This window comes from Exiguobacterium sp. s78 (assembly GCF_018618985.1).
Taxonomy (GTDB): Bacteria; Bacillota; Bacilli; order Exiguobacteriales; family Exiguobacteriaceae; genus Exiguobacterium_A; species Exiguobacterium_A abrahamii.
The window spans coordinates 57,672-113,649 of the sequence record NZ_JACSNB010000005.1; the positions used below are offsets into that span (position 1 = coordinate 57,672).

Genomic DNA, 55,978 nt, shown 5'->3' on the forward strand with positions numbered 1-55,978 from the left:
CTCAGTTGCGAAGTATAAAGCTACCAAGGCATTATATGTAACGTCAAGCAACCTACTCGGGAATCCACCATGTTGGGCATCTATAGCAGTTTCCAAGTATGTTTGTTTAGGTACAATACCTTTAGAATACATATCATTGTAAATATTTTTTTCGAAATTACTATTAGAAAGGTAATGAGCTTCTCGAAAAATATTTGGGACACACGAAGTCGGACCATAATCCTCCCTCTCACCTCTATATACGAACACCTTACAATTACGTTCTTTTTGAATTTTCTTTATTTCACTAATGTATTCTTCAATACTATTTACTGTATTTGAATCCAATAATAAGACCCCTTAATTTGAATATATGTATTTTTATTGATTTTATAATAATCATAATCCTAGTATATTACATTTAATTTACATAATTCAAGTTACAATTCTTAGCTTTACATACTTACTAAGGAAGTAATGTATTAATAAATAAAGATCGTAGATCATTAACTTAAATAATCATATAGTTATAAAAAAGCCCTCGCATTGAGTATTTCTTATAACTATTGAAAGAGAGTTTTATATTCAGCTATAAGCTCTTTGAGAGTGTGACTATATTCATTTAAATAAATTACAAAATGATCATCCACATTCTCAACTAGCCCATCTAATTCCTCAAACAGCATCAAAGACGTTAATTTCTTAACGCTCGAAACAAAGTCTAGTGGTTGCGTATTCTGTACGTCTGAATATTCTTTGATAAGTTTAAATAACTTAAGAGAGTCTATGCAATCTAAATTCTTAGCAATTATATAGTCATATGCTAATTCAAAATAAATTAAATCAAAATCATTAATAGAAGACAGGGTATGTATAATTACTGAAGACGAATAGTTATTTAAAAGGGTTACATCGTTTATTACTCTACCACTATAAATAGCTAGGATACGTCTGGTTAATGATCCGCTAGAATTATTGAAGGCATGCTGACAGCGTTCAAGATAGTTTAATAAAAGATCATCATCTTGAATTTTCTTTTTTAAGCTTTCAATATTATTAGTAGTAATTTCGCCTTTTGAATACATAACGAATATTAGTGTGTCCAGAAGATCAATTTTTCTTTCGTCTATTAGAGATCTAATGCTAGTTGAGAGATCCTTAATACCAGGAATTCCATTAATAGAAAGACTAGTATCAACAGCACTGAGTGACAAACTGCCTATTTTAGATAATTGATTTGACTTTAACCCGCTTTGTTTTTTGTCGATCAAATAACCAGCTCCTTTTTAAATCGAATAGTAAAATACATATGTATAGATTTATGTAAAAAGGCTATATGATACTTAATTTAAGGAAAGAATTTTGTATTTTAATTGTAATTGATTGTTAGTTAAAACGATACTTTTATAGGGATTAGATATGAACTCTACGGTAACATACGACAGATGTGACAGTATTGGTTACAACGTCAAATCTATATGAAGTAGAATACACCTGCGATAACTGTAAGAGCTGTTCTTAAGATCATAAAAAAACTCTCATTTCTAATTTGAAGTGAGAGTTTTTGTTCAATTCAATTGTTATTAGACTCTAAAATAAAATGCTATTTTTAGAGTTCAGATTCAAGTTGAACGATAACATGGCTTAAATCCGATACATCCTCTTTTTTGTTAAACAATGCTATCGCCTCTTTATAGGTCATAAATTCTTCATCTGTATAATTTACTAAAACTTCAGCTAATAGTTCAGCATAAGAATCTAATTCGTCTTCATCATTTGAAGATTCTACTTGTTGACGTAACTCAGCGATCAATCCTTCAAGATCCTCACAACGCGTCAACCACATACGATATGCTTGGAATCGTGCATCATCGTCATTACTTTTAATTGTTTCTCGAATTTCATCCATACTAGGATAGTCCGCAAATACATCGTCGAGAGTTAACTCAACATCGTTATCTCTTTTTTCGAGATTTGTAAGAAGTTTTTCAAAAGACTCTGCTACAAAATGCGTAGTTTCATCAGAGATGTCCAAACACCATATTTCTGGATTTTGAGGATGCTCATCAAAATCAAAGTACCAAAGGTAACTTCCTTCACCTTCAGCAAATATCATTTTTTTCCCATCTACCCCCCACTCATTTAAGATGATGGTACTTTCTTCATATTTTTCAATCGTTAATGGCATGAACTCATACAACGGTAAGTAAAGTCCTGTTTCTTCGTCAGACCAAGTATTTTCAAAGTCTACAGCAACTGAATTAAATTCAATATCCCCGCCATTTTGTTCTTCCATTTTTTTGAGATAGCTTTTTGGTAAAGCACTACCTAATTGCTTTTCAATATGTTTAATATCTTCTTTTTTTAATGGTGTATTCACATTTTTCAAAGACGTTTTATCCCAAAAATTCACTTTAATCCCTCTTTCTTGTAAAAAAATGTTTGTATAATTCCATTTATTATTATACACTAATTTTTGCGTGTCACCAAAAATTATATGGAGGTAATATGATGTTAAAATTTTCAAGTAAATTTTTAATAGCTTTACTTACAGTTTTCCTTGTAGTTAGTACGTTTGAATCAACAAACGCCTTTGCTGCAACTACTTCAGCTGCTACAGAAGATGATGAGTGTAAAAAAATTGTAGATGACGAATGTATGGATGTAGAATACATAAGTGATGACCAGGTCAATAAAGAGTATGTGGAATTCTTAGACGAAGATTCTGTTCCTGACGTTCCAATCGATCGAGTTACCGCTGATAATTTTGCTACTTTAGATGAATATAGACAATGGTCTCGTGAGAACCCTACAGCTGTAAAAGCGGCAAGATTAGGTTACCTCATACCTGCAGCCAAGGCATTAGTAACAGCTTTAAGTAAGCAAAGAAAAGTAGTTGAACAAACATTAAAAAGTACAAAAAAGAAGATTAATGTAAGAAACAGTAAGTTAGCTAAAAAAACTCACCCAGTTACAGGTGTTCCTTTTAATAAAAAAGGATTCCCTGAGTTTCCTAATAAAGCTACGGTTCAACTTTCATTAAAAGAGATCAAATTATCAAGCCCACAGCAAAATAAAAGATGTAATCAAATTCTTCTTATTCAAGTCCAAACAAACGCTAAAGTTAGTTCGCGTTTCACTCATGCTCAACTCAAGCAAATTAAAAATTCTGAAACACCGTCAGGTATGACGTGGCATCATCATGAAAATACAGGTGTCATGCAATTAGTCGATAAAGAAGTTCATAGATTAACAGGACATACAGGTGGTAAATCAATTTGGGGTAAACTTTAAAAACAAGCCTTTATTTCGCTTTTAAATGCGAAGTAAAGGCTTGTTTTAATTATTATTTTATATTATCAATAGTTTTTTGTGAGGAATTACTATTAATAATTCTTTGTAAAAAACATTGGTAATACTTAAGTTAAAAGTAAATATATGTTACAGTATTCAAGTTGTAATTTTTTTTAGGAGAGGTGTAACATGATTAATATGCTTAAAAATACTAAAGTAAGCGTTTGGCAAATTATTGCTGCCATTTTACTGCTTGCGATAGGAGATTGGCTAGCCCTTTCTGGAATTCAGATATTAAGTCCTCTTTCTATCTTCTTGTACTTTATTATTTTCGGGATAATGGCTTTATTGGTTGTCCTAGGCTGGACGAACACTAAACTACTTTTTGGACGACTAACGCTTAAAAATTTAAAATGGATTCCATTTGCATTTTTTGGTTCATTCTTATGTAGTATTGCCTTTTCTCTCATCGGTTCAGCACTAAATCTTACGAGCAACGCACATAGTGACGGAGATATGCTATTGGATGATATAAGTATGTTCGAAAAGGGACTTAATCTTGTCGTTATGGGTTTTAGTCTGACAGGAGAAGAAATCTACATTGCGGCTATGTTTACAATTGTAGCAATTGTTATGTTAAAACGGATGAACAAAAAACAAGCTTTGATTGTTTCAGCAATCGTCGTGATGTCTATCTTCGGTCTAACTCACTTGTCAGTATATGAGGGTAATGTTTATCAATGCCTGTTCATCATCGGTTTAGGACATTTACCTTCTATGTATGCATTCCTCAAGTCAAAGACCCTTTGGGTCCCTATCATTGCACATATTCTGTATGATTTTGCTATCTTCTTCTTCGTTGCTTTTGCATTATCACTATAAGATAACGAGATGCCTTATATTGATCATGCCTTCAATTTACAGCATGTAGGGATTACCTTATATCTCATCTAAGTTCTTTACTAAAAATGTTAAATTATCTTCATGAATTATAAAGTAGGGGAGAGTGTGCTATTTCAGCAGCTCTCTCTTTTTCTTATCTCCTAGCTCCAGAGCTACGATTCCTCTTTCTTGTATAATTACAGAGTACTTATTTATCGAGCTTTTTTATTGCAAGATGAAAGAAGGGTATCCAAGCACCTTTCGTATAACATAATGTATAATCAATGCTTTTAAAAGACTTTTAAAAGTCTTTTAAAAGGTGTATGATGAAGTAAATAGAAGGAGGAAATGAAATGGGGATGAGAACACTCGATATTCCAACCACTTCAATATCTGATGTGAAACGGTCACCGATGGAAGCATTCCAAAGAGCAGATCGTGAAGCAGCCGGCGTTTATGTATTTAACCGTGAAAAAGTTGCAGGTGTTATGCTCACTCAGCAACAATACGAGTCACTCAATAAAGAAATTGAAGAATTGTACAGTCGATTGGACGATTTGACAGTTGAGATGCGATTATCCAATAAAAATGTCCGCACCTATACCGATTCAGAAGTCCGTGGAGAACAAGGAACTCATCCAACGACTATTGATGAAATGGATGGGTGGGAGTAATCATTGTATCAGCTTGAGTGGACACAGTATTCCAAAGAAGACTACGATAATCTCGAGGGTAGCCAAAAGATATTCGTAGACAAAGCATTGAACCGAATCATTTCTGTAGGAATGGCTGCTGGACAGCCACTCAGTGGAAACTTATCTCATTGCAATAAGTTGAAAAACAGAAAAATGGGGTTACGTGTCGTCTTTAGAGAAGTAGAAGGGAAACTCCAAATCATTCAGATTGTTGCGATTGGTAAAAGGGACAAAGATGAGATTTACAAAATCGCTGAAAAACGGTTAGATTAAATTTTTGAATAGGATTAACGTAGTAGATAATCATTTAGATGATAGTATGGGATTGTCAATTCCTGTACTATCATTTTTTTCTTTATATAAAACGGTCGTTAAAAAAACAAAAAAAGAGAACTCACGTATTTCCTCAGATGCGAGTTCTAACTGCCTTATTTATAGATATCACGACGATGTCCAATCTCAAGAATTAAAATCACGACTTTTTCATCTTGGATGTCAGCAATCAGACGATAATCACCGATGCGATAACGCCATTCACCTGAGCGATTCGAGACCAGTCCTTTACCATGACGACGCGGATCATCCGTCCCAACCAGATTCTTCTTGATCCAGGACATGATGATCCGCGCCTGTTGGGTATCCATCTTCTTGAGAGACTTTTGAGCTCCGCGCTCAAACTCTACCGTATATGCGGTCATTCTAAATCAAGTTTTTTCATCATATCGTCGAAAGAAATCGCTTCTGATTTTTTACGATGTACCGTCATGGAATCATGATAGAGTTGTAAATCGATTTCGTCTTCGATGCGATCGAGGACGGCATCACGAACGAGTGTAGAAATCGTGATGTTCTTTGCCTTCGCATATTCCTTAATGAGTCGTGTATCCTGATCATCCAGACGTACGGAAATGGTACTCATAATCATCAGCTCCTTTGTAATACATTGTAATACAAATTAACCTTTTAGTACATAGTATAGAATATGATGATTCTGAATAAGCATTCTCTTCAAGCTGAAATTCGGCTGATGAATGTAATGAATGAGTACGATTAGATGTAAAAAGTAGGTTAAATCATATTCAAATTGAAACAAAGATAGTCATTCGCTCTTATTTTTACAATCGATGATCATGATTTTTTCACCCCGATAGAGTGACACTCAAGATTTTCTTGAACGGGACGATCTCGACGACGACGTTCACTTGACGACTCCGGACAGCTACTCAGTGGAAACTTATTGATCAATTTAAGTACATAAAAGATTCGTTTTAAAAGTAAAAGCCCTCATTCAGAGGGCTTTTTTTGTGTTGGCTCATATAATTCATGATGCTCTATACATAATTGGTAAATAATATCTGAATAATGGTTTGATTTGATTGTAGGATTGCTTGCAGATACTGGGCTACCATCAGCGAGATCAAAAACTCCCATGTTCATGAACTTCTTTATGCTTGTTCTAAAATCCACGAGCATTTTTCTTCTCAAATGCGCCTGAATTCCTTTGATGTCTGACATAATTTCGAATGCCATACTTATTCTTTCTTTTGGCCTATGATCAATAAGATAAAGAGACATTTGTTCAAAATGAATTAAGTCGAAATCATTCACAGAAGAAAGTACATCAATAATCACACCGGACACCGGATCACCAGTTAGTTCAGGTGAATTAATTACCCTGGCTGCGTAAACCGCAAGAATCATCTTTGCAGCTTGACTGTTTGATTTGTCCGCCACATCTTTGCAGTGACCTATGAACAAGGTTAAAGATCTGTCGTCATGCAAAAGCCTCTTTAATTGATCAACATTTTCTTGATTAATATCGCCTTTTCGATACATGGTATCTACAAGACGTATATTGAAATCAATATTGTAATCATCGTAAGCCTCACCTGCTCTATCAAAAATTTCTTTGATATCTTTCAACCCAGGAATAACGCTTACTGCTCGACTGAAGTTTGTCTTGCTAATTACTTGCGATACGAACGCCTTAGATGCGGCTGCGTCCAAGGATGTCGGCGTATGCTCGTTTGGATCTTCTTTCATCGAATCAATCCCTTCGACTTTTTAAATAAAATAGTACATATTTTAATTGTTTATGTCAAATAGATGTGCGATAATCGATTTAGGGAATGAAATACATATTCCAATTGTAAACGATTGTAAGCTGAAACAATACTTTTATGCGAGCATAGTCCATGAATAACTATCTTAATGATCTATGAAAATGCTCAGAAGAATTTATGATTGATCGGTCTATGAATGATGCACTCAAACTTATTGAAGAACAACGTCCAGTTCTTTTCCTCGATCACGACCTGGGAGAAGGGAAAACAGCGAAATCCTTCCACACGGATACGACTTCATAAAATATTTCTGCGCTAACGGTCTTATTTTAGGTAAAATATATATACATACCGATAACGGTGTGGGAAGTGCTAACATATAGATTTTAAGAGGAGATGTTAATAATGACGTCAGTAACCGTATATATAACACCAAGCGAGTTAGAAAAGTATCGTGAGGGATACCCTGTGATTGTTAGTAAAGAGCCAAATTATTCTAAGTACAATACTCTTGTTGTTGAAGAAAATTACTTACAGAATCTAGAGGAAACCAATACATGTTCTCTTAACCCTGGGGGGAAAACAGAACAAATTGACTGAAAAATGAAAAGATGGATTTAAACCAGAAATAATCAATAATCATCTTCATAGATGGCGGCTATGGTTACAGTGGAAAGCCCAATAGCATTAGCTCTTGGGCGGCCGTCAGAAGGGTAAGTAAGTGATTGCTTATAGTAGGTATTCAAAGAGTACATGTCGAAGTATAAATCCAATAAATTAGAGCAATACATGGAGAAAGATAAGAACTAATACTTTAATAAAATCATGGCGAATTGGCGTGCTGATCAATCTGATTTTGTCTTAGAATGTATTGAACTAACAGAGTCTGAAATAAAAAGTATAACTCTAATCATATTGATGAAATGGAGATTGATTAAAGCATGTTTGGTAAAAATGGAATAAAGCAAACGGGTATATACGAGATGGATATAACTCATATTGTATTCCTGTCTCTTAGTAGTTCTTTCTTTTTATTTAGTATTATTAACACAGGGCTTTCTATCTTTAATTTGAGTTATGCTATTAATAATAAACTATTGTTATGCTTTGCTTTATATGCAATTCTTTTTTCTTTTTTTAGTAGTTCATATGTTAATTCAAAGGTTAAGTCCATTGGTTTGTTTACTCTTCCTTTATCAACCGGTGTCTTAGTTTTGCTAGCCGTACACTTTAAAGTTGATTTAAACGGCTTAAACAATGGTTTATCTTTGATTGCACTTTCAATATCAATTTCTCTTCTTCCATTCCGAACATTACAGGAATCTACTGAAAAGAAAATGAAGGGAAAAATGATTGAAGAGATATCTTATTTGAAAGGTCAAATAGCTAGATTAAATGACACCAATAAAAGAGATAGAGATGAATTAATGAAAAATTGGAAAGGTACTGTTGATCAATTAGGGGCAACAGTAGAAGATTATACAAAGTTAAGCTCTGAAACAACTCAATTGAGAAGAGAATTAGAAGAAATGACTCGGAATTTTTCTGATTTTGCTTTGCAATGTGAATATGAGAAAAAAGATATGATCGAAGAACATGAACTTTATCTATACGAGAATGGGCGCCATATTGAAGAATTAGAAAGACAGATAGAAGAATTTAAAAAGCAAAAAGAGGATGCATAAGGTATCCTCTTTTTTCGTGTCTAAGAAACGAAACGGTACTGGTCTTGATTGACGCCACCATGCTCTTTTTAACCTCGTAGAGACCGCCTCTTGCTTCGCAAGAGTATAGCGAACTCTATTCTTATAAAATCATAGTAAAGTGGTATGCTGATTAGTCTGATTTTATGCTCGAGTATATAAAACTAAATTTCTTAAAAAGTTAAAAAACAACAAAAAATTATTGATAAGTTAGATGAATAAAATAGAGCGATTGTAAGAAATTAAATCAATACGTTTATCATTAAAAAATTGTAAAAAACAATTCCCCTATAGCATTTGTATATGTTAATATAGTTTTTGTCTAAAATATACATTTAAGGGGATCGAAATGAAAAAAATAATTATTTATGTATTATCTTTACTTATTTTATTTGGTAACTTTGAGTTCTCAAATGTAGTATCTGCTCAAGAGCCTGCAGAAGATTCGACTGAATTAAGTAGCTTCTCAATTTCTTCAATTGACGACGAGGAAGAAGAAGGCCAAACTGTATTTGAACTATTACTGGAAGCAAAAGAAGCTTTAGAATTTAGAAATCAAATGAGAGCTGCTAGTAAAAAAGATGGTGATGAGGCATTTGAATTAGGGTTCATGATTTCACATGGACTTTTAAATGAACCAGTTGGATCTTGGCATGAAGGAAGTTTTGATTTTCCAGCCATGTCTATAGTGTTTCACTACAAAAAGCATGGTAAAGAAGTGAAGGCAAAAAGTGCTGCAAGCTATTTGAATAAGGCAAGAGAGTTTAGAACAACAGCAAAAAAAGGTGTTAAACCTACTAAAGTTAAAGGTGAAGTTGATGGTGTTAAAAGGTATCGTAAGAATGGAAAGTATATCGATTTAGCTCCAGATAACCGAATTGTTTCTTTTGGAACAACTAAAAAATAACTGATAGGAGAATACTATTTGAATTGGAAAGATCTTAGAATTGATCGTGTTGGAATGATTCAAAAATGTGTAGCAGAATTTGATGTAAATGCTCTGGATTTCTTTGAAGAAATGTATGAAGGAGACACAATTCATTATGGTAGCTTTAAAGTAAAGATATATGAGACTAGTTACAATAATGATGAAGCTCCTGGAGAAGCGGGTTTTACTGGATATACAAATCTTAAATTAATAGATTCCGAGGGTTACCCAGAAGGTGCCACAGGTTATGCTCTAACAATTGAAGAAACTTTGGAAAAAACAGTTTCTAATTTTTTAGATTTAGTTGAAGAGTTTAAAGAAGAAAAACCAAAGGGTCTTCAAAAAGAAGACTTCATCATAGTACCTTATGATGAGTTTTAAGTATTTTGATTAATATTTTTTATAATTTTTCTTTTTAAAAGATGATGCTTCGGTATCGTCTTTTTTGTGTTTTAAATCTCCAATAATTTTACGTGTCCTTTTAAAAAAAATAATATAAGAAAACGAATTTAAATTTAAAAATCTGTATTATTAAAAAACAAATTAAATTAATTATTAAAATTTTGGATATCTACTATTCATATTTAACAGATTATCTTTAATTTTTACTGTCTTATAAATAAATTTTATAAGAATAATTTTAACTTGTGTATATTATGATATTATTTCGAAAAAACTTTTGGCTTTTTTATTGTTTATAATTTAAGAATCTTGAAAGGTGGTTAATTGAATGAATTTGTTTCAAAAAGGTACTATGTTAAATAAGATTATTACAACTACGTTGGCAACAGGGGTTGCATTATCAATATTTGCAAATCCTACTTTTGCTGCAGACGATGATGATGATGAGAGTGAAAACCCGCGTCCAGGTTGGTATGAAGCAACATTTTCATTCATTGAAATGTTAGAGATGAAAAAAGCTCAACAAGAATCTTTTAATCGTATAGGTATTTCTAGCATTGATGATCTTTATACTTCGAGAGAAGTAATGAAACCTCAGTTCATTAATGACTTCCGAAACTATAAAGAAAACGTTAAATATTATAAATCATGGTCAAAATTCAAACGAGTTTCTGATAATATTTGGGTTGGTAAAGCTGGTGGATCAATTTCTTCTACTAAAGAAGTCTCGTTTGGAACAACTATTAGTGGAGATGTTAGAGGGCTAAACATGGGTGGAGAAGTTTCAAAAACAAGTTCTGTTGGATATACAATAAATGCAGAACCTAAAACTCGTTCTTATATGGGGTATCGAGTTCGCTATAAAGTTGAAGAAGGCGAAAACCACTACGTAGATATTGCTTTAGGAAAAATTATTTCGAAGAAGAAATATAAGAAGAAGACTCCATTACACGGTGAGTACAAATTAATTGAGGTTAAATAAAAAAGAGAAGAGCCTTAAAGGCTTTTCTCTTTTTATTTAATACGAATAGCTCTTGATAATTCGACGATTAGATAGGCTGTAATAGCAAACAAAATTGCTCTAGTTACTACAATTCCGTTTAAAGCTAAAGTATAACCACTTGGAATAAAATCTTTAATATTAATCGTAAAGTATGCAGAAACCAAGATTGCTAAAGACAATATCCAGATTGTTGCTTTTTGAATGTTATTCATAATTCTCCACCTTAAAAAAATAATAAATTTATTATATCACGCAAATATAAGGGTAAGCTTTATTTTTTTATGAATGAGTATATACGTTTATCAATTTCTTATGAAAATAACATCAGTAATGTTTTATTTCTAAAATTATTAGGTTGAAAACGATCTCTTATTAAGCCCTTAAATATTGTTGAAACCACTCAAATATTTATCTTGATTTCATTTAAATCAAATAGTATATTATTTATATGTTAGGTGGTGATGCGATGATTGAGTTGATTGGATTACAATGTCTTAGCTGCAAGAACGAAGAAATGGTAGCGAAGGACAAGTATTATGAAGGTGGTTACTTAATAGAATATACGGCTTACTGCAAGAGTTGTGGTAAGGAAGCTGGGAACCTTTCTTACGGTCAATGGGATACATATGAGGAGGGAGAATAATGACAACAATTTACGTAAAACACCCGCAAAAGGATGCTATCAAAGAAGTACATATGACAAGTGATCGACCTAAGATTGCTTTACAGAAGTTTTTAGACGCAAAAGGATACAGCGGCGATTCAAAAAACATTAAACAATTAGATTCAGGATACCAAGTACGAATTAGTGCAATGAATTACCTCGCCTATTAAATCTAATAACAGGAGGTTCGATATGAAAGAAGTTACAAAAGACTTCTACTACGAAGCACTGGAATGGATCCAAGAGTCATATAGTCAAGTCACACTCTTTGTCTCACAGGATCAGACAACATTTGAGTCACGTACTGCAGAGTTCGGTGAGCCAGTTGTACTCGCACAACGGACACTCGTTGATGGTGTTGAATCGTACTACATAAAACAAGATGCGCGAAAGAACTATCTGGACGTCACGATGGTATTCTTGCGACGAGACCTGGTACGTAAATTACATGAGATGAATGTAACCGATGAAAGTCATGTTTTATTCGCTCAGAAAGTCATGCGATACCTCGTTAAGAAACATGGTGGTTATGCGGCTTGGTATCTATTGGTTGAGAGTCCGATTCTATACATGCTTAAAGATATGCCAGTGTACGTTATTGATCGTGGAGTAGATGCTATGGCTGATGCAACCAGCGACTTCTTAGAAAATAAGGGGAAAGCCGATACTGAAGTAGTTCAATAAATCAAATAGTATGGAGGAAATAAAATGAATATTGCTGAATTATATAATCAACAGGTTCACCCTTATAAGACTGAAACAACACGAGTTAATAAGCATGGGAAAACAGTCCCAGTTAATCGTTGGTCATTCACACGAGCAGAGAAAGATGTTCGTTATAAGCATTTCAAAGAACACAAAGACGTGGACATCTTTACGAAAGAGCGTTGGGCGATTGATCTGATAAAAATGGCTTTAGGACGCGCAAAGAAACCTGTTATCTCGTGTAGTTTCGGAATTGATTCGATTATGGTGCTTTATTTAACTCGAAAAGCATTAGTTGAAATGGGTCGGGATCCTAGCGATATCGAGATCGTTTGGAACAATACGCTTAATGAATTTCCAGAAGTTCGAGAGTTCGCTACTACTCTTACAGAAGCATGGGACTTAAATCTAACAGTTACTAAGCCTAAAAAACCTTTAAAAAAAATCATCGATGACAACGGTGGTATCGATTCATCGTATTTCACAGCGCGAAAAGGGTCACGTAAAGAAGGTCAACCATTAAGCGAACGTTGCTGTAATACATTGAAGCATGAGCCTATGAAACGAGCTACAAAAGAAAACAATTGGGATCTGATCATGGTTGGCTTACGCGCAGATGAGTCTAATCAACGCAAACTAGCATCATTGCGAGACGGGGAGTATTTCTACAGTTCTGGTACTTGGAATGGGACAATGATGGCACGACCTATCCTATGGATGACAGATGATGATATCTGGGAGTATGTGAAGCATTATGATGTGCCTCACGTAGGGTTGTACAATAACAACCTGATTCAAAAGTACCCAGAAGATATGACAAAGCTGATTATGTTCAAAGACCGAATTATTGAACTGGGAATCGATTACGATAAACTGATGGATCAACAAGTTCAAACTCTAGATCGTCACCAACAGAACTTCTTGTCGAAAAAAGGATTCAAGATCTTTAACCCACGTGTAGGCTGCCAGATGTGTCCGATTCCAGTTAAATACGGATATCTACAATGGATGCGTACATATTATCCTCGCGTATATCAAGCTATGGTACATAACTTAGGATACGGTAAAGCACTACTAGGCATGATCCCTGAAGATGTTAAAGAAGAGATCAAGGTGTTCACTGGCGTTGATATTGATGCTGAAAATGCTCATGAACATTTAAAAGAAATCCTAGAAGCTAAGCCATGTGTTTTTGATATCTTTTAAATCAAATAATACAAAATATTAGGATTAAATCATGATAGTTGATATACTAACTTAGTAGCAAATACAAATTTTAAAAGTTCTAATTAAATAAAATAGTACATTAATAAAAGAGGTGATTTAGTGGACCAGGATATGATTACATATGATGGTTTTGAAGCAGCTATCGTTGGAACTGGAGTTCGATCTGGTTTTGATGACGTACTGATTTACTCATTCGACAAGATGGTTGAAGTCTTGGTTGGTCGAGATGGTATGGAAGAAGATGAAGCTGCAGAGTTTATTGACTACAACATTGTAGGAGCTCATTTAGGTGCTAACACACCAGTTATCCTAAAGTTCGATGGAGATCACTTAGTAGAGTAATACATACATAGAAATAAAAGTTGAAAGAGTGGAATTAACAGCAATGAAAGATTTAAAGGAATACGTTGAAATGATTCGGACAGTAGATACAAGCGCTCTTGATCAGTTTATTGGAGAAGTCCAGGACAGACTTGAGCGCGATACATCCGAGTTGGCCATGTTTCGTCAAACTCATTAAAGGTGGTGAGGCCGGACAATGTAATGGTAGTACAAATCTAAAGGAATGAAAGGAAGATTTTATATGATACGAGGGTTCAAGGAAGTACATAAGGATCACAAGAAAAAGGATTACCCAACGATTCTCCCAGTGCGCGGAGATGCAGGATCAGCTGGTTACGACTTCTACTCGAAAGAGACAGTAACGATTGATCCAGGTAAGCAACATTTGTTCTGGACAGACGTTAAGTCATATATGCAAGAAGATGAGTTCTTAAGTATTCATGTTCGATCATCTATCGGAGTTAAGAAAGGACTTGTCCTAGCTAACACGACAGGGATTGCAGATTCATCATATTATTCGAATCCATCGAACGACGGGAATCTTGGTATCTGCCTAAAAAATACGACGAATCAACCAGTACAGATTCTTGAAGATGAGCGCATTGCACAAGGTGTCTTTTCAAAGTACTTGGTAGCAGATGAGGATGTCACTCTTCATGCAGAGCGAAGCGGTGGGTTTGGATCTAGCGGTAAATAAAATTATACATAGAGGTGTTTGATCAAATGACAACAGTAACAAAGGACAACCGGAAACGACAACTTGATTATCAAGAAGGGCGTATTGAAAGTTATGTGAATCGGATTTTAGGAGATGACTTCAAAGATTTAGATATTGCGAGTTTAGTTGATTTGATTGAAGAAGAAGTTAAATCACGTTCGACTGTTTCTGCAGAAGAAATTTCTAAAATCATCGTTCAATCTGCTAAGGATCGTATTGGACTGATTAAAGATGTTAAACACCCGGATTATCAATACGTCGCAGGTCGCTTTTATCTCCAAAAGCTTTATAAAGAAGCAGCGACAAACCGTAACTATGATTCAGACAAAAAGTATGGTGGATTTTATGCTTTGCAAAAGGCATTGGCTTCCAAGGGTACATACTCTGCAGATATTCTCCGCGAGTACAGCAAAGAGGATATTATTGCTGCTGAAAGCATGATTGACCCTGAAAAAGACAAACTGTTTACTTTAATTGGACTCGAAACATTGAATCGTAGCTATCTTTCAAAGGACAAGAAAAGCAATCTTTACGAATTGCCTCAAGAACGTTTCATGACGGTTGTAATGACGTTAATGATCAATGAAGATAAATCGAAACGAATGAGTTTAGTGAAAGAGGGATACTGGGCGCTTTCGAACCTTTATATGACGGTTGCAACACCTACATTAGCTAATGCAGGTAAGGCTTACGGTCAGCTATCATCTTGTTTTATCGATACCGTAGAAGACTCTTTGCAAGGCATCTACGATTCAAATACTGATGTTGCTAACCTTTCAAAAGGCGGCGGCGGAATCGGCGTCTACATGGGGAACGTTCGAAGCAAAGGATCTGATATTAAAGGAATCAAAGGTATCTCAAGTGGTACAGTTCCGTGGCTCAAGCAGTTAAACAATACAGCTGTCAGTGTTGATCAACTTGGTTCACGACAAGGATCGATTGCTGCTACTCAGGATGTGTTCCATCGGGATATCTTCGATCATCTAGCAGGGAAACTTAATACTGGTGATGAGCGCTTACGATTCCATGATTTATTCTTGGCAGTATCTATTCCTGATTTGTTTATGGAGAAAGTCAAAACTCGCGGAGATTGGGCTTTATTCGATCCACATGAAGTCAAAGCGGTTAAAGGATGGAGCTTACAAGATTCATATGATGAGACTCGTGGAGCAGGTACGTTCCGAGATCGCTATGAAGAACTTCTAGCTGACGAGAATATCAGCAAGACGATTGTCCCTGCAGTTGATATTTATAAAGCAATTCAAAAAGCGCAACTCGAAACTGGATCAATGTATATGTTCTTCCGGGACGAAGTTAACCGTACAAACCCAAACAAACACGCTGGAATGATTTATTCATCTAACCTGTGCGTCGAGGTGACGCAAAATATGTCGGCTACATCGGTAGAATCTCAAACTCTTGCCGATGGTCGAATCGTCATCACTAAGACACCAGGAGATTTTGTAGTATGTAACCTATCATCAATTAACCTTGGGCGAGCTGTTAAAGCGAACGTTATTGATCGTTTAATTGCTATTCAAGTACGGATGCTTGATAACGTCATCGAATTAAATACAGATAAGATTTCGGTTCTCCAAGCAGTACACACTAATAATAAGTATCGTGCGGTTGGACTTGGGACATTTGGTTGGCATCATCTTCTTGCTCAAAATGGTCTCAAATGGGAATCACAAGAAGCGGTTGAATACGCAGATACTCTCTACGAAAAGATTGCATATCTTACTATCCTGTCCTCTATGGAGCTAGCAGAAGAAAAGGGTGCTTACCCTGCGTTCGAAGGATCGGAGTGGCATACAGGAGAATATTTCGAGCGTCGCGGATACTTTACAGACACTACGCAAGGTTTCTTGTGGAAGACACTAGCAACGCGAGTCAATCAAAGTGGTATGCGTAATGGGTATGTACTCGCTGTCGCTCCTAACTCGACTACTGCACATATCGGGGGAAGCTCACCTTCTATCGATCCACTTGTTTCTAAAACAATGATTGTAGAGAAAAAAGGAATTAAAACGGTTGTTCCAGCTCCAGAGATTAATTTCTCGAATCAATGGTTCTATAAAGGTGCGTTCGACATTGATCAGAAGTGGAGTATTCTACAAAATGCAGCACGTCAGAAGCACATTGACCAATCTCAAAGCTTCAACCTGTATATCCGTAAAGGAATGAAAGCATCTGAAATTCTTGAGCTTCACATGTTAGCTTGGGAATCCGGTATGAAGACAATCTATTACACTCGAACACCAAAGAATCAGCTAAATGAAGATGAGTGTGAAGGTTGCCACTCATAATGCATATCCATTTAATCTACGCTTCCCTCTCAGGAAATACTGAGAGGATGGCTGATTTTATAGAAGAAGCATTAGTTGAAGGTGGATGTACAGTTGATCGAATCAATATCTCATACGAGAAAGATTATCTCGATGCACTACATGGCGATTCTAATATCATTTTCGGTACATATACATGGGGTGATGGTGCATTACCAACAGAAACACGAAGCTTTCTGAAGGACTTGTTTGCAATAGACGTCAAAGGACATGTCGCTATTTTCGGTACAGGAGAAAAGCAGTTTAAACACTATTGCAGAGCAATTCGTGAATCAGCATATCATTTTGAGAAAAATGGATGGGAAGTCCATGAATGGAAACTGCAGATTGAACAGAGACCCAAGGACTCAGAAGTAAAAGATATTAAGCAATGGACAAACAATATGATTGGAGATCTATCAAATGACAAAAGTAATTGATCTAACACAGCCTATTCAAACACAGCAGCTATATGGAGGGACATATTCGGGAGTTACGAATTGGAATGATTTGAAGTACCCTCAGTTCTATCAGATTTACAAGACTATCCTTCAAAACCACTGGATCCCGGACGAAGTATCTATGGCCAATGATCGTAAGAAGTGGGATTTATTGAGTAAGCGCGAACAAGAAGCCTATAAGACGTTCAATGCGATGTTAGCAATGCTTGATTCACCTCAAGCGAAGTTCTTATATGCTGTCGCACAACAAGTCAGTGATAGTGCAGCTCACGACATTCTGATTACGATTGCTCAACAAGAAGTTGTGCATAATCAGTCTTACAGTTATACGCTTCAGACACTCTTATCTCAACAGGAACAAATCAAAGTCTTCAACGAGGCTAAGAAACTCTCAAGCGTTCGAAAACGTAGCCAGTTAATTGACAAGTATTACAACGAGTTCTTAGAAAAACCAACTCTCGAATCTCTTGCTAAGGGCTTGATGGTCTCAGGTATCACTGAAGGAATCAACTTCTATACGGCCTTTGCGTTCTTCTATAATCTTGATCGAGAGAATAAGATGATTGATACTGCTAAGATGATTCAATTTATTCAAAACGATGAGTGTACGCACAAATACTTTATTACGCATACACTACTTCCGCTATTGCTCCGAGAGAATCCTTCTCTAAACAACGAAGGCCAATTTGAAGAATGGGCTAAAGAAGTCGTTAAGCAAGGTTGCGAATTAGAAATTGAATTTGCAAAGGAAACACTAGAGGGAATCGAAGGAATTAGCCTACGACAGTTGGAGAGATATATCAAATATCTAGGCAACAAACTGTTACGAATGACAGGCTTCAGCGAAGTTTATGATGGTGCAGATGAGAACTCGATGCCTTGGATTCAAGCTTACTCCGATGAGACGGTGAATGAGTTGCTGCAGGACTTCCATGAGCGCAAAGTAACAAATTACAATGCTGTCGATGAAGATTTCGACGATCTATAAACCGAATAAATTCGTGTCAAATTCTTTCGAGAGATTGGCACTAGAAGATGGCAGCGAAGATGATCAAGAACGATACTTCCCATATCAGTATGAAATTATCGATAAGTAGTAGCTATTAGATGACAATAAAAATCATATTTTAATCGAAGCATTCAAGCAGGAGGAATGGCTTTTCAATGACTAAAGCAGATACATACTACCAAGAGACACTTAAAGAACTATTAGAAACGGGCGTACCGAACTCATACAAGGCGCGTACAACGCTCTCAGAAGGATCGACAATTAACTATCGCTCACTATCTGACGTTAAGCTCTTTACATACGATTTATCAAAGGGAGAATTCCCGCTTACAACAGTACGTCCAGTAGCTTGGAAGAGTGCAATCAAAGAGATTCTATGGATCTTCCAGGATCGCTCTAACAAGGTATCAGAACTAGATAAGAAATACGGAGTCAAGTGGTGGTGGGCTTGGGCTGACGAGCGAGGAACAATTGGTCGATCTTATGGATGGCAAATCCAGAACCGATATCGTCGGGTTAACATTGACGGTGTTATGACACCTTTAAATCAAATCGACTGGCTGATCTGGAAGCTGAAGAACACCCCAGATCGACGTATGATTATGTCGATGTTCGATCCAGAACGAGAAAACGCTAAACAACTCCAGGAATGCGCTTATGAAACAATCTGGCGTGTTGTAGGAGATCAGCTACATATGACACTCGTACAGCGCAGCAGTGACTTCGCAGTTGCGGGAACAATCAATGCTCTTCAATATTCTGCTCTCCTTATGATGGTTGCTCACGAAACAGGATATAAGATCGGTAAATTCCATCATTTCATTTCCGATCTACACCTCTATGACAACCAAGTGGAACAAGCAAAACTCATTATTTCACGTACTGCTAATAGTAATAAAGCTTTACTTCAACTGAATGCAACGGGCAAAGAATTTTATAATATCACCATTGACGACTTTGAAGTCAAGGATTACTCGCCCCAGGAACAAATTAAGTTTGGAGAATTGGCACTATGAGCCCGTATTACACGAGTAAAATCAGTAATAGTTTTCAACAAGTGGCGGAGGCACAGTGTAGAAGAAAATGTGAATATATACTCATGACGCACAACGAATATGAAGAAAAACAGAATGTACTCGACAAGGATCCTGACGCACTCGAAAAGTAGGATGTTTCTTATGACTATATCGGAGAAACATGGCACATCGAATGTCTTGAAAAGAGACCTGATAAAAGTTTGATTTCATTATGTAAAAGAAGACTATCTCAGTGGCCAATTGAGACAATCTTTTGTTTTTTAGTTAAACAATTCAATAATCATAATGATTAGTTGACTTGCTCCTATGAACACTAGAAGTTTTTCCATTGTTATCACACTCCTTTGTAAAAATTTGTTTTTTTCTCCGGGGAATGAACTAAGCATAGGGTATCGATAGAATTAAAGTCCATTTTACATTGCTCTAGCATCGGAAAAATATGTTTAAGTGTCTGAAAATGTCTTAATACCAATGTTTATAGGAGTGTTCTACTAGAACGGAAGGATGATCCGCCAAAGGACGGGGGAACTCTGATCATCATGCCGACACGTGCATCATTGAGAAACACAACGACTGGGACACCCACCAAAAGATCGATTATATTTAACGTGACCTTAAGCGACTGGCTCAAGATAATCATGGCAATCAAATGCAAGAGAATTAGGTATGGCTACTATTACTACGAGGGAGTAATTGCCAATAGATGCAAACTTCGATATGACTGTAGCCAAATGCGAAAAGCCGTAAAAGGTACGCGAAAGGCGCTAGCCACCGCAAAATATGTCGAACTACCATGATGGTGACGAGGCTGGGACGCTTTTTTAGATACATTTCGAAGCAATCAAGCGCAAACTGGAATGGGAAATCAAAATAAGATACCGTCTTCTACTTCCATCATGTTCGTAATAATTGGAGATAGAAATATGAATATATTGCGTAAGACTATAAGTAATCTGTATAGAAAATACAAAAAATGTTAAGGCTACACGGATTGCAGATGAAAAAGTGGGACGTCCTTCGAGGCGTCTTTTTGCATATAAAGAGAGGAAAGAAAGAGGGAAAGAGTAGGGAAAGCGCGTTTTATCAAAGGAGGATGATAGTGTATCTAGTTAGTTAGTTTTCTTCCTCATTGGCTGGCTCTTTACACCAACTGATAAGCGACGGATCATCCACTCCTTGCGTGACACGACGTTTATCCCTTTTCAACAGCGCATGACGCAGGCAGCCATAGACATAGCAAAGACTTCCGAGTCGTCGTACGTTTGCAGGAAGAATAAAAGCTTTATGCAAACGACAGTTACATTAGAACCCTTTATAATAATGTTAAGACATTATGAGGGGGTCTAAAAGTGCCTGATAATCATGCGTCTAAACTTAAGTGGATTAAGAAATTTAATGAACCTGTAAATATGAATTTGTTAAACAAACTAAGGCAACCTCCAAAGAAATATCATGGGGGGTTGATACGTCGTATAGACCCCATATTGGACTCTCAACGTTTTGAAGAAGAACAACGTGTGCAAAGGGGCGCAGCAATTCAGGAATTCCAAAAAGCTCAGGCTATTGCAAAAGCTGAAAAAGAAGCGGAAGACTTGAGAAGGCACGACGAACAAATTAACTATCTTTCTGAACTGCTGAAGGATAGCAAAAATGCGGTTGAACAACGAGATGCGATTATTCGATTTATGGTAGAGCAGATGGTTAACAGCGAACAATCAAAAGAAGTTAAAAAAAAGCTTTTAATAGACCTTCTTGTACCTGTAGCCACTGTATCAAGTGGTGCTGGTGATTTGATGCAATTAGTCAAAGAGGCCTTGGAGTCATTAAGTTGAAACAAAAGCATCCTTCTGAGTGCTTTTTTCATACCGTTTATTATATACAAGGGTGTCATCTCTCTAAAAAAAAATTAAATAAAATTTTACAAATAAAGAATTATAAAGAAAATCGCTCTTCGATATGTGAAATTATTGGTATAATAAAAAAATCAAAGTTAAGGAGTAATATATGCTAATAAAAACGAAAGACATCACTATTAAAGAACTACTAACAAAGAAGGAGTATGAAATACCTTCTTTCCAAAGAAATTACTCGTGGGAATCTATACATACTCAAGAATTTCTACATGATATTATCAAATACTTAAAACCAGATTACACCACTAAAACAGTCAAAACTGAAAGATATTTTTTGGGTACAATGGTTTTTGTAGGAGGTATAGATAATGAGAGTGCCACTCAAAGTGTTATTGATGGTCAACAAAGACTGACAACAATCACAATAATTTTATCCGTAATCTCAAAAATGTTTAATGATCTAAAAATGGATGCACTTAGCGATGCAACCTATAATTTCATTGTATTTAAAGACGACTTTGGAAAAGAAAAGAAGGTATTAAAAACGGAAAGTTCATTTCCTTATTTTACAGAATTAGTACAAATGAAGACAACGACAAAAACACCCATTACAGAAGAAGAAGAAACTATTGAGAAAACATATAAGTACTATTCAGATGTATTAAGCGAGGAAAAAATTTATAAAGAAATTAAAAAGGTAATAAATGATTCTAGAATTGAAGAAATTCCATATGAGGAATGGTTATTAAAAATAAGAGGACAAATATTAGATTCAATAGTAATTTCGATCAATACCAACGAAGAAGATCAAGCAAATGCAATTTTTGAAATTTTGAATGGTAAGGGTAAAAAATTATCCTCAGTAGACTTGATTAAAAATAAAATTTTCGAAGAAATTGGTAACACTCTAAATGATGAAGCTAAAGAAAAATGGCAAACAATAAACAAAACGTTAACCTCCAAAAATAAAAAAGAAAAAATGGATACATTTTTTAGGCATTACTGGGCAATGAAATATAAAAAAGTAGGTGAAAAAGCTTTATATGATGATTTCCAACAAAGAGTTATACGAGCAAGAAAAAAACCTGTCTCACCTTCAGAACTTTTGGATGATCTTGTTAAACAATCTTTAATATATACCGAAATAATGAATCCTAATTTAAGTGATTGGAAAAATAAAATAGAATATAATTTTTTAATTCAAAGTATGAAATCCTTTGAAGATGTTTTTAAAGTTGTATCAGCTAGAATAGCATTATTAGCACTTATTAATGCTAGAAGAAATGAATTAATAGATCAAAAGAAGTTTAAAGAAGCTATTCTCTTCTTAGAAGATTTTTACATGATTTTCTTTTCATTCTTGTCTAGTAGAGCTTCAAAAATCGAAAAACCAATTTCAGATTTTAGTATTGCTCTCTCTAAATCTTCTAATAAAGCTGATGGTCATAAAGTTATTCAAGAGAAATTAATTGATAAACTTTCAGACCTTATAGAAGAGGGAGACATGCTTACTGTGAAGCAACAATTTACTTCTTTAATTTATAAAAAAGGGACTCATTCAACTAATCTTTTACCTAAACTTATACTTCGGAAAATTAATTGTTATTATCGTAATAGCATTGATTATACAAATGATTCTTCCGTAGAACATATTATGAATGAGGATGATAGTAACGATCTTTCATTAAATATAGGAAACTTAATTTTATTAGAACAAACTTTAAATACTGAGGCGGGTTCAAAAGATTTTGTAGATAAATTAGATTCCTACAAAAAATCTAAATACGATGAAGTATTAGAATTTGTCAGTAAACATAGTAAATGGGATGAATTAGACATACCTCAACGAGCAAACGACATGTATGAACTATTTATTAAAGAAATCATTCACCCCAAATTACGTTTTTAATATGCTGAATTTTTATAATTTAAAAAGCATCAAATTTTAAACGTCACTTAATGTGGCGTTTTTTGTTTCAATAAATCAATAGGTTGTTAATAGTATATTCTGAAAGTTTATTAAAGGTTTTCAACCAAGCTCTACTTAAAATCACCCTATATGTATTTAAATGTAAAAAATGGTTTCAATTTAATTTTATTCGTATTTTTTCAATATTTTTTATCATTTAATTTACAATTTTGATATATGATAAACCTATTCTTTGAAAAGGTGGTTATCAAGCAATGAAAAAAGTTTTACTTACTTGTTTATCGTTAAGTGTTTTCTCATCAGGTCTTTTCGCAGGCACTACAGCATATGCTTCAGAAATTGATGAACCAGCAAATATTACGAGTGAAGAAACAGTGTTTGTTCAAAATGAAGCAGCTAGTTTTCTTACAACAAGTGCTTTAGAAGCAAGCCAAATGGAATCACGTGAAGGAAACATCACTATCCAGTCAGTTCCTACATATGTAGGGAAAAAAACTTTAAAATGGGCGATTAATAATACAACTTCTATTACCAACTGGGTAGGAAGATACTTTGGGAAAAATGCTGCTAAAGAAGTAGGTAGCGTTATGCACACTTATGTAAAACCAGTTCTCCGTAAATTAAATGCTTTAGATAAAGTAACATATGGTAGATTAGAGGAAGCAATTTATCAAGCGATTAAAGGACCATTAGGAAAACCTACTGCAAGAATTGGAGCTAAAGCTATTACAGAAGCAATTTCACTTCTCTCACCAGTTTAATAAAAAAGGAGTTTTTAAAATGTCTGTTGAACATTCAAGTAAATCAATTGAAGAATTAGAATCTCAAATCGAAAGAATGGATACTAAAGTCGCCGACTTAACATCCAAAGTAGAACTCTTACAAAGCCTATTGACTAAAATCATTAAAGATCAAGAAGTAAACCCAGATCTTTTAACGGATATTGAGTATGTCATGTTAAAAAACGATCTTTCAGCTGAGGAAAGAGCCGAGGTATCATTTTTCTTGATCCAAACTCAAAAAGAGTACAAATTTGAACAGAAAGTTCCCTCCTTATCGGAATTTCACAATGGTCTTTTAAAGACTTTAAGCATTGAAGCTGAAGAACAAAATAATTATCCTATTGAAATTTCTAAACGGTTAATTAAAGAGCATATTGAACTAGACGTGTTCCCTGTTGGGAATGAAATTTTAAATAAAAACTAATGATTTAAGATACAAGCCATTGGATGTTTGTTGAAAAACAATTGTTCAGTGGCTTGTATTATAGATATCGCCATGTTATTATTATTAAGTCAAATAATACATTTATTTAAAATTTTTATTAGAAGGTGGAAGAAATTGTAATTGGCCGAGAATTACTATGGCTTGATGAATCAGAAGAATCGATGTTTGAAGCATATCTACAATATGAATGCTTAAGCAAACCATAAAGGAGTGAAGAGCAATGAACCTAACAACTGAAGAAAAAGCAGCACGATATGACGAGATACACGACTGGATGCTCTGGCTTAAACGACGAGTGATAAAGCGTCGAATCAACCGACATCACCTCCGCGCATTCCTAGACGGTTTAGAAAAAGCTACAGACACGGAGGACATCAAGAATGGAGTGTAAAATCTCTCTTATCGCTTGTATTGATCGGAACAATGGTATTGGTCACAAGAACCAACTGTTATTTAACATTCCTGAAGACTTGCGGTTCTTCCGAGAGATCACCACTGATTCAATCGTAGTCATGGGTCGCAATACATATGAATCAATTGGTAAGCCATTAAAGAATCGTATCAACATTGTGTTATCTCGATCTTATACATCTGTAGAGAAGTTTGAGTTAGCGTTAGCTGGAATCATCGTCATGGAAGACTTACGGGAGCTCAAGAAGATTCTCAATACCTACGATATCGGAAAAGACGTCTATATCATCGGTGGCCAGTCCATCTATGAGCAATTCATCCAGTCTGCAGATCAGCTAATCATCACTCATGTAGATAAGACGAAAGAAGCCGATTCATTCTTGCCTGCTATCTCAGATGATTGGATTGAAAAGAAAAGTGTCGTATTAACAGAGAATGCCACCGTTCGGTATTACCAGTCGGTTTAAAAATATATTTTAAAACAAGGAGTACATAAAAATGATTAATTTTTCAAGGGTTAAAAGTGATGTTTTATCTGATGAATTGAAGAAGAAAGTAATCCGATCCTACATTCGCGGAGAAGATAACTACACGAACGGGATACTAAAAGGCCTCACAGAGCAGCAAGTAGGACAGATTGTAGCTCAAGCATGGAAAGAAGCAGAGAACACCGGAGAGAAGCTTGAAATATCTCTGAATCGATTCATGACTGAAAACCAGATCTTGATGATCGGTGAGTGTGCGAAATACCAGGGAGCAGGGCGTTATCGTAAAGAGTTTAAGTTGGCTGAGACAGCAATGAGAAAAGTGTTGAATCTATACGGCTACATGACGGGGAATGTCCCGGAAGTCAGACGCATTAATTTGAAAGATACGTTTGAAAAAGTACCAGGAAAGACACTCACAAACTGTCCTTGCTGTGGAAACAAAAAACTTAATCTGATTGCAACCGATGGAACTGTTGCTGAATTTGCAGCTGTATTAAAGGTTTATAAGTTAACTTCCGCTGATATTAAGAAGAATGCTTTTTGCCCTTCATGCTTCACAGAGTTTTTCGAAGTCCAACACGTAACAGACAAGTTATTAGACGGGAAGAAGGTTCGTTTTCCTGCAGATCATGAACTCAACGGAATTGTGAAACTGAACTACTGGGCAATGAAAGAAGTTTAAGAGGAGAGATTTGATGAAGAACTACATTGTCTATCACCTACATAGCGATTTTAGTAACTTCAATGCAACTGGAGCGGATTCAGTTACCAAGTTCGAAGAATACGTAGAACGAGCAAAAGAACTGGGCATGAAAGCAATCGCATTCTCTGAGCATGGAAATATCTTAAGTTGGGTTAAGAAGAAGCAGACCGTAGAGAAAGCTGGTCTTAAGTATATTCATGCTAACGAGATTTATATGACTGAAACGTTAGACGAAAAGAAGCGAGACAACTACCATATGATGTTGATTGCTAAAAACTACGATGGCGTCATGGAGATAAATGAACTCTCTTCTCGCTCTTATCAACGTGACGGACACTATTACTATGATCCTCGACTAAGTATGAAAGAGGTAATGAATACATCTGACAACATCATTGTCACTTCAGCGTGTCTAGCAAGCTTATTGTGGAAAGGTCGCGTCCAACTTGAACGGAAGGAGGCAGCCAGTCGCTTTGTTAAATGGATGACTGAGAATAAGCATCGTTGTTTCTTCGAGGTACAGTACCATGATACTGATGATCAGAGAGCATTTAACCGCTATCTGTATGACCTACATAAAGTAACAGGTGTACCGCTCATCGCTGGAACTGATACTCATGCATTGAACATGGAGCATCAGAAGGTTCGGCAGATGTTCATGAAGACAAAAGGGATCAGTTACGGAGACGAAGATTCATTTGATCTTACGTTCAAATCATATGACGAGCTCGTAGAAGCCTTTGAGAAACAAGGAGAACTAGAAGAGTCAGTATACTTACAAGCTATCGAGAATACTAATGTGATGGCTGACATGGTGGAAGAATTCAAATTAGACTACTCATACAAATATCCGAAGGTGTCAAAAGACTCTCAAAGAGACTTCAATGCTGCAATCAAAGAAGGAATCAATGAGCGCGGACTAAAGCTTCTCCCAGAAGAAGCTATCAACGTTTACAAAGCTCGTATTAAAGAAGAGAAGCAAGTCTACAAAGAAGTCGGGGCAATCGACTACATGTTACTCCAGAAGAAGATTATTGACTGGGCAAAAGAACAGAAGATTTATCCTGGTTATGGTCGAGGATCTGTATCGGGGAGTCTAGTAGCCTACTTGATGGGGATCACTGAGATGGACAGCGTAAAGCATAACTTAAACTTTGCTCGATTTATGAGTAAAGAACGAATTAGCTTGGCAGATATTGACGTGGACTGGCCACCATCACGACGACAAGAAGTTATTGATTATGTAGCATCTTTAGAGGATGAGTTAAATAACTTCTACTTCTCGGAGATTATCACTTACGGTACTTTCGGTTATAAAGGTGCTATTACTGTCATGTTCAAAGAGTTTGGACTAAGCAACGATGAAGTAAAAGCTCTCACTAAGCCAATAGATGAGAAAAAAGAAGCTCAATTTGACTCTCTTATGAAGAAATACCGAAGCCAATATCCAGAAGCCATGTGGTATGCCGAACGTCTAGTTGGAGTCATGAGTAACGTCGGATCACATGCCAGCGGATTCGTAGTATCTCCAATCGATTTACGAACTCATATGGGAACAGTGATGACATCTAAAGATTCTATTCACCCTGTATCAGCTATCAATATGAAAGAAATCGATGGACTAAATTTTGTGAAATTAGATATCCTCGGACTCAGCTCAATTGAACTTACTAATGAGACTTGTGAGATGGCTGGTCTTGATCGATTAACACCAGATACGTCTAACGCTTTAGATATGGATGTATGGAACTCGATGCTTGATACTACTCTATCTGTATTTCAGTTCGAGAGTGAGACCGCAGAAAGCTATTATCGACGACTATTTAATCCCGATACAATCACTACGCTCAAGAAATCCATTGGCGAGAACTTAGACTTGATGAATCTGTTTTCTATCGGTAACGCTGCTATCCGTCCATCAGGTAACTCTTATCGAGATGCACTAGCAAAAGGAAAAGTAGTCGATTATGGTCACGAAGCGTTAAATAACTTTTTAGCACCTACGGCTTCACGAATGATCTTCCAGGAGCAAATCATTCAATTTCTAATGGAGTTTTGTGGATACTCAGGCGGTGAGGCAGATCTCGTGCGTCGAGCCATTGGGAAAAAGCAAAAAGAGCAACTAGATATCTATGTTCCACAAATCAAAGAGCGGTTCATTGATACAATGGTTAAACAACACAATACGGACGCATCTGAAGCAGAAGAGCTCGTACAATCCTTTCTCCAGGTTATCAACGATGCATCTGACTATGGATTCTCGATTAATCACTCTCATGCCTATAGCTATATTGGATATATCAACGCTTATCTCCGTCACCATTATCCTCTGGAATTCGGAGCGGTACAGCTGCAGATTCTAGCAACAGAAGCCAAAGAAGGATACAAAGAAAAAACTGCAGCTGTTACAGCGTATCTTAAGTCACGTGGAATTACAGTCGTACCTCCTAAGTTTCGATATGCTAAGAGTAAGTACGCGGTAGATAAAGAGGAGAACAAAATCTTTAAAGACACCAAATCAATCAAAGGTGTTCAAACTACAGCAGGAGATAACATGTACTCTCTACGAGATCGACAGTATAACTCCTTTACGGAACTGCTTGTCGATGTAACTGAGGGCTCTCTAGCTAATAAAACGAGTATTTTAAACTTGATCAAACTAAACTTCTTTAGTGAATTTGGTGGAAACGCTAAGTTGCTCAAAGTTTACGAGGAGTTTGATTCAGGCAAAAACAAATACGACAAGAAGCATGTCGATAAGACGAAAGAGAAACGATTGCCTCTCTTGATTGATTTTGAAAAATCGCTAGATGATGAATCACTTCCAATTAGTAAACAGATTGCTGCCGAACTCGGTTTGCTGGAATACATTCAAACTGATTTATCGTCTCTAGATCGACAGGCAATCCTTGTAACTGCTGTTGATACTAAATACTCACCGCGACTATCGGTGATACGCCTGAGAGACGGTGAGACGACTCAGATCAAGATGACTAAGCTAAATTACTATACACGCGAAGGAAACGCTCGTTTAGTACCAGGTGATGTCGTGAAATTTACATCTACAGTTCGAAAGAATAAAACGCGCAAAACAGAGAATGGCTGGGAAAAACTCGAAGAGACAGAACTGTGGTTAAATTCATTTGAAATGGTGGCAGAACTATGACTAAGTACGGAGCAAAGAAAGCAGTAGTAGATGGGATTCGATTCGACTCAAAAGTCGAGTCCTTGTACTATGTGTATTTAAAAGATTTAAAAGCGAAAGGTGAACTCAAAGGCTTCAAGCTACAGCCAGTGTATGAGTTGCAACCTAAGTTCGAATACCAAGGGCTGAAGCGGAGAGCCATCAACTATAAAGCTGACTTTCTAGTGGTCGATAACGAAGATAAAGAGACAGTTATCGACATCAAAGGAATGCCTACTACTGAAGCTAAGCTAAAACGGAAGATGTTTGAGTACCGCTACCCAGACAAAGACCTTAAATGGATCGTCAGGAACTTAAAGCGAGGAGTTGAAACAGGTGGCTGGATTACATATGAAGATAATGAAGAGGGCAAAAAGAGATCAAGAAAATTAAAAAGATAGGGGTGAAATCTATTAGAGGAGAATTGTTATAAAATGCGACAAGACGTGACAAACGGTAACAAGAGGTGACAAACGGTGACAAAAGTGGTACTTTAATTAAACAGAGAGTAAGAAGTAAGAATTCTTACTTTGAGTTAAAAACTAAATATTATTAAAAAGGAGAGATAAAAATGACCGTTACTAAGTCAAAAAAAGTCTCTGTCTCCGTAAAGCGACAACTCGCTATCCCTAAAGAAATCTATGATGCTGCAGGCATCGGAAAAGAAATTATGATGGAACTTGAGGATGGAGTAATCAAGATCAAACCTATTCACACTAATACAGATGATTTCTCTCATGAAATTTTATCTGACATTTTAAAAGAAGGATATCAGGGCGAAGATATTTTGAAAGAATTTGATCGCCGTAAAAAAATGATTCGTCCTGCCATATCGAGTATGATCGATGAAGCTCTAGGTTCTGAGCCAGTATCTATTGAAGACATGTTCAAAGATGAAGAAAAGGACTGATTAACCTGAAGAGAGAAGTCCGCTATACCTCAAAGGCAAAAAGAGAAATCAAGAGTCTTATAAAGAACAACAAGTCTCTGAAAAGTAAGTTCAAAAAAGCAATAGAAGAACTTATTGAAGACCCGAACATTGGAGAAGCAAAAAAAGGCGATCTTGAAGGCCTATCTTGTTACGATGTTACTGATGCCGGTGTATCTTACGAAATCGCATACCGAATTGAATACGACGAAGATGGTGAACCGTTGTTGATCATCTTAGCTGGAACAAGAGAAAACTTTTATGATCAACTGAAGCGATATCTAAAATGACTACCGAGACCTTAGGGTCTCTTTTTTTGAGTAAATTAGTGAATAATCAAAATGAGGGGATCTACTACAGATGCTAAACTGGAGTAAGGGGTAGTTGAGTTATCAATATCATCCTGACAAAAATATTAAATGGATTGTCAGGAACCTTAAACCGGGATTCGAAACGGATGAATTACATATGAAGAAGGAATACGAAAAGCAATAAAACTAAAAAGCCACTCAGTAATAAGGAACTTTAAGTATGTAACTTCTTATTCATCTATAGCGTATATCTATATAAAATATCATCAAAGATAAGGAGATACATAATGGATATTAGTGAAATCGTTATAGGTGCTGGTCAACTTGGGAGCTCTGTGTTTTTAGGTGGAATGGCGTTAATGTATAGTCACCGTGTTTACAATATTGAAAAAAGTAGAGACGTACAAAGTGAGAAAGATAAACTACTGGCATTAATTTTAGAGCTATCAAAAGATAATCAAGAGTATTTTATGAAACTTTCAAATCTTAAACATGGAGTAGTCGGATCTAATGGAGAATCCATATATTCAAATGTAATTTGGAATACATTGCAATCAGAAAAGTTTGATTTTCAATCAAAATATTTTAAAAAACGATTAGAAGATAAATTTAATAAAATAAATAAACAAAAATACGAAAGCATTAGAATATCAAGATCTGAGATCATAGATGAATTCCTAGAAAGTCATCAATTGTACATTAAAAGCCTTTTGTTGTTTTATAATCGTATTACTCTTTCAAATTACAATGAAAACATCAAGTCATCTTTACTAACGTTATTAGAATCTATTTCTATTGAGTATAATAATTTTATTAAGTACTATTCTCCAGAACAGATATTCTACTATTATCATGTTGCCTATAATATCGCGAATTCTACAGACCTACTTATTCAAGAACTTAGTATACTATTGCAAGAGAAAAAATAATTTCCAGTTCACCTTTCTTCCTTTCTTCCTCTTTTGACCTCAAATTTATTAGCCCACATCTTTACATCTATCACGATAAGCGTATAATTGTGGGCATAATAAAACCGACCATATTTATAGGTCGGTTTTTGTTTTATAATAATCCTTCTCGTTTCAATGCCTCACGCAGTACTTCGTTCACAAACGTTGATTTGATGCGCCCTTTGCCCAGTGTATTGAGTCGATCTATTGCTTCAGTCACGTCTTGATCAAGATAAAAAGCCATCTGTTTTTTAGCTTTTTTCTGATCAACCAGGACATCTAAAACTGTTTTGGACTTACTGTATTTTCGTTTAGGATCGTTTACTCGAATATTATCAACTAAGCTATCTAAATCATTATCATTTTGATTATCATCTTCATGATATGAATCGTTATTATTTTTATGTTTTAATTCATGATTATTTTTGTTATCTAACTCCGTAACATTTTTATTATCATTAACGTTATTGTTAATATTACTATTAACATGTTTGTTAACATTATCATTAACATTAACGTTAATATTATCGTTAACATTATCATTTTCTACATTAATTTTTTCTTCTTTTCCTTTCATATCAAAGTTTTTATCGGGATTACTTGCTACACTTCCGAAGTTAGAAAGTAGTTTTTTCGGTTGTTTGGCCACGTCTATATCCTCCTAATAAGTTCAATTCTTTTTCTAAATCAATATAAACTTTTGCTAATCTATCTTTTGGTTTTGCTATTGTAATTGGTCTCTCTTCGTAGCCAACACTTGATGCATATTGGATAGAGTTTGGAATGTGATTTCGCGCAATCTTTATGCCATTGATTTGACCATATTCTCTAAGCATGACAATGATGTTTCGATGGATCATGGTGTTTTCTTTGACCATAGTTGGGACAATACCAATGACTTCGAGGTTGCCATTAATCTCTTCCTTGAACTCTGAAAAAACGCGAATACTTTTTAGCAGCGAACGCATGCTGTACGTTTCGGGCTGGAAGGGAATAATCAGGCCGTCGGTTGCTGCGAGAACATTACCTTGCGTAAGACCTAAGTTTGGCGGTGTATCGATGAAAATAAAATCATACAATTCACGTAATGGATCAATGATTCCTTTTAATAGAAGGAAACGTTTTTCGATACTGAATTTTTGAATGTTTTCAAGCACGGTGAATTCAAATGCAATCATGTCATCGTTAGTAGCCATAAGATCGATATTCTTGTCTACTGTTACGATAGCTGTAGTGGGTTCAATCTCTTCCTCTGCAGTTAAGAGATCAAAGATTGTATGTTTTACTTTTTCATCGAACTCATCCGGGTTAATACCGAACGTCAATGCAACGTTTGATTGTGGATCCATATCGACAATCAGGATACGTTTTCCCTTGTTGGCTAATACACCAGCTAAATTTGTTGTTACAGAAGTTTTTAATACGCCACCTTTGTTACTAGAAACAGCGATAACTCGCGCGCTCATGTGACACACTCCTCTACATTTTTGTTGTTTCCATGACTACTTTCTTCATTATAATAGTTTTATAAAAAGGATGGTAACGAAAATAGTAATGTTAACATTATTGTTATTATTAATATTATCATTAATGTTAACAAAAATAAAGATGTTAACACTAATGATAATATTAGCGTTAACATCTTTATTAATATAATTATAGTTGGTAACGAAATTTCACTTCGATTTTGAAGAAATCCCTTGGCCATTCAGGGTTTTTAGTAAACTTTATTTCACTTACTAAGTCTTTGAGAACCTCATTTTTTTGAAAGTATTTAGCATCAGATTCGAATACTTGAACCAAATTTAATATGCGCTCTCGAAGCTTACTAGCATCCTTACCTGTCAATTGTTTCATGGTCTCGATATACTCGAGCTTATCCATTACTTCTTCAGCAAATCGTTTCATCAGCTTTTTCTCAGATATCTGACCCGTCGAACAATCTTTGTTGCGACAGAAGTAAGATGCTCCGCGCGATTTCTTTCGGTGGACATATATAGATTTACCACACTCCGAACAAATCAAAATATCTTTAAAAGGGTTAGTAGACTTAATATCTAATTGTCGTTTATTATTAACACCAAGTAGGAGCTGGGCTTTCATGAATGTCTCTTGGTCGATCAATGCTTCATGAGTTCCTTCGGATTTTACAGAACGTTGTTCGTTTAAGATTTTTTTAGGTACATACTTTCCTTCTTCGTTTCGTACTGATTGAGTTTTGCCGAATACTTGGCTTCCCGTATACTTTTCTCGACGCAAGATATGGTGAATCGATACCACGTGCCAAACATTACCGCCAGAAGGGGAGGGAATTCCTCTCTCTGTTAAATCTTTGGCGATTTCTTTCGGGGTTTCTTGATCAACTACAAATCGTTCAAAAATCTCTTGTACGATATGCGCTTCCTGGTAGTTCGGTGTTAGGATCTTATTAATATCTTTGATGTACCCATACGGAGGACGAGGAGACATATCGCGTCCATCACGTGTAGAGCGCACACGTCCCATCTGGAGACGTTTTACTGTTTCGTTAAGCTCCAGGTGGCTCATATACGTTTTGAAGCCAACAGTGAATGAATCTGACTCGTTGTTCATGTCATATACTTTATGTGGAGTGATGATCAGTGTGTTCGTGTTACGGAATGAGTTCTCAATCAAGCCTTGATCCACTTTAGATCCACGGGTGAGACGATCTAAGTCTACAACAAGGACACCATGATACTTGTCTTGTTCCATCCCTTGCATCAGCTTTAACATTTCTGTCCGGTCATACAAGTGCTCACCGGAGACAACCTCCTTAAACTCATCGACGATATTCAAGCGATGATCATCAGCAAACTCTAGCAATTCTCGTCTATGCTTCTTTAGTGTATCTTCAACCTCACGAAAGACTGCATTGCGGTTTTCCATCTCACGATCTGCTCGTGATTTGCGTAAGTAAATGGCAATGTTCATATCTTTGATTTCAGGAAATCTCATGTATCCAATCCTCCCTATGCCCACGTTTACATATATCATATCATAAGACATAAAAATTTTAATAGCTTGTTCTGCCCCTAAGTGATTTGATATCAAAGGTGAGGACGTTTTCATTTGTAAATACCTATTTAGAGATAGCAAAATAGGGGATAAATGGCTTAATATCAATGATTTATCCACAGATTTACTTTTCAACACAAAAAAAGCGTTGACACTTATCCACAAATACGTGAGAATAGAGTCAACAACTAATAACTGAACAGAAAAAAGCCAACGGCTTACAGGTATGTTTGGCGACATCCTGTAAGACGATCCCGATATTCAGACTATCGGAAACGCACTTCACGTTGACCTTTACTTATATAGGTTTATACACCTATTCTATGAGAGACCATCGTGAAAGTCAACATTCTGAGACCAAAAAATTGGACTAGAATGCATGGCAGCCTGACTTATATATAAGCCAAGCGTGTTTTCCGAAGATTCTACTGACTTACCAGTAGCTTTGGGAAACGCGCTTTTTGATTGTTCTCAAAGGAGAATCGTCATGGCTAAACAGCGAATTGACGTGGTTTTGGACAACGATACGATCAAGTCCTACATCAACCACGAGTCGGTAGACCAGCTAAATGAATCGTACTGGGAGCATCTAAATCTGAATGGTGATCTACTTACCAAAACAGAGAAAGAACTCTTCTTCCGTTTGTCTCAATATGCAGTAAAGCATTATGGTGTGGCCTATATCTCAATGAACACGCTTGCGAGCAAAGTAGGGTGCAGTCGCCAAACTGTTCTCCGAGCCTACAAGAAGTTCACTAGTCTAAGCATGATCGAAGTGTTCCATGCAAAGCGTAAGTCTGACAATCGCCAAACGTCGAACATCGTTCGCTTCGTTAAAAAGCTAAAAGAGACTAAGACTGAAAATATGGTGAGTGAAATAAAGGATAATGTCGCAGAAGATGTCACACAAGAAACCGGGCAAAATGTCACACCAACAAGCTCTTCTCTTTCAAGCTCTTCCAAATCTTTAGATCTTAAAACATTCGATACGCCGAACGTTCAAATTGAAAATCCAATAATCGCTTTCGAGGGGAATGAGGACTTGCATCGTGCATTGCTTCCGCTTGCTCTATCTGAACGCAAGAAGGTCGAATTACTTAATACCGCAGGGACACGCTCTCTGCACAACACGTTAGTCAGTATGTTGATCCAGGAGTTCCCTGTGATCATGCGTAACTTTGATGTACTTAAACATTTGAAATTGGTGAAGTCTGCTGTTAGCCGGACAGTATTTGTCTCGAAACAGCGAGAAGTAAAGAATCTGTTAGGATACTTTGTGAAGACTCTGGGCAATTTGTTGCGTGAAGAGTTCAAATCTATGATCGTGGACTTTGTTTATGAGGATGTATTGCAAGCAATCGAGGAAAAAGAGTTCTGCGATATTGTGTGTGAGGAAAAGTCTACTCTTTGGACACCAGTGTGGCGTCATGAAGTGTACCATCGGGTTATGGATCTCGTTTCGGTGCAGTACAGAGCCGTTTAAGGGGGAGTAGTGTGAAGAAAATTAAAGGTTGGATTAAAACTCATTGGTTCGCAACGCTAGTCATCTCAATTTCAGCTATTTTAGTTATCTTATCAGCTTACTATGCTTTGGATTTTGCAAAAGATGCTAAGGAGATCAGTGACAAAAGGGCGATTTATCAATTAGGAGTCACAGCTATTGCTGCCTCTGTTGGTATCGGAACAATTCTCAACTCAACACGATCAGCTAGCATTGCTGCAGAATCAATGAAATTGACCAAAGATAAAGAATTAAGAGAACAGTCATCTCATTTAGTAGCCAGCTCACAGTTGAGTTCTTCTAAAATGAGTCCACCAATGTATAAGGATACTCATATTTATAGTCCTGCAAAATACCTTGCTCAGCCATTAACCGATGTTATATATCCACCTCAACAAACATTAGAGTCTTATAATGAATCAGTAGTTAACTTCAAAAAATCTTTAATGAGTATTCAAGCGGAGCAAATAAACGAAGAAAGTAAACTCAACACACTTCACTTATTAAACATCGGTAAAGGTGTATGTTTAAACTTAGAATACAATTTCAAGTTTATGAATAAAGATGAATTTGATAACTATTCAGTTCAATATGACACTGATAAGCAGGGAGAATATGATGTTGTTGCTCCAGCGACATATCCATCATATGACCTGTTTGTGGAGCAGAACAAAGAGTATTTAAGGGTAATCATTGTTGATCACACTATTTCTTATCTTGCTGATCAAGTTTTACTAGAAAGCAACGAGATAGAACATTATTCCACATTACACGTAAGCTTTGTTTATTTAGACCAAACAACTCATATTCCATTTCTTGAACCTGGAAAAGATGTTCATCTACCAATACCAAATGAATTTATGGTTCTCTGTAAACACTATTTAATTATGAGCTCATATAAAAAACAGGAAAGTAAATTGCCAATTTCAAAATATGTTAAAGCAAGCATACAACATTTAATTGAAGGAAAGGCGATTTCTCCATTAGGGGAAATTAGAATATCCTACATGGACGAAGAAGATGTGAGGGCAAGGAATAAAGATCCTATTCGCAAGGAATTGGTCTTTAGAGTTAACATAAAAGATGCTTCTATTTATAGAAATGGTGACGACATTCATTTTTATCTTGAATTTACTCCAATATCAAAAGAGCCTCAGAAAACAAAGAAAAAACGAGCCTACGGTAAGTAGACTCGTTTTTATATAATTGTATAGAATAATTTAAGGGGGAGTAGTATGAAGAAATTTAAAGATTGGTGGATAAAAATTATTAGCGCCAGTGTATTGTGGTTTGTTATACCTACTTTTATTTTAGTTCTAACACCAACTCTTTGGTATACCAGGCCACTTTTAAATTTAAACTCAGAAGATATAACGATTTATAAATTTGCTATCACAATACTAGGAGTTGCCGTTGGTATCGGAACTGTTATAAATTCGACTCGATCAGCCAAAGCTGCTGCAGAATCAATTCGAGTTACAAAAGAAAAAGAACTAAGAGAGCAATCACCCCATCTTCTAGCATTGTCAGAGTCATTAGAAATACCCTTAGGAGCTCCAATGTATAAAAAATATTTTGATGAATCCCCACCTGATGTGAGTTTATTAAGCAGAGAAAACTATAGGTCCCATAAAGAAATTATCGAAATTGTCGAAGAAAATAAAGATAATAGGCATCTTAATATAGAGTATATAGAGTATTATAAGCAATATTTAGATTATGAAAAATTTATAAGAAATTTAAACAATAACAAATTTGATTTTAATGAAATATCAAATTTCATTTCAGTTCTAAATACTGGTAAAGGAACTGCGACAAATTTAGAATATGAGTTCATTTTCGAAAATATAAATGTGTTTTCACGATATAAATTTGATTCTTCGTATTCCGCTTCTCTAAGTAGTAATGTTCCTATATACTCTATTTTAGTAGAAGATATTTCTACAAAAAATGCTTTAATTAGAGTTTCAGATTTAAAAATACCTGAAGAGTATCATGCTATATCATATTTTCAGGAAGATAATGTTTCAGAATATCTTATAAAAAAAGAGGAAAAAGTATATCTTAATGTCCTTCCTTCAAATAAAGAACATCAATTCCCAATCCCTATGATGTTCTCCATAATGGTAAAGCATTATGTTATTTGTAAATATTATCAAGACACGATTAAAGAAATCAAGAATTACAATTACCTACACCATCTTCTAGATACATATATTAATGAAAAAATAGAAATTCCTAAAGGGAAAATAGTGATCAGATATATGGATGGTGAGATAATTAGACTAAATAATGGGAAAAAACGAAAAGTTGAACTGACTTTTGATTTACTATTAAAAGAAACTAGTTTTAATATTTCCAATGGAATTATTTCTAACGTATTTTTAGAAACTAATTTTGTCAGCGAAAGGTATGTATAATGCAAAGAAAAACGAGCCTACCGCTAAGTAGACTCGTTTTTTAAAGGATTTAACAAAATATTTAAGAGGAGAGAAGCACGTGAATAAAACTAGAAAAGCTAGTGTTCTTTACATTGTTATACCTATTTGCTTGGCAATTGTTATCTTTATTATTTGGTATGGCTATCCTTTTAAGAAGTTTACTGATCAAAATCTAAAAGTTTATCAACTCGCGCTCACTGCTTTTGCTGCTACAGTTGGTATAGGAACAGTAGTAAATTCTTCTCGATCTGCTGACATAGCTGTAAAGTCTATGGAGTTAGCTACTAAAAAAGAATCGAGAGAACAATCTTGTCATTTGATTCTTAGTTCTTCTTTAACACAATTTGATCTAAGCCCACCTATGTACGAAAATGATTTTAGTTATTCTCCATTAAAAATTATTCATGAAACCTTTAAGAAAGTAGAGAGCGCATATGACGAAGAAACAACAAAATATAAAATTAATGAAGAGAGCGCTAAAAAAACAGTTAAAAGTCTAAGTTCGAAAAAAATAAAAAGAAAAATTTCATCAAATCATATGAGAATACTTAATATAGGTAAAGGAGCTGGAGTAAATTTAGAAATTTCTTTTGAATTTTTAAATTTAAAAGATTTCGCGAACTATCAGGCCACTTCAGATGAAGTCAACTCCACATATTTTGGAGAAGGGTCTTATCCTTATTATGATTTGAGTATAATAAATAGTGGTAGCATTTATGTTATCAATGTCGCTGATAACTTTGTAAGAAACTATCAACAGCTTTTTAATTCGGAAAATCATGAAAAAATACTTTTTCCAGAGATTGATTTGGAATTTAAAGATGAAAGAAAAACTAAATATATTGATTTTGTTAATCCTCATAATGAGATTGAATTCGCCATTCCAAATGAATATATGATCCTTTGTAAACATTACGCACTTGTATATCGCTATAAAAAATTATATGAAGAAAATAAAATACCATTTACAGTGCTCCCGAATGTTCAGCATTTAATTTCGTCTAACATTATTAAACCATTAGGAAGATTATCTATAAAATATTACGATGAAGAAATGGTAAGAGAAAAATATTATAAAAACTTACACAAAAAAGAAGTACAGTTTGATTTATCTATTAAAAATGAATCAATTATTTCGGAAGATCAAAAGATAAATTTTTATATTGAAATAATACCTGTTCCTTTAATAGAAACACCATCTAAAACAAAAAAACGGTCTACCGTTAAGTAGAATCGGTTCAAAATACTCTAAATTGAGGGGGAGCTATCATACAAGAACCGTCTAAAGATTTAACAAAGTTTATATTGATATTAGCTTCTGTTTTTTTACTAGGAGCGATCATTATTTATAATTTATCTAAAGGTGATATGAATTTTTTCTTTGAGTGTATGAAATTTTTATTTAGTGTTATTGCAGCTTATGTAGGTATAAGAGCAGTAGTAAATTCAACGAAGTCTGCTAAGCTCTCTGCTGAATCTGTACGAATTGCTACCGAATCTATTCGTGTTACTAAAGAAAAAGATTTAAGAGAACAGTCTGCTCATCCTATTATACTTTCACTAATAGAAACATTTCCTTACAATGCACCACTATATAAAGAAAAAGTACAATATAAATTCCCTGTTAAAACAATCATCGAAGAAGTAGATGATGATGATTTTATTGGACAATTAAATTATGAATCAGATAAAGCTTATTTCGAAAAGGATTTCAAACGACATGTTAAAGCTTTTGTTAGTAATTTAAATTCTTTAAAATACGAACGTTCTTCTATAGCAAATGAAATAGAGATAAAGAATGTTGGAAAGGGGTCCTGTGTAAATTTAAATTATGAATTTATTTTCGAAAATAAATACCAGTTTGATGACTATAATATTAATCCGCCTAAAAATAATCTAATACCACCAAAGAATGTACCTTCTTATCAAATGAATGTTAAAAAATATAAAGATTTCTTTGAGATAGTTATAACTGATAATCATTTAGCTAACTTTATGAGTAGTATCAACGTCGAGTGGGAAGATATTGAAAAAAATTTTATAGAAAGTTCGTTGAAAAACAATATAATATTTCCTGAAAAAAATATTTTTACAAACTATAATTTTTTGGAATCAAATGGAACTTGCAAAGTGCCAATTCCAAACGAATTTATAATTCTTTCAAAGCATTATGCAATAATGAATATTTTAAGAAATCAACAAAAAAATAAAGAAATGCATAATATTGTCGCTTCTTCTGTCTCATCTATAATTGAAGCAAATTTGATTAAACCAGTAGGGATTATTAACTTATCATTTTACGATGAGAGTCTTATTCGATCAGGGGAATACACTTCAGATAAAAAAAATAGATTAACTTATAATGTAGCAGTTAATGAAAACGCCACTATATTAAAAGGAGACGAATTTGTTATCTATCTCGAAGCAAATTTAATTGAACCAGAAATAAAATCTAAAACGTAGAAAACGATCTTAATTTAATAGGATCGTTTTTGTATGTTTTAAAATTAATATTTTATATTTATAGTTTCTTATAAACATCCTTTACTGCTTCGAATAATTCTCTAAATGAAAAGCTTTCACACTGTAACTAAAAATATTTGTAAGTTTCTTTATATAGGAATACTTGAAGCATGATTTCATATTTTAAAAAACTTAAGTAGAGAAACAAAAAGACAAATCAATGTACCTAATCTTTTATTTTAAATAGATTTTTCTAATTCTAAATCACGGAATAAATAAATTTAATATTAGTTATAATCTGATTTTATTTTAAAAATCCCAAATCATAAAATATTAGTTAGAGAAATAAAAATTATGGTATTCGTTTGAAAAAAGTATTTAAATTATGTAAAAAATAGTAGAATTGAATTAGGCGACGTCTCCAGTTTTGATTTTTTAAAACGAAAGGGAGATGCTCCGTGAGCATAGAGAACAATAAGGGATTAAGTAGAGTAAAAAGGAAAGAGCTAGAGAAAGAAAAGAAACAAAGGCGTAATCAAAGTATGATTGGTTCATTCATGAATGGATTTATGTATGAGCTTGGAAAGCAATCAGGAAATCTTTTGTTTTGGGAAATCCTGTTCCATTTCATAAGTAAGTAATCTACTGCAGTGATCAACTAGATGTAAAGTGCTTTATAGTTCTGATTGTGACATTATCAGGAGAGGTCTTGATGAGAGAACAACGCCTGTTATTTTAGGTAGGTTGTCTGTAGGTGGCAACCCGTTAACAGAATTGGAGGCGTAAAGAACATTTTGTAAACTCATTAGATAAATACGAAAAGGGACCTTGGCTAGGTGGGCCAGGTCCCTTTTGTATTGCTAGATAAGTGTAGGTTAGGAGTTAGCATTGTAAAAATGCTTGTAGAGAACAATAAGTTACTTAATTAAGGAATTTACTGAAAAACTCATTCGAATAACATAAAAATTTTACTAAGTTTTAAGTTGCCATAAGTGTTATTTTTTCCTACAATTGAGGCTTTTTCCAAAGCTTGTACATAAAATATAATTTGTGCTCATTTTTATAATAACGTTCCCTCCCTTCCATTTAATTTTGCAGATATCTGATGTACTTATAATAGGTGGTTTATAAGTCCATCAAATTTATTATAACCTTGATATACTTACTTGAAAATAAGGAAGAAATTTTTAATTTTATAAGAAATTCATGAAAATTTTAACTGATACTTTTTATAAAGATTTTATTAATATGATTATATGTATAAAATCAACCTTTTATCGGTTCTTGTACGCCATTTTAGCTGCATCAAACAATTGATCTAGCTGCTGATCATTTAAGCTATATCCGAGATATGTATGAACTTCTTTCTTCAGGTATGCTTTCATAACTTCTTCGTTCTTCTTGTGAGGTAAGTTAGGATATTTAGCTACGCATTCTTTGACGACAGATTTAAAGATTTCTGCTAGTAATTCGTTGTCAGCTATAAAACTTTTGAACTTCTGACTACTCATAATGTATTTCACTCCTAATGCAACAATTGCAAAAAACGTACCCATTAAGGCTACGCTCAATTCGAATAAAAATTTTTCCATGTTATCCTTGTCCTTTCTCTTCGTGGACTTCTTCTACGACCTCCTCGATGGTTGCGTTAGTTGCGAGTGCTTCTTCCGCATTCTCTAACATTGCTTCGAGGGATTCCGTCTTACGACGCGTCCAGAGGAGCCACGGGCTTAAATCTTTATGTCCTGCCTGTACCATATTCTCAAGAACGGACTGTGCTTCCCGGAGGAACATAATACAGTATGAGAGTGTTCCGATCAGTCCAGCGACGTCCTGAAGCTGTTCGAAACGATAAATCAAACCTACCAATACGATGACAATCATGTAAGACAGGAGCTTACGACGTGTCCCAATCCACATTTTATGACTAGACAATGCTTTCGTTCGGATTGCTTGCATGAATCCACCAGACTCTTTAGCGATAGCATAATACTTGGTTGCGAGGTCTAAGATGAGTAATCCGAGGGTGATCATGGCATATGTCTTGTAGCTCTCTGTTGGAAAACAGATGTACGAAAAAATACCGCCAAACCATATCAAGTATGGGTTGACGGTTAACCAAGCATTAGCCATGTAATCAAGTACCTCTTCTCTATAAAGTTTTAATTCGTTTAACAAATCATCATCTCCATTTCAAATTTATCTCTCTTGGAGATCAGCCCAGTTTCGTTAGTTTTGAGTTTGCAGAGACATAGAACTCTTTACCGGCAGAGTTTTTTACTTTGTACCAGTTCTTGTCGGCAGTCGTAGAGATGTAATCTAATTCTTTCCCTTTGCCCATGACAGCATAGACAACTTCTTTATCCATTTCTGGTTTTGTACGCATGTTGACCGCTTCGAGAGCGATTACTTTTTTCGCTTTACTGGGTGCGGCTTTTTTACAATCGAAGCTTTCACGGCAAGTTTGTCACCAATCTGAAGTGCATCTGATTTAAGACCATTCCATCTCATGAGGTCACGAACTTCAACTTTGTATTTCGCTGCAATTTTCGTGAGGTTGTCACCTTTGACGACAACATAGAGACCTTTTGCTTCTTTCTTGACTGCTTTCTTAACTTTTGCTTTTTGAACGACAGCTTTAGCCTTTTGAACTGCTAGATCGATAGTAGATGGTTTTTGTCCGCGAACAGCATCATAGAGCTCAAAGTGGGGAGCATCATAGAATGAAGTCCAATCTCCACCCCAATCAAACCCTTGTTTCTTCATCTCAGTAACAACTTTACGGAAGTCTGCATCAATGACCCATTTTGCTTTTGTGATATCTCCGTCATATAAGAAGAAATCAACTGCTACACCATAGTTATGGTTCGATTGACCACCACGAGCATTTGTGACGACGTTACCCGGAGCTGTACGACCTTGTGCATACAATGTATTTTGTTCCGCGATAGAACGATACCCTTGCGCAACACCGACGTAGACTCCTTGTTTATGCATCTCAGCAATGACATAGCGAACCTTATCAGAGACGATTTTCTTCATGCCAGGGTTGTTCAGACGGACGTTTGCTTTCTCGAGCAATTGGTTTAATGTGATTGCCATTATGTATTTTCCCCTTTAAAAGTAAATGGTTGTATATAAAAAGAGGGGAGACCGAAGTCTCTCCTCTTGAGTTTGAAACTATATGATTAGTAGTATGCAATCCAGTTGACGGCTACATCACCAGGAGCAGTGCGGTTTACCCAAATACGAAATCCTGTAGAGGTGATACTCGTTACACCTACGCCACCAACAGTCGTTCCAGGAACAGTCGTATTCGGCGTAGCCACTACAGTTGGTGATCCAGGGAAAGTCTTACCGAAAGAGACATCATAATATTGAGTCGGGTTCGCTGAAGTGACTGTAACAGTCTCACGACCTCTCGCATAATGGTTCCCGATTCGATTTTCTACATCTGTCTCCGTGGATACTTTTATACCGTTTTGATAAAACGTTCTGGCGTATAGATCGTTTACTCCGCATTGGATTTTAGCGTCTATGTTTAAAGTGTTCGCAGAAATTTCAAGGTCTCGCGTAGAATAAATATTTGGACCATCAGTAGCATCCACACTAATAAGCAGCGATGTGAAAAGATTTGAATCTTTATTTTTACGATACATGCTGAGCAAAGCTGATTCTACCATGGTGTAAGATTGTTCACGTGCAGTGAAGTCATTATCAGAACGGTCTTTAGTTCTTTTGATTTCCATCTTACTCATGTCGTAATATGTTTCATATTTTGTATATGGGAAGAAACCATCGTTGTTTGAAACGGATGCCGTATACTTAAGACCATTTTTATTTAACTCCATTGTGCCGGAAATACCTGCTGTAGAAGTATAGTCATTTGCTCTAAACAAAGCCCCTTCAATCGTTCCCCCTTGAATTAATGGAGAAGAAATTCGATCACTACCTAAGTATGTAGGTTTTCCACTCAAATCAGACCAAGCATTTGGCGGTTTACTAGTCAATTGATCCCATTGAATTGATCCACTTTTAACAATGATGTCCTCAAGCACTACTTTCCCGCTTGTATCAACAGAGAATACATCCTTTGAATCTGATTTCCTTTTTACTTTAATTCCGTCCGCAGCATTAAGTGAAACTTTGACTAATGAGCTCTCAGAAACCAAACCTTCACCGGTATTCAAACGGAGACCATTTGAACCTGCTTCAATCTGAATTGCTCCACCCTTGATGTAAAGACCGCGATAATCAAACTGAGCATAAACACTAGGATCTGACGTAGTGGCTCTCATGCCATATGTACCGAACGAAATAGACGTAGGTAGATCAGCTTCTACGTTCATCTTGTCAACAATTGCTAAAACAGCATTATTATAAGCACCTGTCGCAGCAGAGTTGGCTTTATTTTCTGCATACTTGTTATCTACTGAAGTCCAAGCTTCATCTATCTTCGTACTTAATTCAGAGAGTCGTGTACGGTATGTCCCAAATTTGCTTGATACATCTGTTCGTTCTGCATCTGTAATGACTTTATCTGAAGTAGACGTATTGATCGAAACGACGACTGCGTTATGCGCAGCAATGAAGTTGTCATAAGCCGTCTTCAGAGCATTTTTCTGAGGATCAACTAAAAGGTTATTCGCATAGACCCCGTTATACTGACTTGTTAAACTCGATTTGCTAGACTCCAACATATCTAAATTTGATTTGATTGATAATGCTTCAGATTCATTAATCACACCGTCTTTAAACGTTGTCGTCACTGTCGTCTGGAATGTTGATAAATTACCTGAAACCGTGTTGATGGAGCTAGTTAAACTAGATTTCACAGAGTCCGTATATGCAGTAGCGGATTGACCCGCTACAATATTCCATGCATCACTAATTTTCGTTTTGATGTCAGTAATCTTATCTCGATAAGTTTGGAAGAGAGTGCTGATTTCATTTTTTTCTGTCGTCGTAATAATACTGTCAGATGTTACAGCTGCAATCTTGTTTAGTAAATTAGTGTGAGCAGTCTTATAGTTTTCATGCGATGTATTAAGACTAGATTTAGAAGAAGAATCCAATAAACCATTATTGTATATCTTACTAAATTCAAGACCCAGCTCTTGTTTGTCAGTATTAAGAATGTCGATATTCGATTTAATCGAGAGGGCTTCTGCTTGGTTAATGATTCCATCTTTGAATGTGGTAGCGATATCCGTCTCAAGCGTGTCCAAAGCACTGCTGACTTCAGAGATAGCTGTGTTTGTCTCATTAATCTGACCTTCAAGAAGCGTTTTAGCAGCGTCCACTTTAGCTTGTGAGCCCTCTGGTGTCTCTTTGGCACTCCAAGCTGAAGCAGAGCGGATATTTTGATCACTCAACCCACCGTTGATTACGAGTGAACCGCTATCAATTTTCATACCGAATGTACCGAACTGAACAACGCTATCACCATTCGTATTCTTAACAACCCCTGACTTCATATCTCCATTGACGATTTTCATGTCTGTAGCCGTGATTTTTTGTGCGTTCAGATTCCCATCTGTATCCGTCCATAGGAGTTTTTCAATCGTCTGACCATTGTAACGAGAGATATAGAACCCTTCATCTTCGACGATTCCGACTTGGTTCTTCCGGTTATCGACAATGAGACCGAATCGATCCGCTTGTCCAGCAGGAGAAATCAAACCAAGCTTGATAACCTCTTGTTTGTTGCGGTTCGAAATAGATAGCTTGTTCCCAAGAATACGCATGATGCCGTCTTGATCTTCGATGGTAACGTTGACTCCAGCAATCAGTTTCCCCATAACTCGTTCCGCTACAATACCATCAGGAGTGATAGCTACTCCCCAGTTAACCCCATTATCTTTTGTAAGGGCTAAGATCCCATTTTGAATAACGAGATATTTCGAGTTGTTTGAGTAATCTCGACTCGTTAATCCGCGAGCTGAAAACTCCGTGAGTCCAGCGGCTCCACCTGTGACTTTTTTCTTCACTGCGTCAAAGTTATCGTTGATGATAGCGTTGAGTGTTCCGTTGTTCTCTTTACTTAAATCCCACTTGTATTTATTGTCGTTAACGACCGTTGCAACAAATGAAGCTTCATAGATCATTTTGAGGAACTTGTCAGCGCCATCTTCTTCTTTCGTAAAGTTAGCAATCTGAAGTGTCAGTGACTTCTCGTAGTAGTTTCGTGTGAAGCCAAGAATCTTACCTTCGAGTATACGATTCTCCCAATCATCCTCAGTGCGAACCGTATCACCTAGATAAAGCTGTTTGTGGACAAGAGGAACTTCTAATGAGGATAGGAAATCTACAACGCTTAAGTTGACGTTAAGAGACGGTTTGCTGTAATCCTTAAACGCTTTCCGACCTTCTTCCAGGAGCTCTTTAGCATCGACAATAGAATCATTTGACCACTCTTTACGAATAACGTAATAAGAACGCTCTTTGATTTGTTCAGGTGTGAAGTTATTACGAATCAATAACTGTTGTTTTAGTAATCCTAACTGACCGCCAGCACTTCCTAATTCCACATATCCTGTGTCGAAATAGTCTTCTCCAGCTAATGCAGTAATTTGTGATTTCTTTGACTGAATCAAAGTCTCGATTCTCTGAATCTCTTTAACAATGACTGCTTTCTCAGCTTCGTAAGTGGCGTTAGAGACCCCATTGTTCGTGCCAAGCCAGATATCGATTTGTTCTTGTTTTTGAACAAGCAATGTATCTTGAATGGACTGATCGGTCTCTAAGTTGCTGACATCCTTCATGAGTGTTTCTAATTGTGTCAAGATAGTCTGGAACGAAGGTGTTAGTGTCTCGATCTTTTTCGAGTACTTGACGATTGCTCCAGCTAAAGAATCAGACATAAACATACTGCTTTTCAAAACGTTTCCGTTTGCATCTTCCTGGTAGGGATAGAGGAAGTAACTAAAGTCCTCGATATACGTCGAGCCAGTAGGGTTTACTTCACGAATCGTAAGACCTTCGGATCCATACAATGCTAATTGAGTAGCAAGACTGTCCGAGTTAGAATCTTTGCTCATTGACAAGAGATAGTTTTGATATGTAAGTTTTAACCCGCGATTACGACCGATCTTATCAGGATGTTTGAAGTGGATTCTAAGATTTAAGTCATCATAAATAGGGACAGCACCAAACTTTTCGGCTACTGCTACAACCAATTCACCTAATGACCCGTCGTGAGTGAACTCGCGTCGTTTTAAATCAAACTCAACATCAACATCACCTAAGCGCCAAACTGTATCTTCATCACGATCTACCGTTTCACGAACGATTTCAGATAATGTCCAAGAAGAGTAATCTAAGCCATATGGGTGGTCGTTCTCGACAGTTGAAAAAGCTTTAATCGGAATATCTGAAAGAGTATAGGCAGTTGATTTGGCTGTGATCATGGCGCGTTTACTGTCAATGTCAATATTGCGGCCACTAATGATATACCAGCGTTCCTGACCTTCAGAACGTAAACGAATCAACATACGTTCGAGCAGCTTCTGAGCGTTTAAATTCACTTTGTTTTCCTCAAGCGTCTCAAACTTAAGTGGGACAGTGAAAGTCAACTCAGTCAACTGACCAACATTAAAGTTTTCTGTCTCATCAAGTACTTCGCTTAGGCGAGAAATGATTTTACGGTCTGGTCGAGCTAAATGAAGGACTGGCCGTTCAATAGGGGGTTGAGCATCAAAATACATATCTAGTTATCTCCTTATATGCAAAAAGACGCCCCGAAGGACGTCTCTCGTTAATATTTTGTATTCCTGGTCACGACCAGTTGTTCTTCATTGATTATGCTTGTACTTCGTAAACAGGTTCTTCAGGTTCAGTGATGTCATAACCCGTTTGTGTTAATTTAATGCCAACCTGTTCCCGTAAGTTTGATAAGTCTGGCACATCTGCATAGCTATACGTTCCAGTTAAGACAGCCGTATACCATACTTTTACGATGTAAGATTTTTCAGTAAACATATTATTTAGCATCTCCTTGATCATTTGAAATGATATCTTTAATAACTTCACGTAGATTAGAAAGGTCTGGAACGTCTTCAACCGATAAACCTCCCTCAACCTGTTTTAACCAAACTTTCACGATGTAAGAGTCTTTGGTAAACAATTAAAACCCTCCCATCGAAATCAACATAGTTAAGTCCATAACAGTGTTATCCATGTCATTTTGCATCTGGTCATTTTCTGCTTCAAGTGATTCGTTCTCTTTTTGAAGCTGTTCGATCAACTCGCGGTTGGTGATTTTACGAGGTGATTCAGGAGGAGCTTCACCAACCTCCACTCACTCATTTCCATTCCATTTTGCTTTATAGAACGATGGAGGACAGACCTCTATACAGTCCTCTGGAACGTTATAGACATACTCTAAAACTATTATTTTATTCGGCTGAGGAATCTCTACTTCAGCTTCTTCTGATGTTTCCTCACCAGGTTCTTCTTCTATCTCAGGTACATCGTATGGTGGCTCATCAAGAGTCTCTAGCTCTGATTCCTGTTCTTCTACAGGAGAATCTTCACTCTTGATATCACCTTCTACTTCTTCCTCAAGGATGGGGATTGGTAGTTCTACTTCAACTTCAATTGTTTCTAAATGCAAAACGACAGGTTCTAAATAGAACCCGTCGCCATCAATTCGATAGACTTGTTTCATAATACTTCACCTCCTCTTAAGCCACTGGGAATCGTATGCCGTCAAGAGAGACAAACGAGTTCCCGCCAGAGCCAACACTTTGTGTAACCGTTACGATACCTGCAGTTGAGATAGAAATTCTATAAATGTTTCCATCGTTACCTGCTAGTAGACCTGTAAATTGCTTGATAGGGCGATAACCAGTCGGCAAGGTCATCATTGTACTGCCAAGCGTTCCAGACTTGACTGCTCCAATCAACTCAACAAATCCATCTTTCCCTAACTCATACTTCGGTGTCTGAGTAGCATCAAACTCAACCCATGAGTTCTGTAGTGTTGCATTAACCCATTGCGGTTTTGCTGAGCTCCACACATCTGTCGAAAGTTCGACGTTCAATTCGACATAATCCGTATTGATAACGGAAGCCGTAGTGCCATCGGAAGCATCGGCATATGCGAGAAAGTGAACGAAACCACTTGGGTCAATATGAATTGTCCCCACTATCTGAATCAACTTAGATACTGAGCCACTAGTATGAGAAGAAACATTTCCCCATGAGGGAGTACCGTTCCCGGCATACCATTGAGCAAGATTAGCCTTGTTGCCAGCAGGACTCGAACCAAAACCGAACCAGTTAAAAGTAAGTTTTGATAGGTTACTCTTGAGCCAAGCGACCTTATCCGCTGTCGTTACACCAGGAATAGTGCCGTAAGTGCGTTGGACGTGTTCGATTAAGTTAAAAGTATAGCGGTTTTGTGAAATTGATCCCTGTGAAGTTGAAGAAATTATTCTCAACGATCCGTCTATTGAAGATAAACTATTGTAATGTGCCTGTGTATCTTCAGAAGTAGCTGAGGGATTAGACATAATCGATGTTGAGACAGAATAACCAGCAGTATGCGGATTTGCCGTCGTACTTCCTGCAACCTTCCCCACAAAATTCGCATTTGATTGGTCTACGAGTTTGTTGCCGAAAAGGACGTTACCGAGCGTATTGTTATCAGAAGATTTTTGCCAAGTGCGCCATCCACTTGAAGTACGAGTACGAACAAATGCAGTATTTGTTGTTAAATTCGTTGCACGCTGAATGATGTTATTTGAGCTATCTGCAAAATATGTTTCTACTAAAGCGTAAGTTACACCAGGTGGCATATTGAGCGTAGTTGAAGTTGTAAAGCTTGTGCCAGAAGCAGATATTGTATCAAGGTCAGAAACCATGTTTTCTTTGGCACGACCGTTATCAGCAGTTAACTTCCATTTCTGCGCATTGTCCAAAACTGTCTTATCTGCAGCACTCATAGCACCTGAGCTTGATGTTGTAGCAACACTAAGGTTCGAAAGGATATCCGTCGATAACTCAACAGTAAGCTCTGTATAATCCGTATTAATTACTGATCCCGTCGTTCCGTCAGAAGGATCAGCATAAGCTAAGAAATGAACAAAACCATTAGAATCAATAACCGCATTAATATCAGCTTGTGTTGGTACTGTACGTTGAACCTTGCTAACCGTACCAGCGGTCGTTGGAATACCTCCGTACCATGCGTTACTTTGGCTATGCCACATTGAAATTGTTGCTTTGTTTCCTGTAGCACTAAAACCATAACCATACCAATTTAGTGTCATTTTAGAGATGTTTTGCTTCAACCATGTGACTTTATCTGTTGTTGTACCTGGAATTGTTCCATAAGTCCGCTGAACGTGTTCAATTAAATTGTAAGAGAAAAGCTGCTGTCCGATCGCATTTAATGCGGTAGACGAACCACCTGAAACAGTTGTTGATCCATTAAGCGATGAAATCCCATCGTACTCAGAAGAGTTAATTAGCTCAGAGAGTATTGGAGTATTTGTCACTGGATTTGTCAAACTATTAGGTGCGCCTCGCTTAGCAATGTGTGGATTTACTCCGTTGCTGCCAGTAACTTTCCCTACAAAATTAGCAGTCGTCTGATCAACAAATTTGTTCCCGAATAAGAAGTTACCAATGAGGTTGGTGTCTACTGATTTTCTCCAAAGTGACCAGGTTGATCCTAGATCTTGAGATACGCGAGTATAGAGAATGTTTGTGGCAAGATGGAACAGTTGAAAAATAATACTTGCGCCTCGCGTTGATACGATTAAAGAACCTGACATATCTAATCCATTTAAATCTGTAGAAAGAACATTATAAAAACCGGAAGTAACTACTTTATTTAAATCGCCACCAACAGATTTTCCTGAACCTGATGAATTTGTTAATGCCCATAATTGAGAGTTATCAGACTTCACTTTATCACTAGCGCTCATAAGACCTGAAGCCGTCGATGTAGCAACTGGTAAGCTCGATAAAATATCAGTTTTAAGCTCTACGATAAGTTCTACATGGTCAGTATTAATAATGGATGATGTGGCGTTATCACAAGCATCTGCATGTGCAAGAAAATGAACAAATCCGTTATTGTCAATAACTGCTGACAAACCTGAACTAGTTACTATGGGAACCGTTAACCTTGTGATACTAGCATTGCTATGTACTTGCTTGGCAGCTTCATATGTTTGAAATTGATGATACCAAACAGTAGCGCTTGCTTTGTTTCCAGATGGAGAAGATCCATATCCATGCCAGTTGAAAGTTAGTTTAGATAAATTAGATTTCAACCAGCTTACTTTATCAGTCGTTGTACCAAACAATGTGATCCCATATTGTCTTTGAATCTGTTCGATTAAATTAAACGAGAATTGCTGTTGAGCCATTGCTGCGTTCGAACCAGAGGGGACCTGCATTGTTTGAGGCGTACCATCTAAGATACTGATTAAGCTGTTCTCCGCTGTCGTAAATTCCTGCAAGGCTGCAGAAGCAGGTGGTAGTAAAGAAGAATAAGTTGCCGTGTTAGTACCTGATGTTCGTCGGGCAATATGAGGATTTGCCGTTACTGAACCACCAACTTTCCCTATAAAGTTAGCAAGCGTCGTGCTTGTCATTTTGCCTCCTAGAACGCTTTTGGTGACATCTTCAAAAACCTCATTTAACGCCCCTGTAACTGACGTTTTAGTATCTGTTTTTAAAGTTTTCAAAGATCCGACTTGAACATCGTCATCTAACTTAACACTGGTAACCGCTTTGTTTGTGATTGTACCGACGACAGCCGCTTTTGCCGCATCTCCTTGAGCTTTAGCGTAATCTCCCTGAGCTTTAGCATAATCGGCCTGAGACGTTGCTTGAGCAGCTGCTTGACCTGCTAGAGTACCTTGGTTTGTAACTTGAGCAATACTATTCAGTACACCTGCACGAGCGTTGTCAGCATCTGTCGCAGCTTTACGTGCTGTATCTGCAGCAGTGCTATTGGCGTTAAGCTGATTGAATACTGAGTCAGCAGTTGATTTAGCATAATCGCCTTGAGCCTTAGAATAATCACCTTGTTCTTTAGCGAAGTCACCGTACTTTTTAGATGTACTATTTTGAGCTATTACTGCAATAGTAGCCGCATTTGCTTCATCACCTTTTTGAATGGCATAAGACGCTGCATTTAACGCTGACTGAGCAGATGTATCAACAGTCTCAACAATAGCATCAAGAGTTCGAGTGACAGATCCTTTCTTGTGATAAACACGCTCAGAGGGAATCTGAACTATACCACGACCCTTATATCGCGCTGTGACAGTTGTATTTTTTGTAGAAACAAAATACACAGTTCCATTCGTGTAATCCACGTAGAACTGTGTGCCAGTAGGTGTATTCGTATCGATTTCTGTGTGCCCATCAATTAGAACACCATTCTGTTTAACAGGCATCTCAGACAACAATAGCCGTCCATCTACGACCTTAATTGTCTCCACTTTATCTACGAACGGATCAGCAATTGATCCTTCTCGCAATTGGTAGATAAACGGATTATTAACTTCAAAACCCATGTGTAATTACCCCTTTTAGCGATATCGCTCTCGATATCTAAATTTAAAACTGGCGTTCCCGACTAATTGAATAGGGGAGACACCAGTTTCGATTTCTATGTATTTTTCATTGCATACATCGTATCGATAGGTCTCTGGAAGTGATGATTGAAGACTTTTATACAAACAATCAATAGTTAACACTTCTCCAGAGGCCATCAAGGTGACTTCTAAACTTTGACCTGTACGGACATTGATCACCTTTACTGGGCTACCACTCGAAATATCGCCTTTGGCTGTAATCTCGATCATAGGAAAAAGTGATTTTGTTCCTGTATTGGTGAAGTTGAAAGTGGTCGCACCTTTAAAATCAAGAGCGTGAATTGGACTCCACCAGTAGGGGGAGTTAGTGGTTAAGGTGACTTCTAGATATCCCTGGTAGCCATCGTGTCGAATTTTAACTTCTCCTTCAATCATGGCGAAGACGAGACGGTCAGGGCGCTCATCAAAGTAGAACGGCCTATAGTAATCGACATCGAACCATGCGCGGACGATATCAAGCTGTCGTTCATCGACACCGCGCTCCATATAGATCGACATCGTAATCTTGATGTTTTCTTTCGTAATACTTTTGAAGAAACTCACATCTCGACCTTTGACTGTATCGGATTCAATCGTCGTCGCTGACATCAGCGTGTCGTCATAGAGACCGCTGCCTACGTTGACTTGTGTAATCCCGTAATGCATCGAAGGAATACCGTCATATGTAAATCCTAAGAAGTGTTTCATGTAATTCACCACCGTCTAAAATTATCTTTTTATCGTAAAAAAAAGAGAGGAGGGAAGACCCTCACTCTCAGAAACGCTTGTTGAACTTGTTTTGCTGGAGGTTGACGAGTTCTTTTGCAAACTCTCTTGCTCCTTGCTTGCCGTCTTTGATTTGGTTGTTCGAGAAGTCCAAGTGGATATTCTCAATCATGACACCATCATCACGACGTTGAGCAATTGTCGGCGCTGTTTTGACACCGTTCATCATCTTCCACAATGCTTTCATCGGTTTCATCATTGCATCCGTCTGCTTGATTGTATTGAGCAAGTTGGCCGTCTGTTGTTCAGTCAAGACTAACTCCTTCTTGTGAAGGATAGCCATTGCTCCGGATTCAGGTATATTCGCTGGAGTCATACCACCCGTTTTGAACTTGGCGATTTTGCTCTTAACGACGTATCCTTTTTTTCCGCCGACATCGACTTGGTAGTACGAGCCTTTATCGCCTAGAATCTTCATCTTCGTACCTTTTTTAATCGTTTTAATTCCATTGGATCCAGTGTAATAAGGATCTTTCCGTAAGGTGACGTCTTCTTTTGCTTTTGACGTACCTTTCTTCGTATCTTTTGTTTTGTTCGTTAAATCTTTATAAAGCGCATCTAACTCTGCCTTCCCAGCACTCGCTTTTGCTTTTAAGTCTGCTAATGACTTAGTGAACGTATCTGCAGCCTTTTTTCGTTGAGCATCTGTCGTAGCTTTTTCATAGTCGGTGCGGTACTTCTTCAGAATATCTGCCTCACGCTTGTCAACGTATTGCTCTTTATCCTTCATTGCTTTCAAGTACAGATCATAACTCTTCTGACCAGTTTTTTTCTTGATTTCAGCCAATCTAGCTTTTGACTCTTTCGTGTTGTACTTGTAATTCTTTTGGAAATCATCTACCACTTTTCGGAGTGCTAAGATTTTTTCTTGGTGTTTCGTATCGAACCCTGCTCCATATTTCGTCGGAACTTTAGATGTTTCTAGCTCGCTGTTCTTAACCCAACCAATCTTGCCGTTTCCAAGCTTAATTTGAGTATGAGAATCTGTTTTACGGATGACTTCGTACTCGCGTCCATTTATCAGAGATCCAATGGCTTTACCGTTTACAGAGCTTCGAACTGTGATTCCTTTTCCGTTTTTCGCTTGCTTAGCGAACATCTTATATCCGCCTTCTTCAAGGTTATTCGATTTGTCATCACCAGCAGAAGGAGTAGGAGGGGTGACGTTGTGGCTCTCGTCATTCATTCGCTTCATTAAGTCGAGAACTTCTTTTAACTTGGTGATGATGTTTTGCTCAATTGATTTACCTAAAAGATCATAAGCAGTAGAACCATCAGCAGCCAATTTATCAAGAGCTTTCTTTAAGTGATCCGACATCGTGATTGTCTTCAAATCAGTTTCATCGTAAAGTGTTGCCATATCTCCAACGATTCCTTTGAAGGTTTCCCCTGAGTTATCAAGTACATTCTGGAAGTACTTCGAAGTTCCATTGAGCATATCTTTCGCCATCTTTTCAGCATTGTCGTAATGACCTTTCATAAGCTGATCACGGATTGCACTTCATTTTCTTTCGTCATTTAACAACTCATCATATGATTTGTTAAGCTGTTCTTTCATTTCTTCGTAAAGCTTTTCTTCCGCTTCGCGGCGTTTCTCAAGTCGTTTCTCGTAATCTTCGAATGCCTTATCTTCTTTTTCTTTTTTCTCGTCCATGTTCTTGTTATAAGCATCACGCTCATCTTCAAGAGCTTCACGTTGCTTATCACGATTGCGGTCATACAAATAGT

Annotated in this window: 59 protein-coding genes (1 of these 59 running past the window's edge); 36 read left to right on the forward strand and 23 right to left on the reverse strand. The window is 36.4% G+C overall.

Annotation, left to right across the window (positions count from 1 at the left end):
- The 3 genes from KNQ18_RS15845 to KNQ18_RS15855 all read right to left on the reverse strand — a co-directional run.
- Positions 1-327, reverse strand: partial view of an FRG domain-containing protein gene (locus KNQ18_RS15845; RefSeq protein WP_215085482.1) — the beginning only. 804 nt of this gene lie to the left of the window's left edge; 327 of the gene's 1,131 nt are visible here — the first part of the coding sequence; it begins with the start codon at positions 325-327; the stop codon falls past the left edge of the window.
- Between the two features lie 215 nt (positions 328-542).
- On the reverse strand, positions 543-1,250 hold the full coding sequence (locus KNQ18_RS15850; protein ID WP_215085484.1) for a hypothetical protein: 708 nt from the start codon (positions 1,248-1,250) through the stop codon (positions 543-545).
- Between the two features lie 338 nt (positions 1,251-1,588).
- Entirely contained in the window at positions 1,589-2,392 is an 804-nt protein-coding gene (locus tag KNQ18_RS15855) for an SMI1/KNR4 family protein (RefSeq protein WP_215085486.1), read from the reverse strand.
- 98 nt (positions 2,393-2,490) lie between these two features.
- Between KNQ18_RS15855 and KNQ18_RS15860 the strand changes: the two genes are divergently transcribed.
- The 4 genes from KNQ18_RS15860 (at position 2,491) to KNQ18_RS15875 (ending at position 5,123) form a co-directional block, all read left to right on the forward strand.
- On the forward strand, positions 2,491-3,273 hold the full coding sequence (locus KNQ18_RS15860; protein ID WP_215085488.1) for an HNH endonuclease: 783 nt from the start codon (positions 2,491-2,493) through the stop codon (positions 3,271-3,273).
- A gap of 189 nt (positions 3,274-3,462) precedes the next feature.
- On the forward strand, positions 3,463-4,155 hold the full coding sequence (locus KNQ18_RS15865; RefSeq protein WP_215085490.1) for a CPBP family glutamic-type intramembrane protease: 693 nt from the start codon (positions 3,463-3,465) through the stop codon (positions 4,153-4,155).
- A 353-nt stretch (positions 4,156-4,508) separates the two neighbouring features.
- Positions 4,509-4,829: a hypothetical protein gene (locus KNQ18_RS15870; RefSeq protein ID WP_058266018.1), complete on the forward strand. Its 321-nt coding sequence runs from the start codon at positions 4,509-4,511 to the stop codon at positions 4,827-4,829.
- 3 nt (positions 4,830-4,832) lie between these two features.
- Positions 4,833-5,123: a type II toxin-antitoxin system RelE family toxin gene (locus KNQ18_RS15875; protein ID WP_215085492.1), complete on the forward strand. Its 291-nt coding sequence runs from the start codon at positions 4,833-4,835 to the stop codon at positions 5,121-5,123.
- Positions 5,124-5,278: 155 nt separating this feature from the next.
- Here KNQ18_RS15875 and KNQ18_RS15880 read toward each other — a convergent pair whose 3' ends face one another.
- The 3 genes from KNQ18_RS15880 to KNQ18_RS15890 form a co-directional block, all read right to left on the reverse strand.
- On the reverse strand, positions 5,279-5,548 hold the full coding sequence (locus KNQ18_RS15880) for a type II toxin-antitoxin system RelE family toxin (RefSeq protein ID WP_215085494.1): 270 nt from the start codon (positions 5,546-5,548) through the stop codon (positions 5,279-5,281).
- Positions 5,545-5,769: a type II toxin-antitoxin system RelB family antitoxin gene (gene relB, locus KNQ18_RS15885; RefSeq protein ID WP_215085501.1), complete on the reverse strand. Its 225-nt coding sequence runs from the start codon at positions 5,767-5,769 to the stop codon at positions 5,545-5,547. The genes KNQ18_RS15880 and relB overlap by 4 nt, the downstream gene beginning before the upstream one ends.
- A 365-nt stretch (positions 5,770-6,134) precedes the next feature.
- Positions 6,135-6,893 (reverse strand): hypothetical protein, encoded by a 759-nt coding sequence (locus KNQ18_RS15890; RefSeq protein ID WP_215085503.1) that lies wholly within the window; start codon positions 6,891-6,893, stop codon positions 6,135-6,137.
- Positions 6,894-7,318: 425 nt separating this feature from the next.
- On the opposite strand from KNQ18_RS15890, the gene KNQ18_RS15895 reads away from it, so the two are divergent.
- The 5 genes from KNQ18_RS15895 (at position 7,319) to KNQ18_RS15915 (ending at position 10,928) form a co-directional block, all read left to right on the forward strand.
- Positions 7,319-7,513, forward strand: a complete 195-nt coding sequence (locus KNQ18_RS15895) for a hypothetical protein (protein WP_215085505.1) — start codon at positions 7,319-7,321, stop codon at positions 7,511-7,513.
- A gap of 341 nt (positions 7,514-7,854) precedes the next feature.
- On the forward strand, positions 7,855-8,598 hold the full coding sequence (locus tag KNQ18_RS15900) for a DUF1240 domain-containing protein (protein ID WP_215085507.1): 744 nt from the start codon (positions 7,855-7,857) through the stop codon (positions 8,596-8,598).
- A gap of 367 nt (positions 8,599-8,965) precedes the next feature.
- The gene (locus tag KNQ18_RS15905) at positions 8,966-9,523 is read left to right on the forward strand and encodes a hypothetical protein (protein WP_215085509.1); all 558 of its coding nucleotides are present in this window, start codon (positions 8,966-8,968) and stop codon (positions 9,521-9,523) included.
- Between the two features lie 18 nt (positions 9,524-9,541).
- On the forward strand, positions 9,542-9,925 hold the full coding sequence (locus KNQ18_RS15910; RefSeq protein ID WP_215085511.1) for a hypothetical protein: 384 nt from the start codon (positions 9,542-9,544) through the stop codon (positions 9,923-9,925).
- Positions 9,926-10,274: 349 nt separating this feature from the next.
- Complete coding sequence (locus KNQ18_RS15915) at positions 10,275-10,928, forward strand: hypothetical protein (RefSeq protein ID WP_215085513.1); 654 nt, start codon at positions 10,275-10,277, stop codon at positions 10,926-10,928.
- Positions 10,929-10,960: 32 nt separating this feature from the next.
- Here KNQ18_RS15915 and KNQ18_RS15920 read toward each other — a convergent pair whose 3' ends face one another.
- On the reverse strand, positions 10,961-11,161 hold the full coding sequence (locus tag KNQ18_RS15920) for a hypothetical protein (RefSeq protein ID WP_215085515.1): 201 nt from the start codon (positions 11,159-11,161) through the stop codon (positions 10,961-10,963).
- Between the two features lie 254 nt (positions 11,162-11,415).
- Here KNQ18_RS15920 and KNQ18_RS15925 point away from each other — a divergent pair, with 254 nt between their 5' ends.
- The 22 genes from KNQ18_RS15925 (at position 11,416) to KNQ18_RS16030 (ending at position 31,403) form a co-directional block, all read left to right on the forward strand.
- The gene (locus tag KNQ18_RS15925) at positions 11,416-11,592 is read left to right on the forward strand and encodes a hypothetical protein (RefSeq protein WP_215085517.1); all 177 of its coding nucleotides are present in this window, start codon (positions 11,416-11,418) and stop codon (positions 11,590-11,592) included.
- Entirely contained in the window at positions 11,592-11,783 is a 192-nt protein-coding gene (locus KNQ18_RS15930; protein ID WP_215085519.1) for a hypothetical protein, read from the forward strand. Before KNQ18_RS15925 ends, KNQ18_RS15930 begins: the two co-directional genes overlap by 1 nt.
- 22 nt (positions 11,784-11,805) lie before the next feature.
- On the forward strand, positions 11,806-12,297 hold the full coding sequence (locus KNQ18_RS15935) for a hypothetical protein (protein WP_215085521.1): 492 nt from the start codon (positions 11,806-11,808) through the stop codon (positions 12,295-12,297).
- Positions 12,298-12,321: 24 nt separating this feature from the next.
- Complete coding sequence (locus KNQ18_RS15940; RefSeq protein WP_215085523.1) at positions 12,322-13,524, forward strand: phosphoadenosine phosphosulfate reductase family protein; 1,203 nt, start codon at positions 12,322-12,324, stop codon at positions 13,522-13,524.
- A 120-nt stretch (positions 13,525-13,644) separates the two neighbouring features.
- Positions 13,645-13,887 (forward strand): hypothetical protein, encoded by a 243-nt coding sequence (locus KNQ18_RS15945; protein WP_215085525.1) that lies wholly within the window; start codon positions 13,645-13,647, stop codon positions 13,885-13,887.
- 241 nt (positions 13,888-14,128) lie between these two features.
- Positions 14,129-14,584, forward strand: a complete 456-nt coding sequence (locus KNQ18_RS15950; protein WP_215085527.1) for a dCTP deaminase/dUTPase family protein — start codon at positions 14,129-14,131, stop codon at positions 14,582-14,584.
- A 26-nt stretch (positions 14,585-14,610) separates the two neighbouring features.
- A complete protein-coding gene (locus KNQ18_RS15955) occupies positions 14,611-16,914 on the forward strand; it encodes a ribonucleoside-diphosphate reductase subunit alpha (RefSeq protein ID WP_215085529.1) in 2,304 nt (767 codons plus the stop codon).
- Positions 16,914-17,372 carry a flavodoxin domain-containing protein gene (locus KNQ18_RS15960; RefSeq protein ID WP_285800538.1) on the forward strand — a complete coding sequence of 153 codons (459 nt, stop codon included), beginning with the start codon at positions 16,914-16,916 and terminating at the stop codon, positions 17,370-17,372. The genes KNQ18_RS15955 and KNQ18_RS15960 overlap by 1 nt, the downstream gene beginning before the upstream one ends.
- Positions 17,356-18,381 carry a ribonucleotide-diphosphate reductase subunit beta gene (locus tag KNQ18_RS15965; RefSeq protein ID WP_215085533.1) on the forward strand — a complete coding sequence of 342 codons (1,026 nt, stop codon included), beginning with the start codon at positions 17,356-17,358 and terminating at the stop codon, positions 18,379-18,381. The genes KNQ18_RS15960 and KNQ18_RS15965 overlap by 17 nt, the downstream gene beginning before the upstream one ends.
- A 176-nt stretch (positions 18,382-18,557) precedes the next feature.
- Positions 18,558-19,418: a thymidylate synthase gene (locus tag KNQ18_RS15970; RefSeq protein ID WP_215085534.1), complete on the forward strand. Its 861-nt coding sequence runs from the start codon at positions 18,558-18,560 to the stop codon at positions 19,416-19,418.
- A 1,370-nt stretch (positions 19,419-20,788) separates the two neighbouring features.
- Positions 20,789-21,271 (forward strand): hypothetical protein, encoded by a 483-nt coding sequence (locus tag KNQ18_RS15975; protein ID WP_215085536.1) that lies wholly within the window; start codon positions 20,789-20,791, stop codon positions 21,269-21,271.
- 172 nt (positions 21,272-21,443) lie between these two features.
- Positions 21,444-23,201 (forward strand): DUF262 domain-containing protein, encoded by a 1,758-nt coding sequence (locus tag KNQ18_RS15980; protein WP_215085538.1) that lies wholly within the window; start codon positions 21,444-21,446, stop codon positions 23,199-23,201.
- 275 nt (positions 23,202-23,476) lie between these two features.
- Complete coding sequence (locus KNQ18_RS15985) at positions 23,477-23,983, forward strand: hypothetical protein (RefSeq protein ID WP_215085540.1); 507 nt, start codon at positions 23,477-23,479, stop codon at positions 23,981-23,983.
- 19 nt (positions 23,984-24,002) lie between these two features.
- A complete protein-coding gene (locus KNQ18_RS15990; protein ID WP_215085542.1) occupies positions 24,003-24,428 on the forward strand; it encodes a hypothetical protein in 426 nt (141 codons plus the stop codon).
- Between the two features lie 241 nt (positions 24,429-24,669).
- A complete protein-coding gene (locus tag KNQ18_RS15995; protein WP_215085544.1) occupies positions 24,670-24,840 on the forward strand; it encodes a hypothetical protein in 171 nt (56 codons plus the stop codon).
- The gene (locus tag KNQ18_RS16000) at positions 24,830-25,327 is read left to right on the forward strand and encodes a dihydrofolate reductase (RefSeq protein WP_215085546.1); all 498 of its coding nucleotides are present in this window, start codon (positions 24,830-24,832) and stop codon (positions 25,325-25,327) included. Before KNQ18_RS15995 ends, KNQ18_RS16000 begins: the two co-directional genes overlap by 11 nt.
- Before the next feature lie 31 nt (positions 25,328-25,358).
- Positions 25,359-26,030 (forward strand): hypothetical protein, encoded by a 672-nt coding sequence (locus KNQ18_RS16005; protein WP_215085548.1) that lies wholly within the window; start codon positions 25,359-25,361, stop codon positions 26,028-26,030.
- A 13-nt stretch (positions 26,031-26,043) separates the two neighbouring features.
- Positions 26,044-29,217: a PHP domain-containing protein gene (locus KNQ18_RS16010; protein ID WP_215085550.1), complete on the forward strand. Its 3,174-nt coding sequence runs from the start codon at positions 26,044-26,046 to the stop codon at positions 29,215-29,217.
- The gene (locus tag KNQ18_RS16015) at positions 29,214-29,636 is read left to right on the forward strand and encodes a DUF1064 domain-containing protein (RefSeq protein ID WP_215085552.1); all 423 of its coding nucleotides are present in this window, start codon (positions 29,214-29,216) and stop codon (positions 29,634-29,636) included. Before KNQ18_RS16010 ends, KNQ18_RS16015 begins: the two co-directional genes overlap by 4 nt.
- A gap of 170 nt (positions 29,637-29,806) precedes the next feature.
- The gene (locus KNQ18_RS16020; RefSeq protein WP_215085554.1) at positions 29,807-30,145 is read left to right on the forward strand and encodes a hypothetical protein; all 339 of its coding nucleotides are present in this window, start codon (positions 29,807-29,809) and stop codon (positions 30,143-30,145) included.
- A gap of 5 nt (positions 30,146-30,150) precedes the next feature.
- Positions 30,151-30,453 carry a type II toxin-antitoxin system RelE/ParE family toxin gene (locus tag KNQ18_RS16025; protein ID WP_215085601.1) on the forward strand — a complete coding sequence of 101 codons (303 nt, stop codon included), beginning with the start codon at positions 30,151-30,153 and terminating at the stop codon, positions 30,451-30,453.
- Between the two features lie 308 nt (positions 30,454-30,761).
- Positions 30,762-31,403: a hypothetical protein gene (locus KNQ18_RS16030; protein WP_215085556.1), complete on the forward strand. Its 642-nt coding sequence runs from the start codon at positions 30,762-30,764 to the stop codon at positions 31,401-31,403.
- 133 nt (positions 31,404-31,536) lie between these two features.
- On the opposite strand, the gene KNQ18_RS16035 is transcribed toward KNQ18_RS16030, so the two are convergent.
- The 3 genes from KNQ18_RS16035 to KNQ18_RS16045 all read right to left on the reverse strand — a co-directional run bounded on the left by KNQ18_RS16035 (position 31,537) and on the right by KNQ18_RS16045 (position 34,400).
- Positions 31,537-32,073, reverse strand: a complete 537-nt coding sequence (locus KNQ18_RS16035; RefSeq protein WP_215085558.1) for a hypothetical protein — start codon at positions 32,071-32,073, stop codon at positions 31,537-31,539.
- Positions 32,042-32,890 carry a ParA family protein gene (locus KNQ18_RS16040; RefSeq protein WP_215085560.1) on the reverse strand — a complete coding sequence of 283 codons (849 nt, stop codon included), beginning with the start codon at positions 32,888-32,890 and terminating at the stop codon, positions 32,042-32,044. The genes KNQ18_RS16035 and KNQ18_RS16040 overlap by 32 nt, the downstream gene beginning before the upstream one ends.
- A gap of 190 nt (positions 32,891-33,080) precedes the next feature.
- Positions 33,081-34,400, reverse strand: coding sequence for a recombinase family protein (locus tag KNQ18_RS16045; protein WP_215085562.1), 1,320 nt, complete (start codon positions 34,398-34,400; stop codon positions 33,081-33,083).
- A 547-nt stretch (positions 34,401-34,947) separates the two neighbouring features.
- Here KNQ18_RS16045 and KNQ18_RS16050 point away from each other — a divergent pair.
- The 5 genes from KNQ18_RS16050 to KNQ18_RS16070 all read left to right on the forward strand — a co-directional run bounded on the left by KNQ18_RS16050 (position 34,948) and on the right by KNQ18_RS16070 (position 40,865).
- Positions 34,948-35,943 carry a helix-turn-helix domain-containing protein gene (locus KNQ18_RS16050; RefSeq protein ID WP_215085564.1) on the forward strand — a complete coding sequence of 332 codons (996 nt, stop codon included), beginning with the start codon at positions 34,948-34,950 and terminating at the stop codon, positions 35,941-35,943.
- A gap of 11 nt (positions 35,944-35,954) precedes the next feature.
- Positions 35,955-37,151: a hypothetical protein gene (locus KNQ18_RS16055; RefSeq protein WP_215085566.1), complete on the forward strand. Its 1,197-nt coding sequence runs from the start codon at positions 35,955-35,957 to the stop codon at positions 37,149-37,151.
- Between the two features lie 45 nt (positions 37,152-37,196).
- On the forward strand, positions 37,197-38,381 hold the full coding sequence (locus KNQ18_RS16060) for a hypothetical protein (protein WP_215085568.1): 1,185 nt from the start codon (positions 37,197-37,199) through the stop codon (positions 38,379-38,381).
- 79 nt (positions 38,382-38,460) lie between these two features.
- Positions 38,461-39,633, forward strand: a complete 1,173-nt coding sequence (locus KNQ18_RS16065; RefSeq protein ID WP_215085570.1) for a hypothetical protein — start codon at positions 38,461-38,463, stop codon at positions 39,631-39,633.
- 158 nt (positions 39,634-39,791) lie between these two features.
- Positions 39,792-40,865, forward strand: a complete 1,074-nt coding sequence (locus tag KNQ18_RS16070) for a hypothetical protein (RefSeq protein WP_215085572.1) — start codon at positions 39,792-39,794, stop codon at positions 40,863-40,865.
- A gap of 1,274 nt (positions 40,866-42,139) precedes the next feature.
- On the opposite strand, the gene KNQ18_RS16075 is transcribed toward KNQ18_RS16070, so the two are convergent.
- From KNQ18_RS16075 to KNQ18_RS16135, 13 genes are all read right to left on the reverse strand, one after another.
- A complete protein-coding gene (locus tag KNQ18_RS16075) occupies positions 42,140-42,457 on the reverse strand; it encodes a hypothetical protein (RefSeq protein WP_215085574.1) in 318 nt (105 codons plus the stop codon).
- Position 42,458: 1 nt separating this feature from the next.
- Positions 42,459-42,998, reverse strand: coding sequence for a phage holin family protein (locus tag KNQ18_RS16080; protein ID WP_215085576.1), 540 nt, complete (start codon positions 42,996-42,998; stop codon positions 42,459-42,461).
- Between the two features lie 82 nt (positions 42,999-43,080).
- Entirely contained in the window at positions 43,081-43,251 is a 171-nt protein-coding gene (locus KNQ18_RS16085; protein WP_215085578.1) for an SH3 domain-containing protein, read from the reverse strand.
- A gap of 20 nt (positions 43,252-43,271) precedes the next feature.
- Entirely contained in the window at positions 43,272-43,967 is a 696-nt protein-coding gene (locus KNQ18_RS16090; RefSeq protein ID WP_215085580.1) for a M15 family metallopeptidase, read from the reverse strand.
- Between the two features lie 86 nt (positions 43,968-44,053).
- Complete coding sequence (locus tag KNQ18_RS16095; protein WP_215085582.1) at positions 44,054-48,571, reverse strand: phage tail protein; 4,518 nt, start codon at positions 48,569-48,571, stop codon at positions 44,054-44,056.
- Positions 48,572-48,665: 94 nt separating this feature from the next.
- A complete protein-coding gene (locus KNQ18_RS16100) occupies positions 48,666-48,845 on the reverse strand; it encodes a hypothetical protein (RefSeq protein WP_215085584.1) in 180 nt (59 codons plus the stop codon).
- Between the two features lies 1 nt (position 48,846).
- Entirely contained in the window at positions 48,847-48,990 is a 144-nt protein-coding gene (locus KNQ18_RS16105) for a hypothetical protein (protein ID WP_215085586.1), read from the reverse strand.
- On the reverse strand, positions 48,991-49,164 hold the full coding sequence (locus tag KNQ18_RS16110; RefSeq protein WP_215085587.1) for a hypothetical protein: 174 nt from the start codon (positions 49,162-49,164) through the stop codon (positions 48,991-48,993).
- Positions 49,165-49,533, reverse strand: coding sequence for a hypothetical protein (locus KNQ18_RS16115; RefSeq protein WP_215085589.1), 369 nt, complete (start codon positions 49,531-49,533; stop codon positions 49,165-49,167).
- A 16-nt stretch (positions 49,534-49,549) separates the two neighbouring features.
- Complete coding sequence (locus KNQ18_RS16120) at positions 49,550-53,404, reverse strand: pyocin knob domain-containing protein (RefSeq protein ID WP_215085591.1); 3,855 nt, start codon at positions 53,402-53,404, stop codon at positions 49,550-49,552.
- 15 nt (positions 53,405-53,419) lie between these two features.
- Positions 53,420-54,172 carry a phage tail family protein gene (locus KNQ18_RS16125; protein ID WP_215085593.1) on the reverse strand — a complete coding sequence of 251 codons (753 nt, stop codon included), beginning with the start codon at positions 54,170-54,172 and terminating at the stop codon, positions 53,420-53,422.
- A 67-nt stretch (positions 54,173-54,239) separates the two neighbouring features.
- Positions 54,240-55,688, reverse strand: coding sequence for an SH3 domain-containing protein (locus KNQ18_RS16130; RefSeq protein ID WP_215085595.1), 1,449 nt, complete (start codon positions 55,686-55,688; stop codon positions 54,240-54,242).
- Between the two features lie 63 nt (positions 55,689-55,751).
- A partial coding sequence (locus KNQ18_RS16135) for a hypothetical protein (protein WP_215085597.1) occupies positions 55,752-55,978 on the reverse strand: 227 nt, incomplete at its 5' end.

Excerpts from the sequence above, each read along its gene's own strand:
- KNQ18_RS15905 (WP_215085509.1), top strand. The coding sequence starts at position 8,966 with ATGAAAAAAATAATTATTTATGTATTATCTTTACTTATTTTATTTGGT.
- KNQ18_RS16060 (WP_215085568.1), top strand. The coding sequence starts at position 37,197 with ATGAAGAAATTTAAAGATTGGTGGATAAAAATTATTAGCGCCAGTGTA.
- KNQ18_RS16070 (WP_215085572.1), top strand. The coding sequence starts at position 39,792 with ATGAAATTTTTATTTAGTGTTATTGCAGCTTATGTAGGTATAAGAGCA.
- KNQ18_RS15985 (WP_215085540.1), top strand. The coding sequence starts at position 23,477 with ATGAAAAAAGTTTTACTTACTTGTTTATCGTTAAGTGTTTTCTCATCA.
- KNQ18_RS15950 (WP_215085527.1), top strand. The coding sequence starts at position 14,129 with ATGATACGAGGGTTCAAGGAAGTACATAAGGATCACAAGAAAAAGGAT.
- KNQ18_RS16050 (WP_215085564.1), top strand. The coding sequence starts at position 34,948 with ATGGCTAAACAGCGAATTGACGTGGTTTTGGACAACGATACGATCAAG.
- KNQ18_RS16130 (WP_215085595.1), bottom strand. The coding sequence starts at position 55,688 with ATGCTCAATGGAACTTCGAAGTACTTCCAGAATGTACTTGATAACTCA.
- KNQ18_RS15860 (WP_215085488.1), top strand. The coding sequence starts at position 2,491 with ATGTTAAAATTTTCAAGTAAATTTTTAATAGCTTTACTTACAGTTTTC.
- KNQ18_RS16115 (WP_215085589.1), bottom strand. The coding sequence starts at position 49,533 with ATGAAACAAGTCTATCGAATTGATGGCGACGGGTTCTATTTAGAACCT.
- KNQ18_RS15980 (WP_215085538.1), top strand. The coding sequence starts at position 21,444 with ATGCTAATAAAAACGAAAGACATCACTATTAAAGAACTACTAACAAAG.
- KNQ18_RS16125 (WP_215085593.1), bottom strand. The coding sequence starts at position 54,172 with ATGAAACACTTCTTAGGATTTACATATGACGGTATTCCTTCGATGCAT.
- KNQ18_RS15920 (WP_215085515.1), bottom strand. The coding sequence starts at position 11,161 with ATGAATAACATTCAAAAAGCAACAATCTGGATATTGTCTTTAGCAATC.
- KNQ18_RS15900 (WP_215085507.1), top strand. The coding sequence starts at position 7,855 with ATGTTTGGTAAAAATGGAATAAAGCAAACGGGTATATACGAGATGGAT.
- KNQ18_RS16100 (WP_215085584.1), bottom strand. The coding sequence starts at position 48,845 with ATGTTTACTGAAAAATCTTACATCGTAAAAGTATGGTATACGGCTGTC.
- KNQ18_RS15955 (WP_215085529.1), top strand. The coding sequence starts at position 14,611 with ATGACAACAGTAACAAAGGACAACCGGAAACGACAACTTGATTATCAA.
- KNQ18_RS15915 (WP_215085513.1), top strand. The coding sequence starts at position 10,275 with ATGAATTTGTTTCAAAAAGGTACTATGTTAAATAAGATTATTACAACT.
- KNQ18_RS16085 (WP_215085578.1), bottom strand. The coding sequence starts at position 43,251 with ATGCGTACAAAACCAGAAATGGATAAAGAAGTTGTCTATGCTGTCATG.
- KNQ18_RS15940 (WP_215085523.1), top strand. The coding sequence starts at position 12,322 with ATGAATATTGCTGAATTATATAATCAACAGGTTCACCCTTATAAGACT.
- KNQ18_RS15895 (WP_215085505.1), top strand. The coding sequence starts at position 7,319 with ATGACGTCAGTAACCGTATATATAACACCAAGCGAGTTAGAAAAGTAT.
- KNQ18_RS15925 (WP_215085517.1), top strand. The coding sequence starts at position 11,416 with ATGATTGAGTTGATTGGATTACAATGTCTTAGCTGCAAGAACGAAGAA.
- KNQ18_RS16080 (WP_215085576.1), bottom strand. The coding sequence starts at position 42,998 with ATGGCTAATGCTTGGTTAACCGTCAACCCATACTTGATATGGTTTGGC.
- KNQ18_RS15930 (WP_215085519.1), top strand. The coding sequence starts at position 11,592 with ATGACAACAATTTACGTAAAACACCCGCAAAAGGATGCTATCAAAGAA.
- KNQ18_RS16010 (WP_215085550.1), top strand. The coding sequence starts at position 26,044 with ATGAAGAACTACATTGTCTATCACCTACATAGCGATTTTAGTAACTTC.
- KNQ18_RS16075 (WP_215085574.1), bottom strand. The coding sequence starts at position 42,457 with ATGGAAAAATTTTTATTCGAATTGAGCGTAGCCTTAATGGGTACGTTT.
- KNQ18_RS16045 (WP_215085562.1), bottom strand. The coding sequence starts at position 34,400 with ATGAGATTTCCTGAAATCAAAGATATGAACATTGCCATTTACTTACGC.
- KNQ18_RS16015 (WP_215085552.1), top strand. The coding sequence starts at position 29,214 with ATGACTAAGTACGGAGCAAAGAAAGCAGTAGTAGATGGGATTCGATTC.
- KNQ18_RS16090 (WP_215085580.1), bottom strand. The coding sequence starts at position 43,967 with ATGGCAATCACATTAAACCAATTGCTCGAGAAAGCAAACGTCCGTCTG.
- KNQ18_RS15890 (WP_215085503.1), bottom strand. The coding sequence starts at position 6,893 with ATGAAAGAAGATCCAAACGAGCATACGCCGACATCCTTGGACGCAGCC.
- KNQ18_RS15995 (WP_215085544.1), top strand. The coding sequence starts at position 24,670 with ATGAACCTAACAACTGAAGAAAAAGCAGCACGATATGACGAGATACAC.
- KNQ18_RS16000 (WP_215085546.1), top strand. The coding sequence starts at position 24,830 with ATGGAGTGTAAAATCTCTCTTATCGCTTGTATTGATCGGAACAATGGT.
- KNQ18_RS16040 (WP_215085560.1), bottom strand. The coding sequence starts at position 32,890 with ATGAGCGCGCGAGTTATCGCTGTTTCTAGTAACAAAGGTGGCGTATTA.
- KNQ18_RS15970 (WP_215085534.1), top strand. The coding sequence starts at position 18,558 with ATGACTAAAGCAGATACATACTACCAAGAGACACTTAAAGAACTATTA.
- KNQ18_RS15935 (WP_215085521.1), top strand. The coding sequence starts at position 11,806 with ATGAAAGAAGTTACAAAAGACTTCTACTACGAAGCACTGGAATGGATC.
- KNQ18_RS15990 (WP_215085542.1), top strand. The coding sequence starts at position 24,003 with ATGTCTGTTGAACATTCAAGTAAATCAATTGAAGAATTAGAATCTCAA.
- KNQ18_RS16020 (WP_215085554.1), top strand. The coding sequence starts at position 29,807 with ATGACCGTTACTAAGTCAAAAAAAGTCTCTGTCTCCGTAAAGCGACAA.
- KNQ18_RS15870 (WP_058266018.1), top strand. The coding sequence starts at position 4,509 with ATGGGGATGAGAACACTCGATATTCCAACCACTTCAATATCTGATGTG.
- KNQ18_RS15880 (WP_215085494.1), bottom strand. The coding sequence starts at position 5,548 with ATGACCGCATATACGGTAGAGTTTGAGCGCGGAGCTCAAAAGTCTCTC.
- KNQ18_RS16005 (WP_215085548.1), top strand. The coding sequence starts at position 25,359 with ATGATTAATTTTTCAAGGGTTAAAAGTGATGTTTTATCTGATGAATTG.
- KNQ18_RS15865 (WP_215085490.1), top strand. The coding sequence starts at position 3,463 with ATGATTAATATGCTTAAAAATACTAAAGTAAGCGTTTGGCAAATTATT.
- KNQ18_RS16030 (WP_215085556.1), top strand. The coding sequence starts at position 30,762 with ATGGATATTAGTGAAATCGTTATAGGTGCTGGTCAACTTGGGAGCTCT.
- KNQ18_RS16120 (WP_215085591.1), bottom strand. The coding sequence starts at position 53,404 with ATGGGTTTTGAAGTTAATAATCCGTTTATCTACCAATTGCGAGAAGGA.
- KNQ18_RS16095 (WP_215085582.1), bottom strand. The coding sequence starts at position 48,571 with ATGTATTTTGATGCTCAACCCCCTATTGAACGGCCAGTCCTTCATTTA.
- relB (WP_215085501.1), bottom strand. The coding sequence starts at position 5,769 with ATGAGTACCATTTCCGTACGTCTGGATGATCAGGATACACGACTCATT.
- KNQ18_RS15965 (WP_215085533.1), top strand. The coding sequence starts at position 17,356 with ATGACAAAAGTAATTGATCTAACACAGCCTATTCAAACACAGCAGCTA.
- KNQ18_RS15960 (WP_285800538.1), top strand. The coding sequence starts at position 16,914 with ATGCATATCCATTTAATCTACGCTTCCCTCTCAGGAAATACTGAGAGG.